This window comes from Roseibium sp., from assembly GCF_039982295.1.
In the GTDB taxonomy this organism is placed as follows: Bacteria; Pseudomonadota; Alphaproteobacteria; order Rhizobiales; family Stappiaceae; genus Roseibium.
Genome location: NZ_JBDWYP010000016.1, coordinates 54,202 through 101,583 on the forward strand (window position 1 = coordinate 54,202; position 47,382 = coordinate 101,583).

Annotated in this window: 39 protein-coding genes and 1 tRNA gene (1 of these 40 only partly in view); 25 read left to right on the top strand and 15 right to left on the bottom strand. The window is 58.1% G+C overall.

Going from position 1 to position 47,382, the window contains the following annotated elements; all coding sequences use genetic code 11:
* The 6 genes from ABJZ52_RS02970 to ABJZ52_RS02995 form a co-directional block, all read left to right on the top strand.
* A protein-coding gene (locus ABJZ52_RS02970) for a DUF2460 domain-containing protein (RefSeq protein ID WP_348208144.1) crosses the window boundary here: on the top strand, positions 1–537 show its 3' portion. The gene continues 90 nt to the left of window position 1, outside the view; only the last 537 of its 627 coding nucleotides appear in the window; its start codon lies off the left edge, out of view; it ends in the stop codon at positions 535–537.
* Positions 534–1,418 carry a DUF2163 domain-containing protein gene (locus ABJZ52_RS02975; protein WP_348208145.1) on the top strand — a complete coding sequence of 295 codons (885 nt, stop codon included), beginning with the start codon at positions 534–536 and terminating at the stop codon, positions 1,416–1,418. The genes ABJZ52_RS02970 and ABJZ52_RS02975 overlap by 4 nt, the downstream gene beginning before the upstream one ends.
* On the top strand, positions 1,415–1,867 hold the full coding sequence (locus tag ABJZ52_RS02980) for an NlpC/P60 family protein (RefSeq protein WP_348189132.1): 453 nt from the start codon (positions 1,415–1,417) through the stop codon (positions 1,865–1,867). Before ABJZ52_RS02975 ends, ABJZ52_RS02980 begins: the two co-directional genes overlap by 4 nt.
* Positions 1,867–5,832 carry a glycoside hydrolase/phage tail family protein gene (locus tag ABJZ52_RS02985; protein WP_348189134.1) on the top strand — a complete coding sequence of 1,322 codons (3,966 nt, stop codon included), beginning with the start codon at positions 1,867–1,869 and terminating at the stop codon, positions 5,830–5,832. The genes ABJZ52_RS02980 and ABJZ52_RS02985 overlap by 1 nt, the downstream gene beginning before the upstream one ends.
* Positions 5,829–6,554 (top strand): DUF2793 domain-containing protein, encoded by a 726-nt coding sequence (locus tag ABJZ52_RS02990; RefSeq protein WP_348189136.1) that lies wholly within the window; start codon positions 5,829–5,831, stop codon positions 6,552–6,554. Before ABJZ52_RS02985 ends, ABJZ52_RS02990 begins: the two co-directional genes overlap by 4 nt.
* A 270-nt stretch (positions 6,555–6,824) precedes the next feature.
* Positions 6,825–8,435 carry a reverse transcriptase domain-containing protein gene (locus ABJZ52_RS02995; RefSeq protein ID WP_348189138.1) on the top strand — a complete coding sequence of 537 codons (1,611 nt, stop codon included), beginning with the start codon at positions 6,825–6,827 and terminating at the stop codon, positions 8,433–8,435.
* 426 nt (positions 8,436–8,861) lie between these two features.
* Here the strand turns inward: ABJZ52_RS02995 and ABJZ52_RS03000 are convergent.
* Positions 8,862–8,938, bottom strand: a tRNA-Ile gene (locus ABJZ52_RS03000).
* A gap of 313 nt (positions 8,939–9,251) precedes the next feature.
* Here ABJZ52_RS03000 and ABJZ52_RS03005 point away from each other — a divergent pair.
* Positions 9,252–10,379, top strand: a complete 1,128-nt coding sequence (locus ABJZ52_RS03005) for an AI-2E family transporter (protein WP_348189140.1) — start codon at positions 9,252–9,254, stop codon at positions 10,377–10,379.
* Between the two features lie 51 nt (positions 10,380–10,430).
* Positions 10,431–11,216, top strand: a complete 786-nt coding sequence (locus ABJZ52_RS03010) for an SIMPL domain-containing protein (RefSeq protein WP_348189142.1) — start codon at positions 10,431–10,433, stop codon at positions 11,214–11,216.
* 71 nt (positions 11,217–11,287) lie between these two features.
* On the opposite strand, the gene ABJZ52_RS03015 is transcribed toward ABJZ52_RS03010, so the two are convergent.
* The 3 genes from ABJZ52_RS03015 to ABJZ52_RS03025 form a co-directional block, all read right to left on the bottom strand.
* Positions 11,288–11,875 (bottom strand): GNAT family N-acetyltransferase, encoded by a 588-nt coding sequence (locus tag ABJZ52_RS03015; protein WP_348189144.1) that lies wholly within the window; start codon positions 11,873–11,875, stop codon positions 11,288–11,290.
* A 336-nt stretch (positions 11,876–12,211) separates the two neighbouring features.
* Positions 12,212–13,504 carry a nicotinate phosphoribosyltransferase gene (gene pncB / locus ABJZ52_RS03020; protein ID WP_348189146.1) on the bottom strand — a complete coding sequence of 431 codons (1,293 nt, stop codon included), beginning with the start codon at positions 13,502–13,504 and terminating at the stop codon, positions 12,212–12,214.
* A 79-nt stretch (positions 13,505–13,583) separates the two neighbouring features.
* The gene (locus ABJZ52_RS03025) at positions 13,584–15,938 is read right to left on the bottom strand and encodes a 1-deoxy-D-xylulose-5-phosphate synthase N-terminal domain-containing protein (RefSeq protein ID WP_348189148.1); all 2,355 of its coding nucleotides are present in this window, start codon (positions 15,936–15,938) and stop codon (positions 13,584–13,586) included.
* Between the two features lie 134 nt (positions 15,939–16,072).
* Between ABJZ52_RS03025 and ABJZ52_RS03030 the strand changes: the two genes are divergently transcribed.
* A complete protein-coding gene (locus ABJZ52_RS03030) occupies positions 16,073–16,525 on the top strand; it encodes an Lrp/AsnC family transcriptional regulator (RefSeq protein WP_153768191.1) in 453 nt (150 codons plus the stop codon).
* A 12-nt stretch (positions 16,526–16,537) separates the two neighbouring features.
* Here the strand turns inward: ABJZ52_RS03030 and ABJZ52_RS03035 are convergent, their stop codons facing one another.
* A complete protein-coding gene (locus ABJZ52_RS03035) occupies positions 16,538–17,854 on the bottom strand; it encodes a cytochrome c peroxidase (protein ID WP_348189151.1) in 1,317 nt (438 codons plus the stop codon).
* A 21-nt stretch (positions 17,855–17,875) separates the two neighbouring features.
* Here ABJZ52_RS03035 and ABJZ52_RS03040 point away from each other — a divergent pair, with 21 nt between their 5' ends.
* Positions 17,876–18,367 (top strand): tetratricopeptide repeat protein, encoded by a 492-nt coding sequence (locus tag ABJZ52_RS03040; protein ID WP_348189153.1) that lies wholly within the window; start codon positions 17,876–17,878, stop codon positions 18,365–18,367.
* A 51-nt stretch (positions 18,368–18,418) separates the two neighbouring features.
* Here the strand turns inward: ABJZ52_RS03040 and ABJZ52_RS03045 are convergent, their stop codons facing one another.
* From ABJZ52_RS03045 to ABJZ52_RS03075, 7 genes are all read right to left on the bottom strand, one after another.
* Positions 18,419–18,733, bottom strand: a complete 315-nt coding sequence (locus ABJZ52_RS03045) for a Dabb family protein (protein WP_348189155.1) — start codon at positions 18,731–18,733, stop codon at positions 18,419–18,421.
* A gap of 99 nt (positions 18,734–18,832) precedes the next feature.
* Complete coding sequence (dctP, locus tag ABJZ52_RS03050) at positions 18,833–19,891, bottom strand: TRAP transporter substrate-binding protein DctP (protein WP_348189157.1); 1,059 nt, start codon at positions 19,889–19,891, stop codon at positions 18,833–18,835.
* Positions 19,892–19,920: 29 nt separating this feature from the next.
* The gene (locus ABJZ52_RS03055; protein ID WP_348189159.1) at positions 19,921–21,210 is read right to left on the bottom strand and encodes a TRAP transporter large permease; all 1,290 of its coding nucleotides are present in this window, start codon (positions 21,208–21,210) and stop codon (positions 19,921–19,923) included.
* Positions 21,210–21,800 carry a TRAP transporter small permease subunit gene (locus ABJZ52_RS03060; RefSeq protein ID WP_348189161.1) on the bottom strand — a complete coding sequence of 197 codons (591 nt, stop codon included), beginning with the start codon at positions 21,798–21,800 and terminating at the stop codon, positions 21,210–21,212. The genes ABJZ52_RS03055 and ABJZ52_RS03060 overlap by 1 nt, the downstream gene beginning before the upstream one ends.
* Before the next feature lie 83 nt (positions 21,801–21,883).
* The gene (locus ABJZ52_RS03065) at positions 21,884–22,414 is read right to left on the bottom strand and encodes a flavin reductase family protein (RefSeq protein WP_348189163.1); all 531 of its coding nucleotides are present in this window, start codon (positions 22,412–22,414) and stop codon (positions 21,884–21,886) included.
* The gene (locus tag ABJZ52_RS03070) at positions 22,414–23,304 is read right to left on the bottom strand and encodes an aldo/keto reductase (protein ID WP_348189165.1); all 891 of its coding nucleotides are present in this window, start codon (positions 23,302–23,304) and stop codon (positions 22,414–22,416) included. The genes ABJZ52_RS03065 and ABJZ52_RS03070 overlap by 1 nt, the downstream gene beginning before the upstream one ends.
* Positions 23,304–24,458, bottom strand: coding sequence for an LLM class flavin-dependent oxidoreductase (locus tag ABJZ52_RS03075; RefSeq protein ID WP_348189167.1), 1,155 nt, complete (start codon positions 24,456–24,458; stop codon positions 23,304–23,306). Before ABJZ52_RS03075 ends, ABJZ52_RS03070 begins: the two co-directional genes overlap by 1 nt.
* A gap of 106 nt (positions 24,459–24,564) precedes the next feature.
* On the opposite strand from ABJZ52_RS03075, the gene ABJZ52_RS03080 reads away from it, so the two are divergent.
* From ABJZ52_RS03080 to ABJZ52_RS03110, 7 genes are all read left to right on the top strand, one after another.
* On the top strand, positions 24,565–25,275 hold the full coding sequence (locus tag ABJZ52_RS03080; RefSeq protein ID WP_348189169.1) for a GntR family transcriptional regulator: 711 nt from the start codon (positions 24,565–24,567) through the stop codon (positions 25,273–25,275).
* A gap of 10 nt (positions 25,276–25,285) precedes the next feature.
* On the top strand, positions 25,286–26,407 hold the full coding sequence (locus tag ABJZ52_RS03085; RefSeq protein ID WP_348189171.1) for a Gfo/Idh/MocA family oxidoreductase: 1,122 nt from the start codon (positions 25,286–25,288) through the stop codon (positions 26,405–26,407).
* Positions 26,408–26,579: 172 nt separating this feature from the next.
* Positions 26,580–28,955, top strand: coding sequence for a heavy metal translocating P-type ATPase (locus ABJZ52_RS03090; protein WP_348189173.1), 2,376 nt, complete (start codon positions 26,580–26,582; stop codon positions 28,953–28,955).
* A gap of 10 nt (positions 28,956–28,965) precedes the next feature.
* Positions 28,966–29,361 carry a Cu(I)-responsive transcriptional regulator gene (gene cueR / locus ABJZ52_RS03095; protein WP_348189175.1) on the top strand — a complete coding sequence of 132 codons (396 nt, stop codon included), beginning with the start codon at positions 28,966–28,968 and terminating at the stop codon, positions 29,359–29,361.
* Positions 29,351–29,770 (top strand): cytochrome c, encoded by a 420-nt coding sequence (locus tag ABJZ52_RS03100; protein ID WP_348189177.1) that lies wholly within the window; start codon positions 29,351–29,353, stop codon positions 29,768–29,770. Before cueR ends, ABJZ52_RS03100 begins: the two co-directional genes overlap by 11 nt.
* Before the next feature lie 266 nt (positions 29,771–30,036).
* The gene (locus ABJZ52_RS03105) at positions 30,037–31,632 is read left to right on the top strand and encodes a PAS-domain containing protein (RefSeq protein ID WP_348189179.1); all 1,596 of its coding nucleotides are present in this window, start codon (positions 30,037–30,039) and stop codon (positions 31,630–31,632) included.
* Positions 31,633–31,648: 16 nt separating this feature from the next.
* The gene (locus ABJZ52_RS03110; protein ID WP_348189181.1) at positions 31,649–32,530 is read left to right on the top strand and encodes a response regulator; all 882 of its coding nucleotides are present in this window, start codon (positions 31,649–31,651) and stop codon (positions 32,528–32,530) included.
* Here ABJZ52_RS03110 and ABJZ52_RS03115 read toward each other — a convergent pair.
* Positions 32,482–32,697 carry a DUF3329 domain-containing protein gene (locus tag ABJZ52_RS03115; protein WP_348189183.1) on the bottom strand — a complete coding sequence of 72 codons (216 nt, stop codon included), beginning with the start codon at positions 32,695–32,697 and terminating at the stop codon, positions 32,482–32,484. The genes ABJZ52_RS03110 and ABJZ52_RS03115 overlap by 49 nt on opposite strands.
* 183 nt (positions 32,698–32,880) lie before the next feature.
* Between ABJZ52_RS03115 and ABJZ52_RS03120 the strand changes: the two genes are divergently transcribed.
* The 4 genes from ABJZ52_RS03120 to ABJZ52_RS03135 all read left to right on the top strand — a co-directional run bounded on the left by ABJZ52_RS03120 (position 32,881) and on the right by ABJZ52_RS03135 (position 37,935).
* A complete protein-coding gene (locus ABJZ52_RS03120; protein WP_348189185.1) occupies positions 32,881–33,600 on the top strand; it encodes a TIM barrel protein in 720 nt (239 codons plus the stop codon).
* 118 nt (positions 33,601–33,718) lie between these two features.
* Positions 33,719–35,038 (top strand): ferredoxin reductase family protein, encoded by a 1,320-nt coding sequence (locus tag ABJZ52_RS03125; protein ID WP_348189187.1) that lies wholly within the window; start codon positions 33,719–33,721, stop codon positions 35,036–35,038.
* Positions 35,039–35,287: 249 nt separating this feature from the next.
* Positions 35,288–36,607 carry an FAD-binding oxidoreductase gene (locus ABJZ52_RS03130; protein ID WP_348189189.1) on the top strand — a complete coding sequence of 440 codons (1,320 nt, stop codon included), beginning with the start codon at positions 35,288–35,290 and terminating at the stop codon, positions 36,605–36,607.
* Positions 36,608–36,612: 5 nt separating this feature from the next.
* The gene (locus tag ABJZ52_RS03135) at positions 36,613–37,935 is read left to right on the top strand and encodes an FAD-binding oxidoreductase (RefSeq protein ID WP_348189191.1); all 1,323 of its coding nucleotides are present in this window, start codon (positions 36,613–36,615) and stop codon (positions 37,933–37,935) included.
* A gap of 311 nt (positions 37,936–38,246) precedes the next feature.
* Here the strand turns inward: ABJZ52_RS03135 and ABJZ52_RS03140 are convergent, their stop codons facing one another.
* Positions 38,247–39,158, bottom strand: coding sequence for a LysR substrate-binding domain-containing protein (locus ABJZ52_RS03140; RefSeq protein WP_348189203.1), 912 nt, complete (start codon positions 39,156–39,158; stop codon positions 38,247–38,249).
* 216 nt (positions 39,159–39,374) lie between these two features.
* Between ABJZ52_RS03140 and katG the strand changes: the two genes are divergently transcribed.
* Positions 39,375–41,558: a catalase/peroxidase HPI gene (gene katG, locus ABJZ52_RS03145; protein ID WP_348189193.1), complete on the top strand. Its 2,184-nt coding sequence runs from the start codon at positions 39,375–39,377 to the stop codon at positions 41,556–41,558.
* Between the two features lie 63 nt (positions 41,559–41,621).
* On the opposite strand, the gene ABJZ52_RS03150 is transcribed toward katG, so the two are convergent.
* A complete protein-coding gene (locus tag ABJZ52_RS03150) occupies positions 41,622–41,960 on the bottom strand; it encodes a hypothetical protein (protein WP_348189195.1) in 339 nt (112 codons plus the stop codon).
* A gap of 310 nt (positions 41,961–42,270) precedes the next feature.
* On the opposite strand from ABJZ52_RS03150, the gene ABJZ52_RS03155 reads away from it, so the two are divergent.
* The 3 genes from ABJZ52_RS03155 (at position 42,271) to ABJZ52_RS03165 (ending at position 47,221) form a co-directional block, all read left to right on the top strand.
* Entirely contained in the window at positions 42,271–43,356 is a 1,086-nt protein-coding gene (locus tag ABJZ52_RS03155; protein WP_348189197.1) for a DUF2336 domain-containing protein, read from the top strand.
* A gap of 151 nt (positions 43,357–43,507) precedes the next feature.
* Positions 43,508–45,868 carry a mechanosensitive ion channel family protein gene (locus tag ABJZ52_RS03160; RefSeq protein ID WP_348189199.1) on the top strand — a complete coding sequence of 787 codons (2,361 nt, stop codon included), beginning with the start codon at positions 43,508–43,510 and terminating at the stop codon, positions 45,866–45,868.
* A gap of 474 nt (positions 45,869–46,342) precedes the next feature.
* Positions 46,343–47,221, top strand: a complete 879-nt coding sequence (locus ABJZ52_RS03165; protein ID WP_348189201.1) for a LysR substrate-binding domain-containing protein — start codon at positions 46,343–46,345, stop codon at positions 47,219–47,221.
* The last annotated feature ends 161 nt before the right edge of the window (positions 47,222–47,382 follow it).

Sequence of the window (47,382 nt, forward strand, 5' to 3'; positions counted from 1 at the left end):
GCCTCGGGCCGTGAGGAGCGCAACACGCCCTGGGCCGACAGCCGGCGCAGCTATGATGTTGGCTCCGGCATTCGGAGCGCCGATGATCTGGCGGATGTGACCGCCTTCTTCGAGGCGCGGTCCAGCCGGCTGCGGGGCTTCCGCTTCAAGGACTGGTCGGACTTCAAGTCGTGCAAACCGTCTCAAGCGATCTCCAATGAAGATCAGTTCCTCGGGGCAGCTGATGGCGTGACCGTCAGTTTCCAGCTGGTGAAGGCCTATAGCTCGGGCGGTCGCACCTGGACGCGGGAGATCTCCAAACCGGTGGCAGGATCTGTCGTGGTGGCGGTGGGCGGTGTTTCTCAAGGGGCCGGCTGGTCGGTCGATACCACCACCGGGCTGGTCACATTCGACGTCGCCCCGGCCTCCGGCAATGTCACGGCCGGTTTTGAGTTCGACGTGCCCTGCCGCTTCGACACGGATCAACTGCAGACCACCTTGCGCATTCATCGCCTCGGCGAGATCCGCGCCATTCCGATCGTCGAGGTGAAGATATGAAGACGGTTCCAGCAAGTATGCAGGCCGCATTAGATGGCCGGGCCACAACACATGCCAGATGCTGGAAGGTGGAACGGCGCGATGGCACGCTGTTCGGTTTCACCGATCACGACCGGGCCCTGACCATCGCGGGCCTGAGTTACGAGGCCGCGACCGGCTTCACGGCCACATCCATCGAGTCCAGCCTTGGCCTGGCGGTCGATAATCTCGATGTCGAGGGCGCACTGTCGTCGTCCTCGATCACCGAAGACGACATCGCTCGCGGGCTCTGGGATGACGCAACGATCGAGGTCTGGCTCGTAGACTGGACAGACACCGACAACCGGCTGCTCCTGCGCAAAGGCAACATTGGCGAGATCTCCAGAGGCCCGACCGCCTTCATGGCCGAACTGCGCGGGTTGGCGCACCGGCTTGGCCAGACAACAGGCCGTCAGTTCGACCGGACCTGCTCCTGGGAGCTGGGGGACGGCCACTGCAAACTCGCCTTGGCCGGTTGGGTCTCGGCTGGCGCGGTTGTGACGGCCTTTGATTTCCGCAGCTTCACTGCCTCCGGCCTGGAGGGCAAAGACGACGGGTTGTTCCAGCGCGGGCTTGTGACCTGGACCAGCGGTGCAAACAGCGGTCTTCAAATGGAGGTTAAACGGCATTCCAATACCGATGGAACGGTGACCCTCGAGCTGGTGCTACCCATGGCCGATGCCATTGAGACCGGAGATGACTTCAGCATCCAGGCCGGTTGCGACAAGACCTGGGCCACCTGCCAGGCCCGCTTTGCCAATGGCGCCAACTTTGGCGGCTTTCCCCATATGCCCGGCAACGAGATCGTCATTGGCTATGCAGACAAGGACGATCTGAACGACGGCGGGAGCCTGTTCACATGAGCAATCTGCTCCGCAGCCAGATTGTTACCGCTGCCCAAAGCTGGGTCGGCACGCCTTACGTCCATCAGGCAGCAACGAAGGGTGCAGGCTGCGATTGTCTGGGCCTTGTACGAGGTGTCTGGCGCGAGGTCATGGGAACAGAACCAGAGACACCTCCACCCTATACACGGGACTGGGCCGAACGGTCAGGACGGGAGACCTTGAAGGAGGCCGCATCCCGGCACATGGAGGCGGTGCCGGTCGATCAGGCAGGTCCTGGTGACGTCTTGCTGTTCGCCTTCAAGGCGGGCCTACCCGCCAAACACTGCGTCATCCTGACCACGGTGATCGACGATCCGGCGGCCCGCATCATCCATGCCCATGAGCACCTGCCGGTGGCTGAGGTCGCGCTGGTGCCGGGATGGCGGCGCAAGATCCGCTTTGCCTTCCGCTTTCCGGGAGCGACCTGATGGCAACGCTTGTCCTTGGCGCAGCTGCGACGGCTTTTTCCGGGGCGATCGGTGCGGGCTCTTTTACCTCGGCTTTGATCTCCGGGGCTGCCACTGTTGCCGGAGCCTATGCGGACAATCTTTTGGCATCAGCCCTGTCACCGACACAGCGCCAGTCCGTGGAAGGCCCGAAGATCTCGGATCTGCGCCTTCAGACGTCGACCGAAGGAGCCGCGCTTCCGGACGTCTTTGGCCGGGTGCGGATTGCCGGCCAGGTGATCTGGGCGACACGGCTCAGGATGGAAGTCTCCACCTCAACAGAGACAGTTGGTGGCAAGGGGCTGGGCGGCGGCCAGAAGGTCAGCACCACCACCTATCAGTATTTTGCCAATTTCGCGGTCGGTCTCTCCGAAGGACCGATCATCGGCATTGGGCGGGTCTGGGCCGATGGCAAGCTGCTGGACCTGACCGGGATCACCTACCGCGTCCATGTCGGATCGGAGGATCAGCAGCCGGACCCGCTGATCGAGACCAAGGAAGGCAGCGCGCCGGCCTATCGCGGCACGGCCTATGTGGTCTTCGAGGATCTCAGCCTGGAAGCGTTCGGCAACCGCATTCCGCAGCTCGAGTTCGAGGTCTTCAGACGGGTCGGCCAATCCGTCGAAGACGAGATCCAGGGCATGGTGGTGATCCCGGGCGCGGGCGAATGGGTCTATGCCACGGAACCCGTCCGGAAAACCTCGGAAGACACCGAAGGCACGACCACACCTGAGAATGTCAACAATCAGATCGGCGGCACGGATTGGTCGGTGGCGATCGATGATCTGGAACGGACCTGTCCGAACGCCAAATCGGTTCTGCTGGTGGTGGCCTGGTTCGGCACGGACCTGAGGTGCGGCTCTTGCCAGATTCGGCCTGGTGTCGAATTCGGCGACGAGAAGACCAACGAGCCCCTGAGCTGGTCCGTCCATGGCGAGACAAGAGACACGGCCTATGTGGTCTCGCGAGACGCAGGCGATGACGACCGGCCAGCCTATGGCGGCACACCGTCGGACCAGTCGGTGGTTCAGGCCATCCGTGACTTGAGAGCACGCGGCATCGACGTGGTGCTTTATCCGTTCATCCTGATGGATATTCCAGATGGCAACGGCTTGCCGGACCCCTATGGCGAAGCCGAACAGGCCGTTCTGCCCTGGCGCGGGCGCATCACCTGCCATCCGGCGCCCGGCCAGCCGGGCACCGTCGACAAGACAGCAGCAGCTGGAACCCAGGTCGATGCGCTGTTCGGATCTGTCGCCACGAACCAGATCAGTGTCTCCATCAATGCGGACACGGGCGCGGTCAGCACTTCCTACAGCGGACCGTCTGAATGGTCGCTCAGGCGCATGGTCTTGCACTATGCCAGGCTCTGTGCGGCACTGAATGCGGAAGAGGCTGGAACCGTCAGCGGCTTTGTCATGGCCTCGGAACTGCGCGGCCTGACGACGATCCGCAGTTCGGCCAGTTCGTTCCCGGCGTTGGATCAGTTGGTGACACTGGCAAGTGACTGCCGATCGGTGTTGGGCGGTTCCGTGGCGCTGACCTATGCGGCCGACTGGTCGGAATACCGCGGCTTTGAGGCGGGCGATGGCACAGGCGATTTTTATTTCCACCTGGATCCGCTCTGGGCCAGCTCTGACATCGATGCGGTCGCGATCGACAACTACATGAAGCTCTCCGACTGGAGGGATGGCACCACGCATCTGGACGCATTGGACGGCTGGTCCTCGATCCATGATCCGGAGTACCTCAAGAGCAATGTCGAGGGCGGTGAGGACTACGACTGGTTTTATGCCAGCGAAGCCGATCGGACAGCACAGATCAGGACGCCCATCACCGATGGACCAGATTCAAGTGAAGATGGCAAGCCGTGGGTCTATCGGGCCAAGGACTTCCGGAACTGGTGGTTGAACCAGCATTATGACCGGCCGGGCGGTGTCGAAAGCGGCTTACCAACATCCTGGGTGCCACAATCCAAGCCGATCTGGTTCACCGAATATGGCTTTCCCTCGGTCGACAACGCCACCAACCAGCCGAATGTCTTTGTCGATCCAAAGTCCTCGGAAAGCGCCTGGCCGTATTTCTCCAACCGCCAGAGATCGGACGCAATCCAGCGGCGGGGCATAGAGACGGTGCTGCGCTACTGGGATCCGGAGGAAGGCAACAACCCGGTCTCCGGCATCTATGGCGACCGCATGCTGGATCTCTCCCGGTCGTTCCTCTGGACCTGGGATGCGCGGCCTTATCCGGCCTGGCCATATCAATCTGAGGTCTGGGGCGACGGCGACAACTGGCCGCTTGGCCATTGGGTCCAGGGCAAGTTCGGCGCAGTCGATCTGGCTGAGCTGGTCGCTTATATCTGTGCTTCTGTCGGTTTTACGGACATCGACGTCTCGCAGCTTCAAGGCGTCGTCACCGGCTGGCAAAGGGCGTCGATCACGACACCGCGGGCCCAGCTGCAGACCCTGGCTCAACTTTACCGGTTTGACGCGGTCGAGAGCGAAGGCCTGATCCGCTTTGTGCCGCGCGGCAGCGCGACAAAGGCAACCATCATTGAACAGGATCTGGCGACGCCGGATCGCAAACTTGCTGACTGGTCGATGACGCGCGCCCAGGAGACCGACCTGCCGGTCCGGGCGTCGCTGTCTTACTTCGACGCGGAGAGCGACTACCGCCAGACCAGCTCCAATGCCGGACGGCTGACCGGGTCATCAGAGCGGATCGAAAGCGTGTCCGCGCCTGCCGTGATCGAGACGGCGGAAGCTGAAGGCATGGTCGAGGCGTGGCTGCTGGAGCGGTGGGTCGGACGGGAACAGGCGAGCTTTGCCTTGCCGCCGTCGATGATCCGCCTGGATCCGACCGACACGGTGGCACTTGAGGCCGGTGGCAGGTCAAGGGATCTGCGCTTGTCTCGGATCATCGATGCGGGCGCAAGGCAATGTGAAGCCGTCGCCGTCGAACGCTCGATCTATTCCATCCAGCGCGGTACATCGCGGCCAGTGTCGCCCGGTACCGTGCCGAGCTATGGGCCAGCCGTGCTGGAGGTTCTGGATCTGCCGATGATCGAAGAGACGCAGGTCGAGCACCGGCCCTGGTTGGCGGCGACGGCCAGCCCATGGGCAGGTGTTCGGGTACTCGAGGGAAGCCGCTCCGTAGGCAGTGTGATTGCGCCGGCAACACTTGGAGTGACGACAACGGATTTCCATTCCGGGACCAGCTTCCGCTTCGACCGGGCGAACCATGTCACCGTCAAGCTGGCCTATGGAACACTGGCATCAAGGTCCGAGGACGAGCTTCTTGAAGGAACAGACAACGCCCTGGCGATCCGGAATGCAGATGGCGACTGGGAGATCCTGCAGTTCGCCACCGCCGATCTGGTCGCGGCTCAGACCTGGCAGCTGTCCGGTCTCCTACGCGGACGGCGTGGCACTGAGCATGCCATGCGGGATCCGGTCGCAGCTGGCGCGCGCGTGGTTCTGCTCGACGGAGCACTGACCCAGGCCGATGTGCCTCTGTCTGATCGGGGTATTGCGCGCACCTGGAGCTATGGACCAGCCCCTGCGGCCTCGACGGACAGCAGTTTTAAAGACCGTTCAAACACGTTTGAAGCGATGGCTCTGAAGCCCTTTGCACCGGTGCATGTGCGTGGAACCCGGAACCTTGCCGGGGATCTGGCGATCGGCTGGATCAGGCGGTCCCGGCACAACGGCGGCTGGATGGATGGCACTGATGTGCCGCTGGTCGAGGCGAGCGAGCTTTATGACCTGGAGATCCTTGATGGCGGTGAGATCGTCCGGACGGTCTCTGGCCTGACATCGCCAGCACACAGCTACACGGCAGCAGACCAGATCGCCGACTTCGGATCGGCTCAGACATCCATCCACATCCGTGTCTTCCAGATCTCGGACACGATCGGACGCGGCATTCCAGCGGAGGCAATCCTATGAGCAGCACGGCACGACTTGGGTTTCCATTCATCGCGGCCAGTCAGGCGCAGAAGGAAGTCACCCACAATGAGGCGTTGGCCAGGCTTGATGCCCTGGCGCATCTGGTGATCCTTGATCGGGACTTGAGTGCACCACCGGCAGCCACAGACGGCGACAGTTATCTGGTTCCGACAGGTGGCAGTGGAGACTGGGCTGGGCAGGACGGCCAAATCGCGAGCTATGCGGACGGGGCCTGGGCGTTCTATGCGCCAGTGCTCGGGATGCTCGCCTATGTCGCCGACGAGGGGACGCTGGCGGTCTACACGGCGACGGGCTGGAAAGACTATGGCGCGTTGCTGTCGGAGGTGGCGACAGTGTCACGGACTGCATCGGGGGCTGAGAGCCGGATCGGGACGGTGGAGGAAGAGCTGACCGGCTTGTCGGGAGCCAGCGTCGACACGTCGATCGTCATTCCAAACCGGGCGATCGTCTTTGGCGTCTCAACCCGGACAACGACGACCATTACAGGAGCGACCTCCTACGACTGCGGGATATCGGGTGAGACATCCAAGTTCGGCGGATCGCTCGGGATTGCGGCAGGCTCCACCAATGCCGGGGTGATTGGGCCGCAGGCGTTCTATTCGGATACGGCGGTCAGGCTGACGGCCAATGGCGGGAGTTTTTCTGGCGGGGCGGTGAAGGTGGTGTTGCACTATTTTCTGCCGGTGGTGCCGCAGGAGTAAGATGGTCAGTTTCGGCCCAAAGTTGCCATTAGCGACGGTCAAATTCGCCGGGCCAGAAGCGCTCATAAAATGGGCGGTGTGAACTCAGCAATCCACTGTTTTGTATGCTATTTGAAGTTGAATTTTCTAACCGTTTGCTCCACCGTAAATGCTCGAGGTCTCCCCTCGCAAACGCGCTGTAGTAACTGCGGCGTAAGAGCAAAGGTCTACACAAGAATCGTGCGCCCCAACTGAATTATGCGCAACTGGGGTGATTGGAGGGGAGGCCTCGTGCCAAACGTCTTTTATCTTTTCGGCGGCACGAGCCGAATAAAAATCCCAAATGAGCTAACCAGCAAAATCGAACTACTCAATTACCTTGGTGTCACTCCAGCAGAACTCAAAAAAATTTGGTGGTTTCGCGGGCGCATGTACTCGCACTTCGAGATCTCAAAGAAAACCGGGAAAAGCCGGATAATCAGCGCCCCAGATTATCGTCTAAAGATGCTGCAGCAAAAGATTGCTCGTAGTCTATCCAAGATATACAAACCTCGAAATCCGGTACATGGCTTTATTCCAGATCGGTCCGTAAGGACGAACGCCGAATCGCATCTGCGCCGTCGTTTCATCCTCAATGTTGACATTAAAACCTTCTTTCCGATGATCACGGAGGCGAGGGTACAAGGACTTCTCGATAGTATTGGTATTGATCCGGACGTAGCCGCGATAGTGGCTCGAATTTGCTCTAATAACGGTTACTTGCCGCAAGGAGCTCCGTCTAGCCCTGTGATCTCCAATATGATCTGCTTCCGGCTCGACAAATCACTGATGAGTTTTTCGAAAGAGCATAGACTGCTCTACACGCGATACGCTGACGATGTAACGCTTTCGTGCTTTCAGCCACCAGTCGCGTTGTTTGATGGAACCCGCCCATCTCCGGGTAAGCTTGCGCTTGAACAGTTGAGCGCTGAGCTGCGAACTCTGTTTCAAAACAATGGGTTTGAGCTTAACCCAGAGAAAATCCATTACTCGGACAAGAACTCTCGAAGGATGGTTACAGGACTCAAGGTCAATGAGGGCCTGAACGTAGACAGGAGGTATGTCAGGAACATCCGAGCCGCCTTGTACAAAGTGGAACGCTTCGGCGTTGCTGCGACCCAAGTCGAGTTGGCAACGCGTTTTGGAAAGTCATGTACAATTCAAGCACATCTCCGAGGGAAGATCTCCTGGGTTGGCTTTGTAAAAGGCCAAGCCGACCCAGTTTTTAGAGGACTGGCCAAGCGATACAATACATGCTTTCCGTTGAATCTGATTAAAGTGCATCCTACCCAAACAGAAATTTTGGGTCGGTCGGTGTGGGTACTGGAGACCGAGAAGGATACAGGAACTGCGTTCTTCCTAAAGGGCGTTGGTCTCGTTACTGCAGCTCATTGTGTGATTGGCGCATCAAATATTAAAATCTTTCATCCATTGAAGACAGCTAACACGTTCAATGCGAAAATCATACAACTCTGCAAGGATCGGGATTTGGCGCTTCTTAGCCATTCAATCCCCTCGACAGACTATTTTGAACTCGAAGCGTTCAGTGGTTCACCCACCACGGGAGCAAATACTCTCGCGGCTGGGTTTCCGTCTTACGGGCCGGGTGATCAGCTCAATATTAGACCGGGGAGCATAAGCTCCTTGACGGTCAAGCATGCGGTTCCTCTGATCGAGGTCACCCAAATGCTAAGCCAAGGGATGTCTGGCGGTCCATTGTTGGCGGAAAATCACTCTGTTTTGGGTGTCATACATAAAGGTGGGCCGGTTGCTTATGTCACGAAAGATGGCAAGGCACCCGCGCAACGGCAGCTTGCAGTACAGTTATCCGAATTAAAAAAATGGATTTCGACATTTCCATAACTGAAACCCGCACCGCACCTCTCTCTTAGACTAGCTTTTGCACCAGCTATTAAACCAGCCACAGGCGTCCGCTCCCCGCCCATCTCGGCCTTCAATCAGGCTATCGCAATAAGCCAAGGTAGGAAATGGGCCGACCGATCTATGCAGCTTTCGGCCAGGCTGTGGGGCATGCGCGGTAATTTCCGAACGGCGCATAAGCCGTTATAAATGGCGATTTAACTGGGTTTGAAGGGTCTTCGAACGCTGTTCGAAAAACGCAGCCACATCGGCCCAGATGCCTGAAAATGGGTGGTAAAAGGCTGATTTCACCGCCCAGCGCCGTTAAAACCACCCCCAAAAGTGAAAATTCCAGTTCGCCGTGTTAAACATTCCAGTTTTGCGTGGCGAGCTACAGCGAGCTACAAAAATTAACATTTTTGGGGAAAATGGTGGGCCCGGAGGGACTCGAACCCCCAACCAATCCGTTATGAGCGGACGGCTCTAACCAGTTGAGCTACAGGCCCTGTCGACGGACTGACATGTGGCAGCAACCTGCAACAAATTCAGCAACCAGACACCTGCTAACTACACCAAAGCCTCTTTGCGCCGCAAGCGCTTTGGCGGTTGTCCGATGGCCTCCTTTGGAAAACCTTCTGTTTCAGCGAAACAAAGCGCTAAACGGTCTGAAAATTGTCTATGATGACCGGCCGCGATGGCACCAGTTCACCATGTCTTGTGGCCGCAATAGACCATCAGGCAGTTGCCGGTCACTTTCCAATCCGCACCGAAACGTGTAGCGATGAAAGCCATCAAGGCCATGGACCCAAAGGGAACATCATGCGGTCATCGCTGCTCAGCATAACATTGAGCCTCATCTTGGTTTGCCTTGTCGGCTGGCTGCTGGTCACAGGCCGGGCACTGCTCCTGCCTCTGGCCATCGCCCTGATCGTTTGGTACCTGATCAATGCCCTGTCTCACGGGTTTCAGCTTGTTCCCTTCGGTGGCTGGCGCCTGCCGGGCTGGATTGCGTTTCCGCTCTCTCTGGTCACGATCTTTCTGACGTCGACCCTCATCCTGGACATGGTTGCTGAAAACCTGACACAGCTTGCACGAGATGCTCCGGCCTATCAGGTGCGGCTCGAGGAGGTCTTCAATCAGTTCACCGCTCTGATCAAACTCAACGACCCCCTGGAGCTGCAGGATTTCCTGCCGGATGCCATCTTGCCGAAACTGGTCACCGCAGGCGCCGGCTTCATCACCACGATCGCCGGATCGGCCTCGCTGGTGTTCATCTATGTGCTGTTTCTCCTGCTCGAGCAGTCGACGTTCGACCACAAGTTTGAAAAATTGTTTGCCACCCCGGCAAGAGCGCGCGCGGCCTTTGCCCTGCGCGAAGAGATCAACCGGTCGATCCTGCATTATTTCGGCATCAAGACCGCCGTCAGTATAGCGACCGGTCTTCTCACCAGCCTGATCCTTTGGGCCATGGGGCTGCCATATGCGGCGCTCTTCGGATTCATTGCCTTTCTATTGAACTACATTCCGACTATTGGCTCGCTCGTCAGCGTGGTTTTCCCGGCCCTTCTGTCACTTGTTTTCTTCGACACGCTGGGTCCCTTCATTCTCATCGTCGCCGGACTTGGGGCGATCCAGTTTTCGATCGGCAACCTCATCGAACCGAGGCTTATGGGGTCAAGCCTGAACCTTTCCGGCCTGGTTATCATGATTTCGTTGGCCTTCTGGGGGGCGATCTGGGGTGTGGTGGGGATGGTCCTGTGCGTCCCGCTAACCGTGGTGATCCTGATCGTCTGTGCGAAATTCGAGCGGTCGCGCCCGATTGCCGTCCTTCTGTCCGCCAACGGCGACATTGGAGTGTTTCCGGAAACGGCCGAAAGCAGTGAACGTGCCCGCGGACCTGAACCGGAGATGAACCGAAACGCCTTTGCCGCGCCGCAATCGGACTGAAAGATAGGCACGTTAACGACAAGCGGTCCCCGCCGCGATTTTATGTGAGGTATGATCTTGTTTCCCAACTCCCTTTCGCGCCTGCCGCACGCTTGCCGCCAAGAAGGCGAAACCAGCTTCAGAAAGGTCGCCAACGCCTTTTTGATCGCTGCGCTCGTCGCGATCGCACCATCGGTCCCGGCCCAGGCCGACGAGAACAAGACCCCGGCGACCATAACCATTTCCGGTCAGGGCAAGATTTCGCTCGCTCCCGACATGGGGGTCGTGACAACCCGTGTTGTAACCCCGGCGAAGACGGCTCCTGAAGCCCTGTCCAGCAACACGCAGGCGATGAACGCGGTCATCTCCAAGATCAAGGAAGCGGGCATCGCCGCAAAGGACATACAAACAAGCGGGTTTTCCATTCATCCGCGGTACGCAGACCGTCGCGACAATCCCAATCAGCCACTGAAGATTGTTGGTTATGAAGTTTCAAATGGCGTCACGATCCAGGTGCGCGATCTGGACAAGTTGGGTGCCATTCTCGACACGGTTGTGCGGTCTGGCGCAAATGAGGTCGGCGGTATTTCATTTCAGGTCAGCGACGCGGAAAAGAAGATGGACGCAGCGCGCAAGGCCGCCGTCGAAAACGCCAGAACCAAGGCGACCCTCTATGCGGAGGCCGCTGGCGCATCGCTCGGCCGTGTCCTGTCGATCTCTGAAAACGGTGCGATCGCACCTCGCCCGTATGCCATGCGGGCAAGCAAGATGATGATGGCGGAAGCCGCCGTTCCGATCGAGGCCGGCCAGGAGACACTCTCGGCTCAAGTCACAATCGTCTGGGAACTTGACCAGTAGGCACAGTCCAAAAAGCCGGTGCCTCTTGGTGAGACACCGGCTTTTCTCGAGGATTAAGTGATGGATACCGGTTAGAGCGAGCGGATCCAGACCTGCATCGGTTTTTCGCTCTCACCGTCCTCGCCCACATCCTGCCAGGGGAAATGCACGATCCCGCCGGCGAGTTTGTCATAGCCGCGTTTGCGCCAGAAACCGTCCAGCGGAGAATAATTCTCCGGTTTCAGCGGATGGTTGTCCGGGCGGATGACCGCGCAAAAAGCCGCCGTCGAAAACCCCAGTGCCCGGGCATGGGCTTCTCGTTCCTCATAGAACAGATGACCAATGCCCTGACCGCGATAGGCCGGATCGAGCAGTGCTTCTGCAAGATAGAAGATTTCGCGCGGATCAAGCCCCTTGTCCTCAAACGGACCGCGGAACTGGATAACTTCCTGCTCCAGAGGCTCGCCAGTTGCAGCGCCGACCAAGGCATCGCCGTCGTAGGCTCCGATGATGACCGCTCCCTCGGTCTGCGCATAGCGAGACAGATACGCCTGCTCATACTCCATCGTGCCGTCATAAAGGTAGGGCCAGTCGCGAAAGATCTTGATGCGAAGCTTGGCGAGGTCCGGGAGCGCCGCCTCGAGTTCATCGCCCGTCAAAATCCTGATTTCAATTGTCATATATTTTCCTCACCACTTCCCTCGGTACAAACATCAAGGGCAGCTCGAGAAAAATCAACACCCTAACGCGACAAAACGGGCAGATTAGCCGTGATCGAGCGTAGTTTTTATACTGTATAGTTTACTTTTCGGGCGGGCTTCTTCTGGCTTTGTTTCTTCCCTTGTGGAGGCGGCCGTCGCATTCAAAGCTGTCGAGAGACGACGCGCTTGAAATCGTCAAGGACGGCTTCCGCAAAGCCTGGCTTTAATGTTCATGGGTGCAGTATCGCCGGAAGAGCATTGCCAGTCTTTGAGTGACCCAAGGCATCAAGGCAAGCTAAAGGCTGCGGTTGAGCGCTAGACCAGAACGTCCATTTTTTCCTGCGCGCCGACACTGAACACGCGCTTGTAACGTGCGATTTCGTCCTCGGTCCCCATGGCCTTGTTTGGGTTGTCGCTCAGTTTCACTGTGGGTTTGCCATTGGCCGAATTGGCCTTGCAGACCAGTGAAAACGGGGCGAGCGCATCCCCATCGGTGAGGCCGCGGAAGTCATTGGTCAGCAGAGTGCCCCAGCCGAAGGAGGTGCGGACCCTGCCTGCAAATTGCTGGTGCAGCTCGATGATCTTGTCCGTATCCAGCCCATCGGAAAAGATAACGAGCTTCTGGGTCGGATCTTCACCTTTCGATATCCACCAGTCGATAGCGGTTTCCGCGCCCGTTGCAGGGTCGCCGGAATCGATGCGAATGCCCGTCCATCCGGCCAGCCAGTCCGGAGCGCGGTCAAGAAAGCCTTTGGTGCCGTAAGTGTCAGGCAGAATGATGCGCAGGTTGCCGTCGTGCTCATCCTGCCAGTCACGCAAAACATCATAGGGGGCCTGGGCGAGTTCTTCATCCGTGTTCGCCAGGGCGGAATAGACCATTGGAAGCTCATGGGCATTGGTGCCAACCGCTTCCAGCTCGCGCTGCATGGCGATGTGGCAGTTGGAGGTGCCGGGGAACTTGTCGCCGAGCCCTTCCATCATAGCCTGGACGCACCAGTCCTGCCACAGATAGGAGTGGCGGCGACGGGTGCCGAAGTCGGCAACCTTGAGGCCTTCGAGCGGCTGCAATCGCTTGATCTTTTCCCAGAGCTTGGTCATGGCGCGGGCATATAGAACCTGCAGCTCGAACTTCTTCATGGAGTTGATCACAGCACGTGAGCGTAGCTCCATCAGGATCGCGAGGGCCGGAATCTCCCAAAGCATAACCTCGGGCCAGGAGCCTTCAAAGCTGAGCTCGTACTGGCCGTCATGTTTTGCCAGGTGATAGGCGGGAAGGCGCAGGTTCTCGAACCACTCCATGAAATCGGAGCGGAACATCTGCCGTTTGCCGTAAAACATGTTGCCGCGCATCCAGGTGCTTTCGCCGCGCGAAAGGGAGAGAGAGCGCACATGATCGAGCTGCTCGCGCAACTCGCCCTCGTCGACCATTTCGGCGAGGCGAATATCCTTGGAACGGTTGATCAGGGAAAAAGCGACTGTGGTGTCCGGCTTGTTGCGGTACACCGATTGACACATGAGCAGCTTGTAGAAATCCGTGTCGATAAGGGAACGGACGATCGGATCGATCTTCCATTTGTGATTGTAGACACGGGTTGCGATGTCGACCATGTGCTTGGTTTTTCTCCATTCGGGGCTGTCATAAAGCAGAAATACAGCCCCGATTACAAGCCCGGTTCGCGCCCCTTTGTCAGTTGATCGGTCTGCCGAGTGTCAGGCCTTCAATCTTCTCGATAATTGACTCTGCATCCATGCCGAAATGGCGATAGAGATCGCCGATGCTTCCGGTCTGGCCGAAATGCTCGACGCCAAGCGGGATCGTCTGATGACCAACAACACTGCCAAGCCAGGACAGGGTTGCAGGATGGCCATCGATGACGGTCACAAGTCTGCAATGGGCAGGCAGGCCGCTCATCAACGCTTCGATGTGGGCGTGGGCTGCTGCGTTGCCGCGGGACCGGGCACGCTGAGCTGCGGTCCAGCCTGCGTTCAGGCGGTCTGCCGAGGTCACGGCCAGAACGCCGACATCACGCCGGTTGCCGGCCAGAAGTCCGGCGGCCTTGATTGCCTCAGGGGCAACCGCGCCCTGATAGGCGATGACAACCTCGCAGTTGGGGCCGGGCTTGCGTAGCCAGTAGGCGCCGTCAATCGCTCCTTGCCGAAAAGCATCATCACCGCGTTTGCCCGGTTGCTCGATCGGATTGGTGGTCAGCCGCAGATAGACCGACCCTCCGGTTTCATCCCGCAACCATGTGCGCTCGTCCGGGTCACCGTCACCGTCGCGCTGGAGGTAGTCAAAGGCCCATTCCATGATGACAGCCAGCTCGTCGGCAAAGGCGGGTTCGAAAGCGGCCAGTCCATCCTGGCTCATGCCGATCAGTGGCGTGCCGATGGATTGATGAGCGCCGCCTTCAGGAGCCAGCGTTGTCCCTGATGGCGTGCCGACAATCATGAAGCGGGCGTCCTGATAACAGGCATAGTTCATGGCATCGAGACCGCGGCAGACGAATGGGTCATAGACGGTGCCAATGGGGATCAGGCGTTTGCCAAACAGCGAATGGGACAGACCCGCCGCACCCAGCAGCAGAAACAGGTTCATCTCCGCAATGCCAAGTTCGATATGCTGACCGTCCGGGGTGAACTCCCACTTGGCCGTTGATGGGATCCGGTGTTCGATGAAGGCATCGCCCTGAACAGTGCGGGCGAAGAGTTTGCGACGGTTGACCCATGGGCCGAGGTTGGTGGTGCCCGTGACATCCGGTGAGGTGGTCACGATGCGCTCGGCCAGTTTGCTGTCGCCCTTGGACAGGTCGTCGAGGATCTTGCCGAAGGCCATCTGGGTGGACTGATCACGGTCTGTCGCAAGTTCGATCCTCAGGACGGTAATCTTGTCATCCTGGTAGCGCCGGGTCCCTTTGGCGAAAAACGGCGTCTGGTTCAGGAAGGTCTTGAAGCCTTCCACATCCTCAACGGTGGCAAAGGGGTCCCATTCCTCGCCGGTGGCGACGCCCATATGGGTCTGCCAATCGGCCATCTGGGTCTTGTTCATCAGGCCGCCGTGGTTGTCCTTGTGGCCGGCGATCGGTGTTCCCCAGCCCTTGATTGTGTAGGCAAGGAAACAGGTCGGACGATCATGGTCGATGGCGGCGAAGGCTTCGGCCATGGTGTGCGTGCAGTTGCCGCCGAGATTTTCCATGAGTTCAGCCAACTCGTCGTCGCTGCGCCGGTCGATCAGTGCGGTGACATCGCCCTGGTCACCAAGATCGTTCATCAGCCGTTGGCGCCAGACGGCCCCGCCCATGAAGGTCAGCGCCGAGTATTCCTGGTTGGAGCAGTTGTCGATCCATTGACGCAGCTTTTCTCCGCCAGGTTCTTCAAACGCCGCCCGCTGCAGGGCTCCGAACTTGACGCGCACCACGTCCCAGCCGAAAGCATCGAAGATCTTCTCGACCCGATCGAAAAGACCTTCGCGGACAATGCCGTCGAGGGACTGCCGATTGTAGTCGATGACCCACCAGCAGTTTCTAAGATCATTCTTCCAGCCTTCCTGAAGGGATTCATAAACATTGCCTTCATCCAGCTCGGCGTCGCCAACGAGGGCGATCATGCGCCCCAAGGGGACGTCTCCAGACCAGCTCTTTGCCGCGATGTAATCCTGCACAAGTGAAGCAAAGGACGTGATTGCGACACCCAGCCCAACCGAGCCGGTCGAAAAGTCAACGTCATCTATGTCCTTGGTGCGGGACGGGTATGATTGAACACCGCCATAGCCGCGGAAATTTTCCATCTTCTCACGCGTCTGATTGCCCATCAGATATTGCATCGCATGGAAGATCGGCGAGGCATGCGGCTTGACGGCGACCCTGTCTTCCGGGCGCAACGCGGCGAAATAGAGCGCTGTCATGATCGAGACCATGGATGCGGAGCTCGCCTGATGTCCGCCCACCTTGATGCCGTCGGCCTTTGGGCGAATGTGATTGGCGTGATGGATCATCCAGTGAGAGAGCCACAGCAGGCGCTGTTCAACAGTTTTCAGATGATCCATGACGTTCCCCGCATTTGGTGATCCAGGGATTTTACGCAAACGGTGAGGAAGATTTTCGGCTATATCACTCGCAAATACGCTTATGCGGGATATAATTCTCTCCATGATGAAAAAAATTAGAGAATATCTTCAAGATGGATGAGTTTGACGCTCGGATACTGCGTGCGCTGCAGGCAAATGCACGCATGTCCCTCAATGAGTTGGCTTCTCTCGTTGGCTTGAGCCCCACCCCGGTTGGCCGCCGGCTTCGCCACCTGGAAGAGGCGGGCATCATTGAGGGCTATTCAGCGGTTTTGAACGAGGCTGCGCTTGGCTTTGGTGTGTCTGTCTTTGTCTCCGTTCAGCTCGACAAGCAGGTCGATGAGGCGCTGGAGATCTTCGAGAACGCCATCCAGTCTTTCCCGGAGGTGGTGGACTGCTGGCTGATGACGGGCAACCGGGATTATCTGCTGCGGATCGTCACCACGGATCTTTCGGCCTTCGAGCGCTTTCTGGTCGGAAAGATGACCAAGGTCGAAGGCGTATCGTCCATCGAATCCTCGATCCCCTTGCGCCGGGTCAAGACGGGGCTGTCCCGCTGTGTTTGAGGCAGAACGACTCTACTCGTCCAGTGGCAGCCCGCTGGGGACGCTATCGGGCACGCCGAAGGGTGGATTATCGAGGGAGCTTCCGGTCAGGGCATTCAGGAAGGCAACCAGCTCGCTGATATCCTGGTCGGAGAGCTCGATCGGCTGAATGTCCAGGCGGCGTTTCTGCCGCGCCAGTTCGCGCTTGTCCTGCCAGATAACAAAGTCCGTGGCCGCCAGCCACGGCGCGGGCGGGAGTTTGGCGTCCTCGGGTTTCCAGGCGGCGAAACTTGCCACCGGATCGGCGTGGTGCCTTATGATGCCCTCAAGGGTCGTATAGGCGCCATTGTGGCCAAATGGCTGCGTGATGGCGACATTGCGGAGCATGGGCGTGCGGAACCGGTAGGCATCTTCGAGGCGATCGCTCTCACCCATAAGGCCGACGTCTCTCGCGGTGGGGTCAAAGCGTCGCGTCCGGCCGGGACCGAAGGGAGGCAGGGCGAGGGCATGAAACTTCTGGTCGCTGAAGAGACTGCCTGAGTGACATGTCGCACAACCTGCTTCGCCATAGAAAAGCGACATGCCTCGTTGCTCCACGGGGGACAGTGCACCCGTCTCGCCTGCCAGGAAACGATCGAAGGGGCTATCGAATGATTGCCACTCCAGCGCCATGAAAGCGGCCAGTGCATTGGCGATCTCAACAATCGTGACCTGCTCTGGTTTGTTGATGTGGTCGAATGCATTCACGAAAAGCGCGCCATACTCGGGGATGGTGCGCACGCGTTTGGCCAGGATCGGCCAGGCGGCATCGATCCGGTCGTGAACTGCGCCGGCGATTTCATTTTCTTTCGGATTTCCGGCCATCTCGAATTGCGCGACCAGTGGAAACAGGGCCTGCACGGCCAATGGCGAGCCGAGACCATCTGGCAGCCACTCTTCTGCGGGTGAGTTGAAGCCATTGTCATAGCTGTTTTCCGTGCTCAGACGTCCGTCATGAAACAGCACCTGAATGTCTCTGGCTCCGAGATTCCAGAGCGCTGGCGCGTTGCGCGGGATACGCTTGCGAATACGGCTGTCGCCTGTGCCAGCGTGGCGGGCTGGTCCAAGACCAACACCGCCTTCTCCAATTCCAAGCGAAAGGCCATCGGAGGTGCCGAATTCGGGATGATGACAGGTGCTGCAACTGATATTTCTGTTGCCGGACAGGATCTTGTCGTAAAAAAGCAGTTGGCCGATTACCGCCTGATCCTGGTCGAAGGGGAGAAAGTCCTTCTGGGAGAGAGGCGGAGGCAGTTCGGTTGCGATCGCCGGTTGAAAGACCACCGTGAAGGCACAGGTAAGGGCTGCCATGAGTGATGGAGGAGAGAACCTTTGAGACACAAGACCCTTTTGGTTGCCGGATGGCTGATCTGCGCCGTGCTTTCTATTGCTCCAGCGCACGCGGAAATCGAGGCAGCGCGTGACCTCATGGAAGAAGGCCACTTTGCCAAGGCGATGGAAGAACTGTGGCCTGCGGCACGGTCCGGCAATGCAGATGCCGAGGAACTGATCGGTGTGATGTACGCGATGGGTCTGGGTGTCGAGCGTGACGATCAACGGGCGTTCGAGTGGTATCTGCGCAGCTCCCTGAAGGGGCATCCGGGCGCGCAATCGGGCATTGGCTGGTACTACGAGGTTGGCCGCGGCCTGCCGGCCCCTGATCTTGTGCGTGCCTACATGTGGTACACGTTGTCGGCGATCGGTGGAGATCCCGATGCCGCGATCTCTTTGGAAGAGGTGGTCAAGAAAATGACCCAGGAGGAGATCGATAAGGCGCATGTTCTCGTCAACGACTACAAGGTGTGGATGTATCCGTTCCGGTGAAGACCGGCGCAGCGTTTCTCGTGCAAGCTTGGTTTTTTCCCTGGCTCAAGGTCAACCAGGGACGTTTAGGTCAAAGACCACGATGCCGTCAGCTCCACCTTCGCAAAGGTCACACAAACGCCCGCCGAGAGCTCTGTGGACCGGGTGGATGGCGTAAGCCTCCAGTGCGCTGGCATCCCTGAAACGGATGACAAAGCCCTCATCATAGGCCTGTGACTTCTGTTCGAAGTCGAGGTTCGGTCCAAATTCGAAACCAAGCACACCGTCTAGCGTGAGGCTGAAATCCTCAAGCTCCTGAAAGACCTTGCTGCGCTCGGCAGGGGGGCTGTCGGAACGAAAGTTGCAGAAAACACAGTGCAGGATCATCGAGTGCTCCAGTGACCTGGTCAAGGCTGCAACGGTACGCGCAAAAAAGGGCGGGCTTGAGCCCGCCCTTTTCGCTGGTATCGATCAGCTTTGAACGGATCAGTTCAGGTCCGCGTCGCGGTCTGCGTTGATTTCCGCTTCGGCTTCTGCCACTGCGTCTGTCAGAGCGGTAAAGACCTCATCCCCGCGGGTAACATTGCCCTTGAACCAGTCATAGACCGGGCTTGCTGCTTCCTTGAAGGCTGCTTTCTGCTCAGGGGTCGGAACGTAGAGATCGCCGCCACCGGCCACGAAGTCTTCATAGGCCTTGATCGACTTGCGCTTGGGGGAAGCGAAGGTTGCTTGCTGCAGGGCATAGAAACCGTCGACGACAACGCGGCGCATGTCTTCCGGCATGGCGAGGAACTTCTCGTTCGACATCCACCACAGGGCGCCCATGTAGGCGTGGCCGTCGAGAGTGACATACTGGAGGCCGGCATCCGGGAATTTCATGCCCATGATGTCGGTGATGCCGTTCTTGGAGCCTTCAACAACGCCAGTCTGAAAAGAGGTGAAGAGTTCCGGCCACGGGATCGGGGTCGGAGAGGCGCCCAGTGCCTTGACCAGCTCCTGCGGCAGATCGGCGACGACCGTGCGGATCTTCAGGCCTTCCATGTCGGCAGGCTCAGCTACGCGGCGCTTGGTGTTGGCAAAGTTGCGCCAGCCGCCGGTGTTGCCGATGGTCATCAGACGGATCAGGCCGTCGGAATCTTCCAGAGCCATGTCCCGAACCTTGCGGGTGAAATCGCCGGACAGAACCTTTTCAGCAACCCGGTCGTCGGCCATCAGGTATGGCAGATCGAGGACCTGTACATAGGGGAAGATGCCCGATGCGCCGCCCGAAGTGGAGATGTAGACGTCGATGACGCCGCCCGCGACGCCCTGAAGGCATTCGGCACCGTTGGAGCAAAGCTGTGTTCCGATGAAGAGTTCCACCTCGATAGCACCGTTGGAGGCTGCTTCGACGTAGTTCTTGAAGACGACCAGGCCGTCGTAATCTTCATCGTTCTCGTTGGAATTGGCGGTGGCGCGGATGGTGTAGTCTGCAGCAACCGCGCTGAGCGCCGAGCCTGCCAGCATGGCCGCGACCGTCAAGGTCTTCAGTGTCTGTTTGAGCATTTAAGTTCCTCCCTTTGTGCTCAGGTCAGTCAGTTTGCAAATCCGGTAAGACGCGGAATTGTCATGGAAATCGCAGGAATATAGGTGATCAGGAAGATCACGACCACTTCCACTGCGAGAAACGGCAAGATCGCCTTGGAGATGGTTTCGACCCTTTCGCCTGAGACGGATGCTGCGACGAACAGCACCAGCCCCATGGGCGGTGTCGCCAGACCGATGGTTAGGTTGACGCTCATGATGATGGCGAAGTGGATCGGATCGATACCAAGGCTGACAAAGATTGGTCCAAGGATCGGACCAAGAATGATGATCGCCGGACCGGCATCCAGAAACATGCCGACGACGAAGAGCAGCAAGTTTATCAGGAACAGCAGGATCAGCGGGTTTTCCGACAGGCTGAGAATGAAGCTCGCCAGCTGCTCGGGCGCATGGGACAGGCTTACCACTGTCTTGAAGGCCATCGCTGCACCGACGAGCAGCAGCACAACGGCGGAGGTCATGCCTGCGCGTGAGAGCACGTCCGGCAGGTCCGACGGGCGAAGAGTACGCAACACGAACAATCCGATGACAAGTGCGTAGGCAACAGCAACAGCTGCTGCTTCGGTAGGAGTGAAGACGCCGCCGAGGATGCCGCCGAGAATGATGACCGGGGTTAGCAGCGGAAAAAATGCCTTCAGACTGGCCTGACCACGTTCCGACCAGCTGTGCTTTCGCGTTGCGACAGGAAAGTCGTATTTGTCCGCCAGGACCTTGACCATCACCATCAAGCCAACGCCGACCATGATGCCCGGTACAATGCCTGCGAGAAACAGAGCGGCCACGCTTTCTCCCATGACGTAGGCGTAGATGATCATGATGCCGGAGGGCGGAATGATCGGCCCGATGACCGAGCTTGCAGCCGTGATGGCGGCAGCAAAGCGGCGGGTGTATCCCTGCTTTTCCATGGCAGGGATCAACATGGAGCCGAGGGCCGATGTGTCGGCAACGGCCGAGCCTGACAGACCCGCGAACAGCATGGATGAAAGCACGTTCACATGAGCAAGACCGCCGCGCAGATGACCCATCAGTGCCTGGCTGAATTCAACCAGACGCATCGTAATGCCACCACGGTTCATCAGTTCGCCAGCCAGCATAAAGAACGGGATCGCCATCAAGGGGAAGCTGTCCATGCCATTGTAGACATTGCGATACAACAGCGTGATGTCGCGTTCCTGGCCGTTCAGCCATAGAAGCAGGCCAGGGGCTGCAAGCAGCCCGAAGAAGACTGGAAGCCCGATGGCCAGGAAGACGAGAAATAGGGGCAGGAACCAAACAAGCATCATTCGGCTCCTGATGTGCTGGATGTCAGGATTGGCTTCAACCGGTCACGTCCACCGAAGAGCGCCACAAGTGTGCGCAGGATCAGCTCGATATTGACTGAAATGAGAAGCACGATGCAGACGAGCATGGAGGCCATCATCCAGCTGCGCGGCACGCGCAGCCACTCGGACAAGTCGAGGCTGACCGGTACGAAGAGCGATGCAGTGGCAAAACGCCCACCAAATCCAGTGACCTCGCTCCAGCCGATCTTGACGGCGGTCAGGAGGACGGCGAGGCAGATCGTCAGAAGGAAGAGGTTGAGCAGTGTTCCAAGGGTTCTGGGCAGCAGGTTGCACAGCATGTCGATCGCGACAAAACCACCGCGTCGGAAGGCGGTCGGTGCCATCAGGCCTGTCATCCACAGCATACAGAACCTGGCGGCCTCATCTGGCCAGGGCAGGGCGTTGTTGAAAACGTAGCGAAAGACGACCTGAATCAGAATGGCTGTCACCATCGCGGCGACAGCGATCACGCCAATGGCGCGCCCGATTCCCAGGATTTTTTCATTGATCCACCCGAGCGGCGATATGATCGCCAAGACAATGCCCATTGAGGACCCTCCCACTTATTGGCCTGTCCTCCAACCGGCCTTTTATTTTAGATGCGCGCAAGTATTTTCTTGCGCGCGTCCCGTTATTTGTCGTCTGCAGCCGGATGCGCGGCGTGGCCGAGCTTGCCTGCAAAGAATGTCAGCGCGTTGCCCTCACGCATTTCGGCACGAACAACCCGGCCGAGCACGATCAGATGGTCTCCGCCTTCATAAGCCGCAACCCGGGCGCATTCGAAACGCGCCAGGCAATTTTCGATCAAAGGAACGCCCTGTTCATTGATCGAATGTCCGAGATTTTCAAAGGCATGGGCGTTTTTGGCAAAGCCCTGGCAGAGTTCACCCTGCTCATGGCTGAGCACATGAATGGCGTAGTGTTCGGCTGTCTCGAAATAACTGAAGCGTCGTGAACCCTTGTCCGGCGCCCAAAGCACAAGTGGTGGATCCAGGGAGACCGAAGAGAAGCTGTTGGCTGTGATGCCGACCGGGCCGTCCTGCGAGGCCGTGGTGACCACGGTGACGCCGGTGGCGAACCTGCCGAAGGCATCGCGAAGCAGGCGGGTGTTTTCGGTGTCCGGGGCGAAGCTGACGGGATGGCTGCTGTTCTGCATGTTCATCAGGGCACCTCTGTTCCAAGGGCGGCTTCGTAAAGCCGGTACCAGCTTTCACGGTCGAGCTTTACCTTGAGCGCGTCAGAAATACGCCCGATCCGGTCAAGGTTGTTTGTCCCCATGACCGGGATCAGACGGGCCGGGTGGGCGAGCAGGAAGGCAACGGCAACTGCAGACCGGTCGACGCCAAAGTCTGCGGCCAGTTCATCCATCACGGTCCCAAGCGCACCTTCGTCCTTGATCAGGGTGCCGCCGCCAAGCGGCGACCATGCCATGAGCTTGGTGCCGAGCCTTTGATGGAAAGCGAGATCGCCATTGGTGAAAGGGGAAATCTCGCCGAGGCTGATCTCGATCTGGTTGGTGACCAGTGGCGTGTTCATGGCGGACTGCAGCAATTCCCAGTCCCACGGGCGGAAGTTGGAAACGCCGACGCTGCCGACCTTGCCGCTCTTGACGAGGGCGTCGAGTGTCTGACCCGTCTCGTGATGATCCATCAGGGGATCAGGGCGGTGGATCAAAAGCAGATCGATATGTTCGATCGCCATGTCCTTGAGTGACATCTCTACGGATTTTTCGATGTGCGCACGTGAAGTGTCGTAATGTTTCACCTTTGCCGAGGCATAGCGGCCCATCGGCGCGACGATGTCGCATTTGGTGATGATTTCCATCTTGCCGCGCAGGGAAGGGTTGGCCTTGAGAGCCGCGCCCAGGATGGCTTCCGCCTGATAGCCGCCGTAGATGTCGGCCTGATCGAAGCTGGTAATGCCCTGATCGAGACAGCTCTGGATCTTGGCTTCTACATGGGCGGGCGAGGTGTCGACATCATCGCCGATGCGCCACATGCCATAGACAAGCCGGCTGAGTTCCAGCGCCGGTGAAAGGGGAATGCGGTCCATTAGCGGCGAACTCCGTTTCCAAGTGGCGTGGCCGGCGTTTGCGCGGGCACCCGACCATAGGCATGTGGCAGGGAGCAGGTTTTCATGTTCGGCAACACGCGGGAGCCGAAATGTTCTGCTTCTTCAATGTGAGGGTAGCCGGAGAAGATGAAGGCCCGAATGCCCATCTTCTGGTAAGCTTCGATTTTCGACATGACCTGGTCTGTCGATCCGACAAGGGCGGCGCCGCAACCAGACCTGGCGCGGCCAACACCGGTCCAGAGGTTCGGTTCTATGTAGCCGTACTCATCAGCTATTTCCCGGTTCTTGGCCTGGTGGCTTACGCCAAGAGAGCTGGAGTCGAGAGCACGTTCGCGAATGGCCCGGCCATAGTCGTCATCCAGCTTGGAGACGATATAGTCGGCGTATTCCTGCGCTTCTTTTTCCGTGTCGCGCACGATCATGTGGACCCGCAGGCCATAGTCGAGAGTGCGGTCATACCGTTGGGCCACTGCGTTGACCGCCTTCATGCGACCTTCCAGTTCCTCGACCTTCTCCGGCCACATCAAATAGACGTCGCAATGCTCGCCGCACAGTTCCAGAGCGTCTGGCGAATAGCCGCCGAAATAGAGCAGTGGGCCGCCTGTCTGATAAGGGCGTACCGGATCGGTTGTCAGTCCGGAGAACTGGTAGACATCGCCCTGATGGTTGATTTCATCCTGGGTCCAGGCCTGCTTGAGGATTTGCACGACTTCGCGTGAGCGCTGATAGCGGTAGCTGCTCTCCGCCTTCTCTCCGGGGAAATCGGAGCTGATGATGTTGACCGTGAGCCGACCCTTCAGCATGTGATCGAGTGTCGCGATGGTACGCGCCAGCATGATCGGCTGCATCTCGCCGCAGCGCACGGCAGCGAGCATGTTGATGGTTTCCGTGATTGGTGCGCAGCCGGCCACGAATGACAGCGTGTCCTGCCCAACCTGATACGAGGACGGGCAAAGAATGTTGCGGAAACCCTGTTTTTCAGCCGTCTTCACGATGTCCGAGCAATGTTCCCAGGAAGAACGCAGATGGCCCTCGGGGGCACCCAGGAACTGGTAGTCGTCCGAGCAGAGCGCGGCGAACCAGGATACCTCGGCTGCGTCCAGATCTGCTGATGTGACCGGCACGACTGTCATGCGTGAATTCCTCCCGAAAGGACTGTTGCTTTTTTTCTTGCGTAGCAGGAGCATTGATGTAAATCAATAGTGTATCAATTTCGAAAGCGACAGGTCGACGCAACCCATGGCGGGGGCTCCCCACAATCCCAATGCACTGCCGATCTACATTCAGATCAGCGAGCTTCTGATCCGCGATATTGCGGCAGGGCGGCTGATTGACGGCGAGCGTTTGCCTCCAGAACGGGATCTGGCCGCTGAGCTCGGGACCTCTGTTGGCACCCTGCGCAAGGCGCTTGCGGAACTGACCAAAAAGGGCCTGCTGGAGCGGATACAGGGGTCGGGCAACTACATTCGCCAAAAGGCACAGACTGAAAGCGTCTATGGCATGTTCCGGCTGGAGCTGCCGGAAGGGGGCGGGCTTCCGCGCGCCGATGTGCTCGAGGTTTCCCATCTCGAAAAGCCGGAAAGTCTGCCAGCATTCGGGACGTCCGATTTTGCATCACGAGTGCGTCGTCTGCGCTACCTGAATGACACGATCATGGCGGTGGAAGAAATCTGGCTGGATGGCTCGGTGGGAGAAATCCGCCCCGAGCAATTGTCGGATTCGCTCTACCATTACTATCAAAAGCAACTGGGTTTCTGGATCACGCATGCGGAGGACAGGGTCGCCATTGGCACGGTCCCTGACTGGGCTCCTGATGCTTTCGAAAAGCCGGTAGGGACCATCACCGGCTTTATCGAGCGTTATAGCTGGGCGGAAGCGGCTGAGCCCATCGAATTTTCCCGAACCTGGTTCGATACGGACAAGGCGCTCTACGTGCAGCGCCTGAAATGAGGAGTTGAGTATGTCCGGCACGATAAACTACGGCGTCATTGGCTGTGGGATGATGGGGCAGGAGCACCTGCGCAATATCGCCTTGCTGGCGAATACGCGCGTTGCAGCGATCTATGAGCCCGATGAGGAAATGGCCAGACGTGCACTTGAGTTTGCGCCTGATGCCGTACTATCTCCTTCCGTCGATGCGCTGCTGGAGGTCGATGAGCTGGACTGCCTTCTGATCGCCAGCCCGAACCACTGCCATGTGTCCCAGATGGAGGCGATCCGGGCCCGCCGGCCATTGCCGCTCCTGGTCGAAAAGCCGCTGTTCACCGACTCTGCCGATTTGGCTCAGATCGAGGCCTTCAAGGCGACCTATCCGGCTCCAGTCTGGGTGGCGATGGAGTATCGCTTCATGCCGCCTGTCTCAGCGCTCTTGCAGCAGGCAGAAGAGGCTACGGGCGGTATCCGCATGCTGACGATCCGTGAGCACCGTTTTCCGTTCCTGGAAAAGGTCGGCAACTGGAACCGTTTCAACCGCTATACAGGCGGTACTTTTGTCGAAAAATGCTGTCATTTCTTTGATCTGATGCGATTTGCACTGAAGTCGGAACCCGTGCGCGTCATGGCGTCTGCGGCTCAGTCCGTGAACCATCTGGGCGAGGCTTACGGCGGCGAGACGCCTGACATTCTCGACAATGGCTACGTAATTGTAGATTTTGAAAATGGCAGCCGGGCGATGCTGGAACTTTGCATGTTTGCAGAAGGGTCCCGGTATCAGGAAGAGATTTCAGCCGTTGGTCCTACGGGCAAGATCGAAGCTCTGGTTCCAGGACCTGGCCGCTTCTGGCCGGAAAACCTGGGTGAACCTCCGGTCCCCCAGGTGATCGTCAGTCCACGTGATCCAAAGGGACCGCGCAGTCTGGAAATTCCGGTGGACCCGGCGCTCCTGGATGCAGGCGATCACAACGGCTCGACCTTTTATCAGCATGAGGGTTTCCTCAGAGTGGTACGCGGTGAGCAGGCGCGACCGGATGTTTCTCTCGATGATGGCCGCATGGCTGTACTGATGGGCATCGCCGCGCAAGAGTCCGCCCGCACGGGGCAGGCGATCATGCTTGCAGACAACCCGAAGCAATCAGCGGCCTAGTTATAGGCGGCGCGTCGAAGGTGCGGCGTCTTCATCTGAAGCCAGAGCGGACCGGCAGTTTGGCCGGTCTGTTTTAGACCTTCTGGCGACTGCGGTTTTTTGCGCCTTGACCTTCCAGTAGCTGGAGGCCCTATCTGTTTCCTGAACATGCTTACAGGAAATGGCTCAGGCAATGAACCGCGAAGACAATAGCGAAGAAGACGCACCTCATACCGCATGTTGCGGAGGTCACGAGGGGCAGCCGTCCGACCCGGGCGTGGTGGCCATTGATCCTGTTTGCGGCATGACGGTGAAGCTGGGTGCTGGAAAGCCGAGCCTTGCCTACAAGGGCAGGGACTATCATTTCTGCAGCCAGAAATGCCACGATCGTTTCGATGCGGACCCTTACTTCTTCCTGTCAGGCAACAACGGGCGAAGGCCGCAGAAAGCGGCAGCCAACGCGCTGTTTACCTGTCCCATGGATCCGGAGATTGTTCAGGAAGGGCCGGGAACCTGTCCGATCTGTGGTATGGCACTGGAGCCCATGAGCGGTGCGTCCGATGAGCCTAACCATGAGCTGATCGATTTTACGAGACGCTTGTGGGTCAGTGCGCTGGCAGCGGTGCCACTGCTCTTCCTGACAATGGGGCCGATGACGGGGCTGCCGATCCGCGAAACTCTCGGTGAGACCACTTCTGTCATCATTGAATTTTTGCTGGCAACGCCGGTGGTTCTTTGGGCTGCAGCTCCGTTTTTCCAGCGTGGCTGGACCTCGCTGAAAACGCGAAATTTCAACATGTGGACGCTGATCATGCTCGGCGTCGGCGCGGGCTATCTCTACAGTACCGTTGCAACGTTTTTCCCCGGTCTGTTCCCTGGCGCCATACGAGGCGATAGCGGCCACGTGCCGGTCTACTTTGAGGCGTCGGTGGTGATTGTTGCGCTGATTTTCGTCGGTCAGGTGCTTGAGCTCAGGGCGCGTGAGAAAACAGGGGATGCGATACGGGCTTTGATGGATCTTGCGCCCAAAACGGCGCGCCGGATTACACCCGAAGGCCATGAATATGACGCGCCGCTGGAGAACATTCTTTCAGGCGACAAATTGCGCGTGCGCCCCGGTGAAAGCGTGCCGGTCGACGGTGAGGTTCTTGAAGGGCGCTCATCGGTGGATGAGAGCCTGATCACCGGGGAGCCTGTCCCTGTTGAGAAAGAGGCGGGTGATCCGGTCACGGGTGGCACGATCAACAAGAACGGCACGCTGGTCGTTGAGGCGGTTAAAGTTGGCGATGAGACGGTTCTGGCGCAAGTCGTTGACATGGTGGCGACCGCGCAGCGCTCGCGGGCTCCGATCCAAAGCCTTGCGGACAAGGTAGCTTCCTATTTCGTGCCGGCGGTGGTTGCCATTGCCGTGATTGCATTTGCTCTTTGGTGGGCGGTCGGGCCCGAGCCGGCGTTTACCCATGCCGTTGTTGCCGCCGTCTCCGTGCTGGTCATTGCCTGTCCTTGTGCTCTCGGTCTTGCTACGCCCATGTCGATCATGACGGCGACCGGTCGTGGTGCGCAGGCTGGCGTCTTGATCAAGGAAGCTGCGGCGCTTGAACGACTGGCGCAGGTCGATACGCTCGTCGTCGACAAGACCGGAACCCTGACGGAGGGGCGACCTGTCTTGAGCGATGTGGTTTGTCTAGGGGCTGCCAGCGAAGAGGGGCTGCTGACCATTGCGGCCAGTCTGGAGGCGGGGTCGGAACATCCACTTGCTGAGGCAATTGTTGGCGGTGCCGAGGAACGCGGTATCAAGGCGGGAACGATTGAGGATTTCGAGGCGATCACGGGCAAGGGAGTCATCGGTCGGCTGAAGGATGAGCCGGTGGCGCTGGGCAACGCTGTGTTGATGGCGGACCTTGGTGTCGACACGTCCGGTGCAGGAGGCGCGCCGACCGAACTTTCCGATGCAGGCAAGACCGTCATGTTCCTGACTCAGGCCGGTTCGCTGATCGGTTTTGTCGCTGTTGCCGATCGCATCAAGCCAAATGCTGCCGAGGCCATTCGTACTCTGGAAGCCGAAGGTTTCCACGTGATCATGGCCACCGGAGACACGGAACGTACGGCAAAAGCGGTGGCTGCAGAGGTCGGTATTGATGAAGTGCGCGCAGGCGTTTTGCCCGAAGGCAAGCAGATGCTGGTCGACGAGCTTCGCGCTGCAGGTCGATCTGTGGCCATGGCCGGAGATGGTGTTAATGATGCGCCGGCTCTCGCGGCTGCGGATGTGGGGATTGCGATGGGGACGGGGGCGGATGTGGCCGTGGAAAGTGCCGGCATCACGCTGCTTCATGGAGATCTCGACGGCATCGCCAAGGCAGGACGCCTGGCCAAGGCGACACTTGCGAACATCCGACAGAATCTCTTCTTCGCTTTCGTTTACAACTCGCTTGGTGTGCCGATCGCGGCAGGTATTCTTTTTCCGCTAACAGGCATGCTCTTGTCGCCGATGTTTGCAGCAGCGGCCATGAGTCTTTCATCAGTCTCAGTGATTGCCAATGCCCTGCGCATGCGCCGCCTGAAGTTGTGAGGAGGAGGTCATGAACATCGGCGCTGCTGCCGAACTAGCCAATCTTCCGGCAAAGACAATTCGGTACTACGAGGACATCGATCTGGTGCGCCCGGGCAGGCTGGACAATGGCTATCGGGACTATTCCGAGAGTGATGTGCATCGCCTGCGTTTTCTGCAGAGGTCGCGCAGCCTGGGCTTTACAATTGAAGAGTGCAGGCTCTTGCTGTCGCTTTATGACGATGACCACCGGGCGAGCGCTGACGTGAAGGCTATTGCAAATGCCAAGATCATGGAGGTCGACCGGAAAATCGTCGAGCTTCAAGGGCTCAAGGCGACCTTGAGCGCGCTGGCGCGCGACTGTCACGGGGACGACAGACCCGAATGCCCGATCATGAATGACCTTGCGGGGGAACATGAACAATAGGATTCCGATCGCCATTGCCGGACTGATGCTGGCCACCGGTTTGGTTTGGCGGTTTTTGGAAGCTCAGCCGGAGAGCGAGCCGGATTTTGGAACGCCTCTGGTCGACGTGCAGGTTCCGCAGCTCCAGGGGGAGGTAAGGGAAGGTAAGGCACTCTTCAATGAAAACTGCGCAACCTGTCATGGCGCCAACGCCGCTGGCCGGGAAGGTGTGGCGCCGCCGCTTGTTCATCGCATTTACGAGCCTGGCCATCATGGCGACGACGCATTTGTCATTGCAGCTTTAAGAGGTGTTCGCGCGCACCATTGGCCTTTCGGCAACATGCCGCCGGTGGACGGAATTACGCAGGAGGAAGTGTTCAAGATCACCGCGTATGTCCGTGCGCTCCAGAGGGCGAACGGCATTTTCTGACAGGACCTACTACCAGGTGATCCTGGCATGATTATTCGGTCAAAGTGCGTTTACTGCACGCGATGGATGCGTTTTGAGTATGAGTGCCGCAGAGTTTATTTTTGATAATTTTGTTTGTTATTAGAATTTTTGACAGTGAACTTTCTTTCTTTTTTTGGGATGCTTAGGTACTTCTTTCAGTAGTTAATTATGTAAATTCTGTATTTAGAAATAATTTTATTTTTCACGTCAGATTTCCTTTGAAAGCTGCTTATGGGGAGATCGATGTGCCACATTTTCTACACGAGGAATGCGATCCATGGGTCCTTTTGAAGTGCTTGGCGTCAAGTGTTCATCAGGGAATTACGGTCATCGACAAAGATCTCAATCTGCTCCTTTTGAATCACACTGCACGAAAGTTGTTGGATCTTCCGGTTGACCTTCTGGTTGATGATTCGAGCCTTGCCAATGTCTTCCGATACAATGCTCAGCGCGGAGACTATGGCCCTGGAGATCCGGAAGAGCAGGTTGCTGATCGGATCGAGTTGGCCAAGCGATTCGTTGCCCATGATTTCATTCGCGAGCGTCCGGATGGAACTGTCCTGCGTGTCCAGGGCAGCCCAATGGATAACGGCGGCTTCGTGACAATCTATACGGATGTCACACAGGAAAAGTGCCAGGAGGAAGCGCTCAAGAATGCGCGGCAAAGGTTGGAAGGCACGCTGACGCAGCGGGATATCGAGCTGAAAACCAGCCGAGATCTGATGCTTAACACGCTCAACACAATTTCAGACGGCGTGGGTGTCACAGACAAAGATGGCTACCCGATGCTCGTGAACGACAAGCTGCGCGAAATCTACCCGGAGGTGGACAGGATAACCGAGGAAGGCGGCACCATTCTTGATGTGATCCGGACCGTTTTTCCCGACGAACCCGAGCGTCCGATCGACAACTTTCTCAGCGATCCGGACATGTGGGCCGAGCGGGAGTTTCCGGATGGCAAGTGGTACAAGGTCACCAGGGCGCGCACTGTCGATCAGGGGATGATCTCTGTTTATTCTGACGTGACTTCCTACAAGCAGCAGAATGAGGTTCTCCGCAACCACACTGACGAATTGGTGCGGCTGCTTGGCCGGGAAAAGAAGATGACGGGGATACAACGCGAATTCGTGTCGATGGCCTCGCATGAGTTCAGAACCCCGCTGGCTATCATTGACAGCAACGCGCAAAGGCTGAAGCGCCGGATCGACAAGCTCGAGCCTGAGGTTGTTCTCGAACGCGTCGAGCGCATTCGCGAAAGCGTCGAGCGCATGCAGTACCTGATTCACCGCTTTCTTGACTTCTCACAATCCCAATCGGGCGAGATGGAGCTGGAAATCAAGAGTGCGCCGTTGCGTCGGTTGGTGGAGACAGTGTGCTCACATCATCAAAGCGTAGCCAAAAAGTTCAAGATCCACGCGGATATTGCCGAACTGCCAGAGACTGCCGAGATCGACCGCGGTCTTATTGAGCAGTGTCTTTCGAACATTCTCTCGAACGCTATCAAATATTCCCCCGAACGCAATGACATCTATGTTTCCGGCCATGAGGACGAGGATTTCGCGGTGATCTCCGTGCGCGACGAAGGCGTCGGTATACCTGAGGACGAAATTCCGAAGATCTTCAATCGCTATTTCCGAGCCTCGACGTCTAGCGGAATTGCCGGAACGGGAATCGGGTTGAACATGACGGAAATGATTGTCTCCAAGCACTCCGGCAAAGTCGACGTGGAAAGCCGGGTCGGTGAAGGCACAACGGTGACACTGAAATTGCCGATCAAGGCGAAACGTAAAAAGCGAATGTCCGAAGTTCAGATTTCGGGCGAGCTCGCAGGTGTAATTTGACGGAGGAGCTAGAATAATGTCGGAAAAAGCGACAATTCTCTGCGTTGAAGACGAGGCGATGTTGCTCGAAGACCTCAAAGAGGAGCTCGAGGACGCAGGTTATCGTGTGCTTACTGCAGAAAACGGGACAGAGGCGATGCGTATTTTACGCAAGGAAAGGCCCAATCTGATCCTTTGTGACATGATGATGCCGCGCATGGATGGTCCGACGATGTTGAAACACATCCGAACCAATCATCCCAAGCTGAGCGATGTGCCGTTCGTTTTTCTAACGGCCAAGGCGACCCGGGAAGATCTGATCGAAGGTAAGCGCCTAGGTGTCGATGACTATCTGACCAAGCCGGTGGATTATGATCTGCTCTTGGCGACGGTGGAGGCGAGCCTGGGCCAGATTCACAGGATTGAAGAACGCAACAAGCAGAAGCTTGTGCAACTCTACAACTCATTTCAAAAGCAACGGCCCAGTACGAGCGATAAGCTTCGTGTGTCGTTCGTGACATCGAAGCCGACGGCGATCCTTCCCCTGACAAATGCGCTTGCCGAGTTGGGATGCGAGGTCTCCATGATCCCGGAAGAGCAACTTGCGCAGAAGGACTTCTCGGTGAAGGATATCGATATCCTGTTTCTCGTCTACAGCCGGATCGTTCACTACTATCTGAAATTCGTGGTCAGCGGACGGCCCAAGAATTGGCAGGGCGAGATGGTCCTTCTCGCGCCGCAGAATTTTTCACCCGATCAGAAGTCGTCGCTCAGCGAAGGTGGTATAGAAGACTATATCGAATATCCCTATCCGCCGGTCGAGATCTTCAAGTTGGTTCTGAAGCGCATCCAAAATGGCGGGAAGGCGGCTCAGCACTCATCTGCGGGCGGGGAGGCGGTGTCCTCATCGGCCTTGTAGCTGACGAGAAAGGTCCAGACCGCATAGCCTGTGATAGCAAGGGTGATCCAGCCCCAGCTGTTGTTGCCGTGATAGAATTCGAAACCGGCCCAGGCTGCGCAAAAGGCGATGATGGCCAAGCGGCGCCAGAGTGGTTTGAAGAACGGGTTTTCGGTATCGGAGATCATGTTCCACCTTGCTGTCTGGGCGCCTAACGTAGACGATCATGCATTGAATTGCACCTTGCCCGGCCTCCTTTGTGCAGGTTCTTGAAGACCTTCGCCGACTGTGTGACCTTGCCCTTCGCAGAGTTGGGGAGGGCAGTCTTGCGATTTTCGGCAAATCTCGGTTTCTTGTGGCACGAGAGGCCTTTGACTGAGGCCATAAGGCTTTCTGCAGCGGCAGGGTTTGATGCGGTTGAATGTCATTTCCCGTATGAAACAGATCCGGCGGAGGTGCGTGCGGCGTTGACGGGCGCGGAGTTGCCGATGCTGGCTCTCAACACCTTCCCCGGAGACCGAGACGCAGGGGAGTTTGGCCTTTGTGCATTGCCCGGACGTGAGGAAGATGCGCGCCGCGTCATCAGTCAGGCTGTCGACTTTGCTGCGTGGATCGGTGCGCACAAGGTGCATGTCATGTCTGGGCTGGCGCGCGGAGAGAAGGCGCATCGCGCCTTCGTTTCTGCGTTGCTATTTGCCTCCGACCTGGCCGCAAAGGCAGGGCTGACGGTGTTGATAGAACCGATCAACACACGGGATGTCCCCGGGTATTTCCTGAACACTACCGATCAGGCGTTGGAGATTCTTGCGGAGATCGACCGGCCAAACGTGAGGCTGATGTTCGATTGTTATCATGTGCACATCATGGAGGGAGATCTTGCTTCCAGGTTGAAGGCCTGCATGCCGATGATCGGGCACATCCAGATCGCTGCGGTGCCCGGAAGAGGGGAGCCGGATCAAGGAGTGATCGATTATGTCGAGGTCATGAAACAGCTTCGGCAGCTCGGCTATGACGGTTTCGTCGGTGCGGAGTACAGGCCGCACGCGACAGTTGAAGAGGGCCTTGGCTGGATGCAAACACTTCGGATTTGATCCGGGCTGATTTGATCAATATCATCGACCTTCACCTGAAACCCGCGATGAATGGAACGACCTTCGGACACTTTGTTCTCGTGAAGGTGGTCGTTGTATTCCAAGTTGAGGGGAGTTCATGCGCGGTATCTGGCTTATTGCAATCTATCTCGGAATCATTGTTCTCCCGTTGATCCTGGCCGCAACCGGGGCAAAGCAGCCAAGGCCGGTTTGGGATGAAATTGCGTCAGGTGCCGGAATGGTTGCATTCGCGATCCTGCTTGCGGAGTTCTTGCTATCTGGCCGGTTTCGCGCCATCTCGGGCGGTGTCGGCATGGATGTCACCATGCGGTTTCACCAGCTGCTTGCCCGTTCTGCGCTGGCCTTGGTGATTGTACATCCCTTTCTCTACACGACGCCTTTTGGCTGGGCCTTGCCATATGACCCAAGCCGGCAATTGACCCTTGTGCAGCCGGGGTTGGCGCTGGTCGCTGGCACTGCAGCCTGGATTCTCCTGCCTGCCTTCGTACTGGTTTCTATTGCCCGATCGGATCTCTTCAAGCGCTATGAAAACTGGCGCTGGGCGCATGGTCTGGGGGCCGCGCTGATCGCGGGGTTGAGCTGGTATCATGCGACGCAGGCGGGCAGGTACTCGTCTGACCCGGCGCTTTACTGGCTGTGGACGGGCCTGTTCACGATCGCGATCCTGTCGCTTGCCTCGGTATATGTCCTGCGCCCGGTTGCAAAACTCCGGCGACCGTGGACAGTCTCTGGTATCAGCAAGGCCGCCGACCAGACATGGGCGGTCGACCTTGAACCGATCGGGCACGAAGGTGTTAGCTATAAAGCTGGTCAGTTCTTCTGGCTCAACATCGGCCACAGCGTATTTTCACTCTCGGAGAATCCCTTCTCGGTGGCCTCGGCGCCTGCGCAAAAAGGCAAGCTTTCTTTCGTGATCAAGGAACTGGGCGACTTCACGTCAACCCTGGGCAGCATCCCCCAGGGAACTAGTGCCTATGTTGATGGGCCCTTTGGTCACATGACGATCGAGGGACGGCATGAGCCGGGTATCGGTCTTGTCGCTGGAGGTGTCGGCATCGCACCGATGCTGTCGATCTTGCGTGAGCTGGATGCGACCGGCGACACGCGGCCCGTCAAGCTTGTGTATGGCAATCGCAACGAGGGGCAGATAGTGGCGAGTGAAGAACTCGATCGCTATGCTCAACGCCCGGACGTCGATGTGGTCCATGTGGTTGCTGAACCTGGCCCTGACTGGTGCGGCGAGACCGGGATCACCGATGCAGCCTTTATCAGGCGGCACTTTGGCCGTCCTGAGCAACGGGACTGGCTCTACGTTCTGTGCGGACCTCCTGCGATGATGACCGGCGCAGAAGAGGTTCTCCTTGGCCTGGGTGTCGCCCCTGACAACATTTTATCGGAGCGCTTTACCTATGACTGATCGCGAACCGGACAGGGGCGTCAGAACGCCGACACGCAATCGACGAATGGTTCGTTTTTGGTGGTGGATGAATGGTATCGCAATCCTCGCTCTAATTGCCTTTGCGTCACGTGGGGTCTTGGCGTTCTAAAGGGCAATTGCTTCGGCGATTTGCCTTGCCAATGGCTGGAATCCGGTTGAAAGTCAGGGCCTTCGCGTAATCCAAGGCGCGGATGAGACCCGTTAGACCCTTGAACCAGGTCCGCCTGAATGCTGTCTTCTCTCGACCTTCTGACCGCAAATGACGCCCGCGGTGTTCATGCCCCTTCCTATTATGCGGCAACAGCAAATCGCCAGACAGATCACCCTGAGCTGACAGGTGACGTGAGCTGCGATGTCTGCATCGTTGGAGGTGGTTATACTGGCTTGTCGAGCGCGCTGCATTTGGCCGAGCGCGGCTTTGACGTCGTCCTTCTGGAGGCGAATCGGGTCGGCTGGGGGGCGTCCGGTCGCAATGGCGGTCAGGTCGGCACCGGACAGCGGGTCGATCAGACGGTTCTGGAGAAACGTCATGGTCTTGAACAGGCAAAGGTTCTTTGGGACCTGGCGCTCGAGTCCATGGATGTGACGCTCGCCCTGATCCGCGAGTACGGCATCGAATGCGACTACAGGCCCGGCGTCCTGCATGCGGACCATCGCAAGGACTATGTGCCGGAGACCAAGGCCTACGTTGAGCAACTGAATACGGTCTATGGCTACGACAAGGTTCGTTTTGTTGACACAGACGAAGTCCGGCAGATGGTCGGCAGCCCCTGCTATCACGGCGGTTCACTCGACATGGGCTCAGGACATGTTCATCCGCTCAATCTGGCGCTCGGCCTTGCAGGCGCTGCCGAAGCGAAAGGCGCGCGGCTGTTCGAGACCACGCGCGTTTTATCCTACACGCCGGGCGAGACGGTTACGGTGAATACGGAACAGGGCGTCGTGCGCGCCAGGCATCTGGTGCTCGGCTGCAATGGCTATCTCGGCAAGTTGGACAAGCAGACGGCGGCGCACGTATTGCCGATCAACAACTTCATCGTTGCGACCGAGCCATTGTCGGATGCCGATGCGAAGGCGTCGATCCGTGACAATGTGGCGGTCGCCGACAGCAAGTTCGTCATCAACTACTTTCGGCTGTCGGCGGACAATCGCATGCTGTTTGGCGGCGGCGAAAACTACGGCTATCGCTTTCCCGAAGACATCAAGTCCTTCGTGCGCAAGCCGATGAGCGAAATCTATCCGCAGCTCAAGGATGTGCGCATCGACTACGGTTGGGGCGGGACGCTGGCGATCTCACCCAAGCGCATGCCGTATTTTGCGAGAATTCATCCGAATGTTCTGAGCGCATCCGGTTATTCCGGTCATGGAGTCGCCATGGCGACCTTTGCCGGCAAGGTGCTGGCCGAGGCGGTTGATGGCACGGCCTCGCGGTTCGATGCTTTCGAGCAGATCGGCGTGCCTGCCTTCCCGGGCGGTGACAAGCTGCGCTACCCGCTGCTGGTCCTGGCGATGACCTGGTACTCGCTGCGCGACAAATTGGGAATCTGAGATCCATGGCGCATATCGGCGAACAGGATGGGATTACCATCGGTAGCTATTGGGAAGCCTCTGTCGGTGAAATCAAGGAAGACCGGCAGCTGGTCGGAGAGGCGCGCTTCGATGTCGCCATTGTCGGCGCGGGCTATACCGGCCTTTCGGCGGCTCTTCGGCTGGCCGAGGCCGGGCTTTCGGTCTGTGTCCTTGAAGCCAACCGGGTTGGCTGGGGGGCATCCGGGCGCAACGGCGGTTTTTGCTGCACGGGCGGAACCAAGCGATCCGACGCCCAACTGATCTCGAAGTTTGGCTTGGAGGAAGCCAAGCGCTTTCTGGCTTATCAGCTTGAGGCCATCGATACGGTCGACGACCGGCTCGCCCGCTGGAACCTGGATGCGGATCGTCACTCGAAGGGCGAGGTCATCCTTGCTCACCGGCCAAGGGATTATGCCGGTTTTGCTGCGGAGGCTGCCTTCCAGAAGGAGACCTTCGGTATCGAGGCTGCGGTTCTTGGGCCTGATGCCCTGAAGGAGCGCGGTCTTGGCGGCCCCGAGTTCCATGGCGGTCTGCATCTGCCTTATGGCTTTGCGCTCAATCCGATGAAATATGTTCAGGCTCTGGCGGCGCAAGTTCGGCGCCGTGGAGGCAGGATCTTTGCGCATACGCCTGTCACCCAGTTTGAGCAGGAAGGGCCGAACTGGCGGCTTGCGACCCGTTATGGCAGCGTGCAGGCGGAAAAGGTCATCCTCGCAGGCAATGGCTATTCCCGAGAGAATGCGCCGAACTGGCTGAACGGCAGGTTGCTGCCGGTGATGTCCTCGGTTTTGGTCACGCGTCCATTGAGCGATGGGGAGCTGAACGAGCAAGGCTGGACGAGTGATCTGATGGCCGCCGACACCCGCATCCTGCTGCACTATTTCCGCCTCCTGCCGGATCGGCGGATGTTGTTCGGCACCCGTGGCGGCATATTCGAAACTCCGGACAGCCTCAAGGCCATGCGGGCTCGAAGCAGGGCCGATTTCGACAGGATGTTCCCTGCCTGGGCTCATGTGGAAGCCGACCACCAATGGCATGGCCATGTGTGTCTCGCGCGGGATCTTAGTGCCTATGTCGGCGCCGTTCCGGATATGGATGGAGTCTTTGCGTCGCTGGCTTATCATGGCAGCGGCATTGCGATGTCGTCACTCTCTGGCGAAAAGGTTGCGGATCTGGCGCTCGGCCGGATCAAGCAGTTAGATTTGCCTGCGGTGATTTCCAGGCCCTTGCGCAGATTTCCATTTCCTGCCCTGCGCCAGGTCTATCTGCAGGGTGCCTACTGGGCTTACGGGCTGAAGGATCGCTGACGCGCGCGCGTTCAGACCGACGCGCGTTCTCGAAAGTCGTTTTGCCTCACCTCCCATACCGTTTCGTGTCCGCAGATCGAAGCGTTTCTATATGCCCTGGGCACGGTATGAGGGAGGTTGGGGCAACTGGCCGGCCACTGCTTTCCCTGCTTAACCAGGGAGCCGGTACTCACGGGCGGTGCTGCGTGGTCCGCGAGGTTTTGGCATATTGGCCTCGGATCTCCGTCGGGCAAGGAGGGAGCGAGGCGCATGCAGCTTACTCGCTTTCATCATCCACGGGCATGTCTCGAGTAACCTCTTCTCGCTGTTCGCTAGCTTGCCAGCTTGCAACCGGCTTCGCTCACGGTTGTCCGAAGGGTCTCCAGCAAGGTTTCGAAATCCTCCTTGCGGGGGGAAGACTTGCGCCAGACGAGGCCGACGGTGCGGGCAGGCTGGGGGCTTTCAAAGCGTTGCAGAACAACCCGTTCGTCGCGCACTTCCACCTCGGCGCAGATCTCGGGCAGAAGCGTGACGCCATAGCCGGCGGCAACCATCTGCATGACGGTTGAAAGCGAAGTGGCGCCCAGGGCGTTCTTGCCCGGAGCCGGCAGGTTCTGGCAGTAGTTCAGCGCTTGATCCCGCAGGCAGTGACCTTCCTCCAGAAGCAGCATGTTCTCACTTTCCAGGTCCCTGGCCGAGACGCTGGTCGCAGCGTCATGGCTGCTGTCTGCCTTGCGGGCCAGGAGGAAACGGTCGGTGAAGAGCGGTTCGCTGACCAGCGCCGGATGAAGGACCGGCAGGGCAACGACGATGGCGTCCAGGTCACCTGCCAGAAGCTCCTGGGTCATGGGATCAGTCAGGGTTTCGCGGATTGTGAGCTTCAGATCCGGATGGGAGACGCTGAGCGCCGGCAGGATACGCGGCAGAAGATAAGGCGCGATGGAGGGAATGATGCCCAGGCGCAAGGGGCCGGCAAGAGGCTGGGACATTTGGCGGGCATAGTCGGTGAGATCCCGCACGTCGGTGAGAATTTTGCGCGCGCGTGCAGCGATTTCCTCGCCCTCCCGTGTCAGGCGTACTGAGTTGGGCTGGCGTTCCACCAGTTTGACACCCAGCTCTGCCTCCAGATCCTTGATCTGCATGGAGAGGGCGGGCTGGGAGACAGAAACCGCGTCGGCTGCTTTACGGAAATGCAGATGTCTGGCGAGGGCTTCAAGATAACGAAGTTGGCGAAGAGAGATCATGGTCAATAAGATAATCTGATCGTATCTTAGAATCAATCCAATTGGACCTGATCGCTGACCAGGCCTATCTTTTGCTCAAGCCACTGGAGGTGCATCGGACCGAATGGGTTTCGGTCAATGCATGGACGGCACCATCCGCATGACATTCTGTCATGGCAGGGTGGGTTCGGTCGGCGCAAGAAATTTGAGACTGTCGATAAGGATTGGAGAGGAACTATGACCGCTAAGCTGAAAGATGTGAATGACAGCTCCGGCAAATGCCCGGTGATGCACGGTGCCAATACGGCTGCCGGCGTGGCAAACACCGATTGGTGGCCGAACGCCCTCAACCTCGACATCCTGCATCAGCATGACACGAAGACCAATCCGCTGGGCCAGGACTTCGACTACCGCGCGAAGCTGAAAAGCCTCGACGTGGACGCGTTGAAGAGTGACCTGCGTTCCCTGATGACTGACAGTCAGGACTGGTGGCCTGCTGACTGGGGACACTACGGCGGCCTGATGATCCGCATGGCCTGGCACGCGGCCGGTTCCTACCGTCTGGCCGATGGCCGTGGTGGCGGGGGCACGGGTAACCAGCGCTTCGCACCGCTGAATTCCTGGCCGGACAACGTCAGCCTCGACAAGGCACGCCGCCTTCTGTGGCCGATCAAGAAAAAGTTCGGCAATGCCATTTCCTGGGCAGACCTGATCATCCTTGCGGGTAATGTGGCCTACGAGACAATGGGCCTCAAGACCTTCGGCTTTGCCTTTGGTCGCGAAGATATCTGGCATCCGGAAAAAGACGTTTACTGGGGCGCCGAGAAAGAATGGCTTGCGCCTTCCGACGAGCGCTATGACGACGTTGATAACCCGGAAACCATGGAAAACCCGCTTGCTGCCGTGCAGATGGGCCTGATCTATGTGAACCCGGAAGGTGTCAACGGCAAGCCGGATCCGCTCAAGACTGCGGCTCAGGTGCGCGAGACCTTCGCCCGCATGGCCATGAACGACGAGGAAACCGCGGCTTTGACCGCCGGTGGTCACACGGTCGGCAAGACCCACGGCAACGGCGATGCTGAAGCTCTCGGTGCAGAGCCGGAAGCCGCTGGTATCGAAGAGCAGGGTCTTGGCTGGAGTAATCCGAACCAGAAGGGCAAGGCCGCCAATGCGGTGACTTCTGGTCTGGAAGGCGCTTGGACAACCCACCCGACCAAATTCGACATGGGCTTCTTCGATCTCCTGTTCGGCTACGAGTGGGAGCTGAAAAAAAGCCCGGCGGGTGCATGGCAGTGGGAGCCGATCGACATCAAGGAGGAAGACAAGCCGGTTGATGCGACAGATCCTTCTATCCGTCACAATCCGATGATGACCGATGCAGACATGGCCATGAAGGTCGACCCGACCTATCGCGCCATCTGCGAGAAGTTCATCGCCGATCCAGCCTATTTCCAGGACACTTTTGCCCGCGCATGGTTCAAGCTGACCCACCGCGACATGGGGCCGAAGGTTCGTTACATTGGTCCGGAAGCACCGCAGGAAGACCTGATCTGGCAAGATCCAATCCCCGCCGGTTCCACGTCCTACGACGTCGATGCCATCAAGGCGAAGATTGCTGCCAGCGGACTGAGGCTTTCCGAGATGGTCTCCACTGCCTGGGACAGCGCCCGCACCTATCGAGGATCCGACATGCGCGGCGGCGCCAATGGTGCCCGCATCCGTCTGGCACCGCAGAAGGACTGGGAAGGCAATGAGCCAACCCGTCTGGCCAAGGTGCTCGGCGTTCTGGAAGGCATCGCCGCCGAAACCGGTGCAAGCGTTGCGGACGTCATCGTTCTGGCCGGCAACGTGGGCATCGAGCAGGCTATCAAGGCTGCGGGTCTCAACGTCACGGTTCCTTTCGCACCGGGCCGCGGCGACGCGACTGACGAAATGACTGACGCTGAGTCCTTCGAGCCGCTTGAGCCGCTTCATGACGGTTACCGAAACTGGTTGAAAAAGGACTACATCGTCAGCCCGGAAGAGCTGATGCTCGACCGCACACAGCTGATGGGTTTGACAGCTCATGAGATGACCGTACTGGTTGGTGGCATGCGTGTTCTGGGCACCAACTACGGCGGCACCAAGCACGGTGTCTTTACAGACCGTGAAGGGGCGCTGACCACGGACTTCTTTGTCAACCTGACGGATATGTCCAATACATGGGCCAAGGCGGCTGACGGGAATTATGAGATCCGCGACCGCAAGACCAACGACGTCAGGTGGACGGCAACTCGCATGGATCTGGTGTTCGGATCGAATTCGATCCTGCGCTCTTATGCCGAAGTCTACGCCCAAGACGATGCCAGCGAGAAGTTCGTCAAGGACTTCGTGGCTGCCTGGACCAAGGTGATGAACGCGGATCGGTTCGACCTGGCCTGATCAGCTGGCTTTGATTGCGATATTGAATTGGGCGGCCTTTCCGGGGCCGCCCTTTTTGCATGTTCAAAACAAGGTCTGAAAGCTGGGTTTTAAAGATCCGTGGAGCGTCGATCCGGATGGCTGTGTTGCCGGTGCCTCAACGATGATGTCGCGCCGCGCCTCATGCATCCAATAAAGGCTTATCAGGTGTGAACAGCTTTCGAGAGACTTGAGCCCGTCCTGCGACCGCGGATCGAGATGGACAGTGCATATGTCCTGCGTGTGCGTGCTGCTTTTCGGGCAGACATGACGGTTCTGCCAAGGCGTCGCTAGATGGCCGATGAACACCAGGCCAGCGTCGGCGGGCGTGTCTGCCGACTCTCGGACAAGCGTTTTTTCGCCGACTTTAGCGGAAACAGCCATGATTTGATCTTTTCAAGTTGGCATTGAATTGAGTGCCTTTGTCATGCTTCACGCAAGCCTGCAGGTTGAAACAACGGGAAACAAAAAAAATACCTCGGAAATATAACAATGAAACTCGCTGTCTGAACGTAGTAAAATTTCAGATTTCTTATATTTAATCAGTAAGTTAGGGTCTTTTTTGTTAATGCTGATAGAATTGTTTTCAAATTTTAGCAAAAGACAAATTTATTCCTTCCTTTTCCGTTTTTTCCTTCTTCAAAACTCATCTTCATGTTCGCCTGACGGAAACTTTTCAATCAGGTAATGCAGTATGACACAGGCGTTGAAAACCGAACTGGTTAACTTCCAGGAACTGGATGGCGGGGCAGACAGTTCTCGCAGCGCGGAATTGGCCCGTCATGTGGCAAGCCTGTTTGCCTACACCTCGGATCGCTGTACGGCGGAACAAGTTGACATTTACGACAGTGTCTTGTTGAGGCTGATCAGTATGGTGGAGGTCGAAGTCCGAAGCTTCGTTGCTGAACAGATGGCTGGTCTGCGACGGGGCCCGGAAGGGACTATCCGTAAGCTCGCTGAGGACGAAATCGTCATTGCAGAGCCCATTTTGCGACGCTCAACGGTACTTCGTGATGCTGATCTCGTCAGTATCGCGGAGAAAAAAGGCGATGGCCATCGCATTGCGATTGCGAAACGTGAAGTGCTGTCCGAAACTGTGACCGAAGTGCTGGTGAACCGCGGCGACGTGCATGTGAAACGTCAGGTCGCAGGTAATTCCGGAGCGACGTTCTCGGACCGCACCCTGATGAAACTGATTGGCGACTCGACGGCTGACGCGACCATTCAAATGTCACTGAGCGAGCGCGCCGACTTGGCAGAGCATCATATCAAACAGCTCGTCAGCGTTGCCTGCAAAGAAGTTCGCAAGGCGCTCGTGACGCGTGGCGAAATCGCCGATGCCGCGCGGCTGCCGGAAGCTGCCGACATCGCTGCTCAGCGCATGACTAACGAATACTGGCTTGCCCGGTATGACTTCGAGACGGCCCGCAACCGGGTGCTGCTTCTGGCGAAACGGGGCATGGTCACGGAAGCCACTCTGCGCCGCTTCGCCATCGAAGACCGGTTTCCTGAATCGGTCGCAGCCTTTGCCTGGATGGTTCGATGTGGGGTCGAAGAGGTCAGCCACTGGATGGTCCGTGCAGACCCGGAACCGTTTCTGATCATCGCCAAGGCGAGCGGTTTGTCGTCCATTACCGTCAATTCGCTGTTGTCCATCGGCCCTTGGCGCCATCGTCTGACACCGGAGAGCCGCGCAACATCCATGAGAACCTTTGACCGGATGAGCGTTGGCGAAGCCGAGCGCCGGATGGCGCATTGGGGTAATGTCATGCTGAACTAGCCGAATGAGGGCTTTGTCTATCAACTTGTTTGCGCACAACTTGTATTTCGACGGCGGTTCGGCAAACGGACCGCCGTTTCGTTTTGTCTGGACGTCATTCACCTGAAACCTTAGACAATTCAGAATGCCGGTGCGTCAAAGGGGGACGGAAATGACCATAAAGGCGGAAACGCTGCATCAAATGAGGCTTGAGCTTTCATCGCGCACGGTGGGGCTCTTGCTCTTGCTGTTGGTCGGCTTGTTCTGGATGCCCCTTTTGTCCTCCGGTGCCGATGCGCAGGGCGCGCTCAGCATCCTGACGGATCTCGCAAGCGATAAGACAGAAACATCGGCCCATGCAGAAGCAGTCAAACCGGCGACGGGGGAGGCGGTGACCGGTGCGAAAGAACCGCCTCGGACGATGGAGTTTTATGTCGCCAGGGCACTCAAGGCCCGCGATGTCGTCTTGCAAATCCTTCAGAGCGCTCCTGACCTTCATGAGACGATCGGCGCGACCTTGCGAGCCAAGGGCGGGCACGGCGACATGGGCTGGCTTTGGGCAACGTTGCCCGGTGTCGCTCTGGCTCTTGGCCTGGGCTTTTTGTGCTATCGTCTGGTGCTGATGTGGGGGCGAAAGCATTTTGCCCGTCGCTATTCCGAAGGCGTACAACAGCGTGCAGACAAACTCAGCTACCTGTTCCTGCGTGGCCTGCTCATGCTCGCCGGCCTGGTGGTCTATGTCGCGGTTGCGGGCCTTATTCTGCTGTTCCTGAACCGTGGACCGGTCAGCGCGCATCAGACGGCTATCGTAATTTTGAGTGTCACGACGGTGTTCATGGGGTTGCGGATTGTCTTCCTTAACCTGTTGGTGCCAAATGTGCCCAGTCACCGCGTGTTTGCCTTGTCTGACCAGGATGCGCTTGGCCTTTACCGGAGCTTGATTGTCGGAACTGCGGTTTCTGCTTTGGCGCTGGCCCTGTGCAACTGGATGGACAAGCTCGGCCTGCCGGAGGACGCCCACAAGCTTGCCCTGATTGCCTCGGCCCTGCTGTCTTGCCTGATCCTGACCGGGATCGCAGTGGTCTATCGGAATGTCATTGGAGCACTCATCCGCGGCGAAGCTGGCGAGCAGGCTCCCTTGTGGCGCCGGGTTCTGTCCAGGTCCTGGCATCTGATTGCTGCAGTTTATTTCCTTGCGGCCTGGGCGGTTTCTTCGATTCGGATCCTGCTGGACCTTCCTGACGCAACCGGCCTTGTGGTCGCACCTATGCAGGCGCTTCTTCTGGCGATCATCGCTTATGGGCTTCTGGTTCTGCTGATTGACCGCGTGTTGTTGCCTCGTCTCGATACGGCCGAGGTTCAGGCCTCGCTTGCTGCAGACATCGAAAGGGCGGAAGCCTCCGACGGAGAAGAAGATCTGGATTCCCAGGGCACCCTGGCACAAGCCCAGGCAGAAGCGGCGGACCTGGAGGCGCATCGCTCACCATTCCGCCATCTGCTCGATCATGGCGCGTCCATTCTCTCCTGTTTTGGCGGTCTCGTGATCCTCGCCCGCCTTTGGGGCGTGTCGATCACCGATGGGTCGACCTATATTGGCGGGATGATCGAAATCCTGCTGATCATTTTCCTCGGCTACATGGCCTACAAGGCCGTGGAAGTGGCTATTGATCTTCGGATTGCCAAGGAAGGGCCGGGCGAGGAAAAGGACGAGGAAGCCGAGGTCGGGGGGGCAGGCGAAAGCCGGATCGCCACCCTTCTGCCCATCTTTCGCAACTTCCTGCTGATCACGATCGTGGCGATTGCGGCGATGGTGGTCCTGTCCGAGATGGGCGTGAACATCGCGCCGCTCTTCGCAGGTGCCGGTGTGGTCGGGCTTGCAATCGGTTTTGGCGCTCAGACCCTTATTCGGGACATTTTCTCGGGCGCCTTCTATCTCCTCGATGATGCCTTCCGGCGCGGTGAGTATATAGACATCGGCAGCGCGAAGGGCGTGGTCGAAAAGATCTCGATCCGTTCCATGCAGTTGCGGCATCACCGCGGCGCGCTGACGACCATTCCTTTCGGCGAGATCCAACACGTTGAAAACTTCTCTCGTGACTGGGCGATGATGAAGCTGGCCTTCCGCGTGACCTATGACACGGACGTCGAAAAGATGCGCAAGATCATCAAGAAATTCGGCCAGGAGTTGCTGGACGACGAATACTACGGACCGATGTTCCTCCAGCCGCTGAAGTCACAAGGCATCCTGGCGATGGAAGATTCGGCGATGATTGCCCGCGTCAAGTTCATGACCAAGCCGGGCAAGCAGTTCGAATTGCGCAAGGTTGTCTATGCCGGGTTGCAGGACCTGTTTGAAAAGAATGGCATCAAGTTCGCCCACAAGCAGGTTACCGTGCGTGTGGCAACCGGCGATGAGGAAGATGGACAGCAGCCAGGCGATGCCGCCAGGGCCGCCGCTGCGGGAGCTGCTGCAGCCGGTGCGCTTGATGAGGTGGCTCAGGGCGGCGGAGATGATCCCGCCGATCAGCTCTAGTCGATAGCCTTTCGTCGATATGTTAAGCCGTCGCCCGGGATTTGCCAGGCGGCGGTTTTTTACCTCTAGGCTTTCCAGATGGGTTTTGCGAGTTCGCGGCGCAGGCTTTCGCGGTCGTAACCGGCGTCGTTCAGGACGCTGTCTGGTTGTCCTTTCAGTTCGCGTTCCAGTTTTCTTCGGCTTTGCCACCGCTGGTGCCACAGGGTCAAACACGACCTTGCGGTCTGGATCCTGCTGGCTGCCTCAACGTCTGGAAGGGTGCGGATTGTGTGAGGAATAGTAGACTGTTTGTCGTCGCTAGCCACAAGGGTCAGATGAGGCCCTGACCGAAGCGGGGCTGGCTTGAGGATTGGATTTCTATCTGATTTTAAAGCTTTGTGTTGCATTCTCTTTTCCTTTCTGCAGGTATCATGTCAGGGGAGCGGGTTTCGAAAAACCGAATTAAACTCGCCAATATGTGAGGAAAGGGAACTGATGGTACGCAGACTGCTGCCACCACTATCTGCTCTGCCTGCCTTTGAGGCCGTGGCGCGACTCGGCTCCATGAAGGCTGCTGCCGACGAATTGGGACGAACGCACGGCGCGATCAGCAAGCAGGTGGCGCATCTCTCGGAGGATCTCGGAGTTCCGCTTTTCGCCAAGCAGGGTGTTGGGGTCGTTCTCACCAAGGAAGGGCGTGACTTCGCGGTCACCGTGGCTGACGTCCTTGATATATTGGCCGAGAGCCGCTCGCATTTTCATCGGCGCGCAGATGATGCGGTGATTGAGATTGGTATCAGTGCGACCTACGCGATGCGGTGGCTGATGCCACGCATGCCGGATCTCTATCAGTCGGTGCCCGGCATCGAGCTGAGTTTTCGAATGACCGGGCGAGAACAGATTCCCAATCACGATCTCGATCTGATCCTGACCTGGGACCGTTTGAACTGGTCCGATGGGTTTTACGAGGACCCTGACATTCGGACATTGGGGGATGTGTCCTTCGGTCTGGCGCACGCCCCTTCGGTAACGCTTGAAAAGACTGCGACCGGATATCATTGCGACACGCGTTTTCTTCAGGAAATTGCACCGCACACCTGGGCAGGCTGGGAGGATATGGCCGACATTCGCGTCTCGGCGGAACACGACCGGGCTTTCCCGCATCTTTTCCTTGCTATTGAAGCGGCTGTGGCCGGGCTTGGTGTTGCGCTTGTGGAGAAGCGGTTGGTGGCGGATGAACTCTCCTCAGGACGCCTTGTCGCTCCTTTTGGGTTCCATCGTATAGAGCGTGGCTTTGGTGCGATCGTAACAAGCCGAGGCAGGGATCGTGGCAAGGTTCAGGCGCTTTTGGACTGGCTTGAGCGTCAAGACTGAGCGTGTTTTGGGGGCGACTAACTGAACCGCCCCGGGTTTGCCGGAGGCTCCAACTCCTGAGTAGGATGGAGCATCATGAGCAAAACGACGAACAAGTTTTCCGCTGAAGTACGTGAACGAGCAGTCCGCCTTGTTCTGGATAATGAGAGCCAGCACGGGTC

What these genes read in the sequence shown, in the direction of transcription:
- ABJZ52_RS03125 (WP_348189187.1), top strand. Translation starts at nt 33,719, where the DNA reads ATGCGCGGTATCTGGCTTATTGCAATCTATCTCGGAATCATTGTTCTC.
- ABJZ52_RS03085 (WP_348189171.1), top strand. Translation starts at nt 25,286, where the DNA reads ATGTCCGGCACGATAAACTACGGCGTCATTGGCTGTGGGATGATGGGG.
- pncB (WP_348189146.1), bottom strand. Translation starts at nt 13,504, where the DNA reads ATGGTCGACATCGCAACCCGTGTCTACAATCACAAATGGAAGATCGAT.
- ABJZ52_RS03090 (WP_348189173.1), top strand. Translation starts at nt 26,580, where the DNA reads ATGAACCGCGAAGACAATAGCGAAGAAGACGCACCTCATACCGCATGT.
- ABJZ52_RS03135 (WP_348189191.1), top strand. Translation starts at nt 36,613, where the DNA reads ATGGCGCATATCGGCGAACAGGATGGGATTACCATCGGTAGCTATTGG.
- ABJZ52_RS03100 (WP_348189177.1), top strand. Translation starts at nt 29,351, where the DNA reads ATGAACAATAGGATTCCGATCGCCATTGCCGGACTGATGCTGGCCACC.
- ABJZ52_RS03115 (WP_348189183.1), bottom strand. Translation starts at nt 32,697, where the DNA reads ATGATCTCCGATACCGAAAACCCGTTCTTCAAACCACTCTGGCGCCGC.
- ABJZ52_RS03065 (WP_348189163.1), bottom strand. Translation starts at nt 22,414, where the DNA reads ATGAACATGCAGAACAGCAGCCATCCCGTCAGCTTCGCCCCGGACACC.
- katG (WP_348189193.1), top strand. Translation starts at nt 39,375, where the DNA reads ATGACCGCTAAGCTGAAAGATGTGAATGACAGCTCCGGCAAATGCCCG.
- ABJZ52_RS03010 (WP_348189142.1), top strand. Translation starts at nt 10,431, where the DNA reads ATGATCTTGTTTCCCAACTCCCTTTCGCGCCTGCCGCACGCTTGCCGC.
- ABJZ52_RS03005 (WP_348189140.1), top strand. Translation starts at nt 9,252, where the DNA reads ATGCGGTCATCGCTGCTCAGCATAACATTGAGCCTCATCTTGGTTTGC.
- ABJZ52_RS03015 (WP_348189144.1), bottom strand. Translation starts at nt 11,875, where the DNA reads ATGACAATTGAAATCAGGATTTTGACGGGCGATGAACTCGAGGCGGCG.
- ABJZ52_RS03025 (WP_348189148.1), bottom strand. Translation starts at nt 15,938, where the DNA reads ATGGATCATCTGAAAACTGTTGAACAGCGCCTGCTGTGGCTCTCTCAC.
- ABJZ52_RS03070 (WP_348189165.1), bottom strand. Translation starts at nt 23,304, where the DNA reads ATGGACCGCATTCCCCTTTCACCGGCGCTGGAACTCAGCCGGCTTGTC.
- ABJZ52_RS02980 (WP_348189132.1), top strand. Translation starts at nt 1,415, where the DNA reads ATGAGCAATCTGCTCCGCAGCCAGATTGTTACCGCTGCCCAAAGCTGG.
- ABJZ52_RS03160 (WP_348189199.1), top strand. Translation starts at nt 43,508, where the DNA reads ATGACCATAAAGGCGGAAACGCTGCATCAAATGAGGCTTGAGCTTTCA.
- cueR (WP_348189175.1), top strand. Translation starts at nt 28,966, where the DNA reads ATGAACATCGGCGCTGCTGCCGAACTAGCCAATCTTCCGGCAAAGACA.
- ABJZ52_RS03110 (WP_348189181.1), top strand. Translation starts at nt 31,649, where the DNA reads ATGTCGGAAAAAGCGACAATTCTCTGCGTTGAAGACGAGGCGATGTTG.
- ABJZ52_RS03130 (WP_348189189.1), top strand. Translation starts at nt 35,288, where the DNA reads ATGCTGTCTTCTCTCGACCTTCTGACCGCAAATGACGCCCGCGGTGTT.
- ABJZ52_RS03060 (WP_348189161.1), bottom strand. Translation starts at nt 21,800, where the DNA reads ATGGGCATTGTCTTGGCGATCATATCGCCGCTCGGGTGGATCAATGAA.
- ABJZ52_RS03140 (WP_348189203.1), bottom strand. Translation starts at nt 39,158, where the DNA reads ATGATCTCTCTTCGCCAACTTCGTTATCTTGAAGCCCTCGCCAGACAT.
- ABJZ52_RS03150 (WP_348189195.1), bottom strand. Translation starts at nt 41,960, where the DNA reads ATGGCTGTTTCCGCTAAAGTCGGCGAAAAAACGCTTGTCCGAGAGTCG.
- ABJZ52_RS03155 (WP_348189197.1), top strand. Translation starts at nt 42,271, where the DNA reads ATGACACAGGCGTTGAAAACCGAACTGGTTAACTTCCAGGAACTGGAT.
- ABJZ52_RS03035 (WP_348189151.1), bottom strand. Translation starts at nt 17,854, where the DNA reads ATGGCAGCCCTTACCTGTGCCTTCACGGTGGTCTTTCAACCGGCGATC.
- ABJZ52_RS03030 (WP_153768191.1), top strand. Translation starts at nt 16,073, where the DNA reads ATGGATGAGTTTGACGCTCGGATACTGCGTGCGCTGCAGGCAAATGCA.
- ABJZ52_RS03045 (WP_348189155.1), bottom strand. Translation starts at nt 18,733, where the DNA reads ATGATCCTGCACTGTGTTTTCTGCAACTTTCGTTCCGACAGCCCCCCT.
- ABJZ52_RS03080 (WP_348189169.1), top strand. Translation starts at nt 24,565, where the DNA reads ATGGCGGGGGCTCCCCACAATCCCAATGCACTGCCGATCTACATTCAG.
- ABJZ52_RS02990 (WP_348189136.1), top strand. Translation starts at nt 5,829, where the DNA reads ATGAGCAGCACGGCACGACTTGGGTTTCCATTCATCGCGGCCAGTCAG.
- ABJZ52_RS02975 (WP_348208145.1), top strand. Translation starts at nt 534, where the DNA reads ATGAAGACGGTTCCAGCAAGTATGCAGGCCGCATTAGATGGCCGGGCC.
- ABJZ52_RS03055 (WP_348189159.1), bottom strand. Translation starts at nt 21,210, where the DNA reads ATGCTTGTTTGGTTCCTGCCCCTATTTCTCGTCTTCCTGGCCATCGGG.
- dctP (WP_348189157.1), bottom strand. Translation starts at nt 19,891, where the DNA reads ATGCTCAAACAGACACTGAAGACCTTGACGGTCGCGGCCATGCTGGCA.
- ABJZ52_RS03075 (WP_348189167.1), bottom strand. Translation starts at nt 24,458, where the DNA reads ATGACAGTCGTGCCGGTCACATCAGCAGATCTGGACGCAGCCGAGGTA.
- ABJZ52_RS02985 (WP_348189134.1), top strand. Translation starts at nt 1,867, where the DNA reads ATGGCAACGCTTGTCCTTGGCGCAGCTGCGACGGCTTTTTCCGGGGCG.
- ABJZ52_RS03165 (WP_348189201.1), top strand. Translation starts at nt 46,343, where the DNA reads ATGGTACGCAGACTGCTGCCACCACTATCTGCTCTGCCTGCCTTTGAG.